Source organism: Neiella marina (assembly GCF_002165625.1).
Lineage (GTDB): Bacteria > Pseudomonadota > Gammaproteobacteria > Enterobacterales > Neiellaceae > Neiella > Neiella marina.
The window spans coordinates 1-57671 of sequence record NZ_NGNS01000026.1; the positions used below are offsets into that span (position 1 = coordinate 1).

Annotated in this window: 54 protein-coding genes, 1 tRNA gene and 1 pseudogene (1 of these 56 running past the window's edge); 38 read left to right on the plus strand and 18 right to left on the minus strand. The window is 47.5% G+C overall.

The annotated features are described in order from the left end of the window. Positions 1-89: 89 nt before the first annotated feature. The 4 genes from CBE68_RS16175 to CBE68_RS16190 all read left to right on the plus strand — a co-directional run bounded on the left by CBE68_RS16175 (position 90) and on the right by CBE68_RS16190 (position 5923). Complete coding sequence (locus tag CBE68_RS16175; protein ID WP_143824601.1) at positions 90-791, plus strand: putative bifunctional diguanylate cyclase/phosphodiesterase; 702 nt, start codon at positions 90-92, stop codon at positions 789-791. Between the two features lie 340 nt (positions 792-1131). Then, positions 1132-2091: an ABC transporter ATP-binding protein gene (locus CBE68_RS16180; protein WP_087507143.1), complete on the plus strand. Its 960-nt coding sequence runs from the start codon at positions 1132-1134 to the stop codon at positions 2089-2091. Beyond that, positions 2078-4993, plus strand: coding sequence for a Gldg family protein (locus CBE68_RS16185; RefSeq protein WP_087507144.1), 2916 nt, complete (start codon positions 2078-2080; stop codon positions 4991-4993). The genes CBE68_RS16180 and CBE68_RS16185 overlap by 14 nt, the downstream gene beginning before the upstream one ends. A 12-nt stretch (positions 4994-5005) precedes the next feature. After that, positions 5006-5923, plus strand: a complete 918-nt coding sequence (locus tag CBE68_RS16190; protein WP_087507145.1) for a DUF4340 domain-containing protein — start codon at positions 5006-5008, stop codon at positions 5921-5923. 37 nt (positions 5924-5960) lie between these two features. Here CBE68_RS16190 and CBE68_RS16195 read toward each other — a convergent pair whose 3' ends face one another. Beyond that, the gene (locus CBE68_RS16195; RefSeq protein ID WP_087507146.1) at positions 5961-6560 is read right to left on the minus strand and encodes a hypothetical protein; all 600 of its coding nucleotides are present in this window, start codon (positions 6558-6560) and stop codon (positions 5961-5963) included. A 130-nt stretch (positions 6561-6690) separates the two neighbouring features. Here CBE68_RS16195 and CBE68_RS16200 point away from each other — a divergent pair, with 130 nt between their 5' ends. The 5 genes from CBE68_RS16200 to CBE68_RS16220 all read left to right on the plus strand — a co-directional run bounded on the left by CBE68_RS16200 (position 6691) and on the right by CBE68_RS16220 (position 10662). After that, a complete protein-coding gene (locus CBE68_RS16200; RefSeq protein WP_087507147.1) occupies positions 6691-7005 on the plus strand; it encodes a co-chaperone GroES in 315 nt (104 codons plus the stop codon). Then, positions 7002-8633 (plus strand): chaperonin GroEL, encoded by a 1632-nt coding sequence (gene groL / locus CBE68_RS16205; protein ID WP_087507148.1) that lies wholly within the window; start codon positions 7002-7004, stop codon positions 8631-8633. The genes CBE68_RS16200 and groL overlap by 4 nt, the downstream gene beginning before the upstream one ends. Positions 8634-8849: 216 nt before the next feature. Next, positions 8850-9329, plus strand: a complete 480-nt coding sequence (locus tag CBE68_RS16210) for an Hsp20 family protein (RefSeq protein WP_087507149.1) — start codon at positions 8850-8852, stop codon at positions 9327-9329. Between the two features lie 104 nt (positions 9330-9433). Further along, positions 9434-9781, plus strand: coding sequence for a hypothetical protein (locus tag CBE68_RS16215; protein WP_143824602.1), 348 nt, complete (start codon positions 9434-9436; stop codon positions 9779-9781). After that, on the plus strand, positions 9778-10662 hold the full coding sequence (locus CBE68_RS16220; RefSeq protein ID WP_087507151.1) for an RNA polymerase factor sigma-32: 885 nt from the start codon (positions 9778-9780) through the stop codon (positions 10660-10662). Before CBE68_RS16215 ends, CBE68_RS16220 begins: the two co-directional genes overlap by 4 nt. Before the next feature lie 240 nt (positions 10663-10902). Here CBE68_RS16220 and CBE68_RS16225 read toward each other — a convergent pair whose 3' ends face one another. From CBE68_RS16225 to CBE68_RS16280, 12 genes and pseudogenes are all read right to left on the minus strand, one after another. Further along, positions 10903-11406: a MarR family winged helix-turn-helix transcriptional regulator gene (locus CBE68_RS16225; RefSeq protein ID WP_087507152.1), complete on the minus strand. Its 504-nt coding sequence runs from the start codon at positions 11404-11406 to the stop codon at positions 10903-10905. Between the two features lie 89 nt (positions 11407-11495). Next, positions 11496-12329, minus strand: coding sequence for a pyrroline-5-carboxylate reductase (proC, locus tag CBE68_RS16230; protein ID WP_087507153.1), 834 nt, complete (start codon positions 12327-12329; stop codon positions 11496-11498). Positions 12330-12351: 22 nt separating this feature from the next. Then, entirely contained in the window at positions 12352-13599 is a 1248-nt protein-coding gene (locus tag CBE68_RS16235) for a glutamate-5-semialdehyde dehydrogenase (protein ID WP_087507154.1), read from the minus strand. Further along, positions 13596-14702, minus strand: coding sequence for a glutamate 5-kinase (gene proB / locus CBE68_RS16240; RefSeq protein ID WP_087507155.1), 1107 nt, complete (start codon positions 14700-14702; stop codon positions 13596-13598). The genes CBE68_RS16235 and proB overlap by 4 nt, the downstream gene beginning before the upstream one ends. A gap of 30 nt (positions 14703-14732) precedes the next feature. After that, on the minus strand, positions 14733-16229 hold the full coding sequence (gene putP / locus CBE68_RS16245; protein ID WP_087507156.1) for a sodium/proline symporter PutP: 1497 nt from the start codon (positions 16227-16229) through the stop codon (positions 14733-14735). Between the two features lie 670 nt (positions 16230-16899). After that, positions 16900-18261 (minus strand): magnesium transporter, encoded by a 1362-nt coding sequence (locus CBE68_RS16250; protein WP_087507157.1) that lies wholly within the window; start codon positions 18259-18261, stop codon positions 16900-16902. An 11-nt stretch (positions 18262-18272) separates the two neighbouring features. Next, positions 18273-18701 (minus strand): ATP-dependent zinc protease family protein, encoded by a 429-nt coding sequence (locus CBE68_RS16255; protein ID WP_087507158.1) that lies wholly within the window; start codon positions 18699-18701, stop codon positions 18273-18275. Between the two features lie 12 nt (positions 18702-18713). After that, positions 18714-19412, minus strand: a pseudogene (locus CBE68_RS16260) (succinylglutamate desuccinylase/aspartoacylase family protein); the annotation flags it as partial. A 356-nt stretch (positions 19413-19768) separates the two neighbouring features. Then, entirely contained in the window at positions 19769-20038 is a 270-nt protein-coding gene (locus CBE68_RS16265) for a late competence development ComFB family protein (protein ID WP_087507160.1), read from the minus strand. A 92-nt stretch (positions 20039-20130) separates the two neighbouring features. Beyond that, positions 20131-20742 (minus strand): DUF2057 domain-containing protein, encoded by a 612-nt coding sequence (locus tag CBE68_RS16270; protein ID WP_087507161.1) that lies wholly within the window; start codon positions 20740-20742, stop codon positions 20131-20133. Beyond that, positions 20742-21281 (minus strand): hypothetical protein, encoded by a 540-nt coding sequence (locus CBE68_RS16275; RefSeq protein ID WP_143824603.1) that lies wholly within the window; start codon positions 21279-21281, stop codon positions 20742-20744. The genes CBE68_RS16270 and CBE68_RS16275 overlap by 1 nt, the downstream gene beginning before the upstream one ends. Further along, positions 21278-22045, minus strand: a complete 768-nt coding sequence (locus CBE68_RS16280; protein WP_087507163.1) for a TSUP family transporter — start codon at positions 22043-22045, stop codon at positions 21278-21280. Before CBE68_RS16280 ends, CBE68_RS16275 begins: the two co-directional genes overlap by 4 nt. Before the next feature lie 416 nt (positions 22046-22461). Here CBE68_RS16280 and CBE68_RS16285 point away from each other — a divergent pair, with 416 nt between their 5' ends. The 7 genes from CBE68_RS16285 (at position 22462) to CBE68_RS16315 (ending at position 30970) form a co-directional block, all read left to right on the plus strand. After that, positions 22462-25287, plus strand: coding sequence for a TonB-dependent receptor plug domain-containing protein (locus tag CBE68_RS16285; protein ID WP_087507164.1), 2826 nt, complete (start codon positions 22462-22464; stop codon positions 25285-25287). Positions 25288-25979: 692 nt separating this feature from the next. Next, entirely contained in the window at positions 25980-26747 is a 768-nt protein-coding gene (locus CBE68_RS16290; RefSeq protein WP_188708289.1) for a DUF3450 domain-containing protein, read from the plus strand. Continuing rightward, positions 26744-28111: a MotA/TolQ/ExbB proton channel family protein gene (locus CBE68_RS16295; RefSeq protein ID WP_087507166.1), complete on the plus strand. Its 1368-nt coding sequence runs from the start codon at positions 26744-26746 to the stop codon at positions 28109-28111. Before CBE68_RS16290 ends, CBE68_RS16295 begins: the two co-directional genes overlap by 4 nt. Continuing rightward, on the plus strand, positions 28111-28635 hold the full coding sequence (locus CBE68_RS16300; protein WP_087507167.1) for a MotA/TolQ/ExbB proton channel family protein: 525 nt from the start codon (positions 28111-28113) through the stop codon (positions 28633-28635). The genes CBE68_RS16295 and CBE68_RS16300 overlap by 1 nt, the downstream gene beginning before the upstream one ends. A 13-nt stretch (positions 28636-28648) precedes the next feature. Then, entirely contained in the window at positions 28649-29053 is a 405-nt protein-coding gene (locus tag CBE68_RS16305) for an ExbD/TolR family protein (protein ID WP_087507168.1), read from the plus strand. A 1-nt stretch (position 29054) separates the two neighbouring features. After that, the gene (locus CBE68_RS16310; protein ID WP_087507169.1) at positions 29055-29660 is read left to right on the plus strand and encodes an energy transducer TonB; all 606 of its coding nucleotides are present in this window, start codon (positions 29055-29057) and stop codon (positions 29658-29660) included. 11 nt (positions 29661-29671) lie between these two features. Further along, positions 29672-30970, plus strand: coding sequence for a tetratricopeptide repeat protein (locus tag CBE68_RS16315; RefSeq protein ID WP_087507170.1), 1299 nt, complete (start codon positions 29672-29674; stop codon positions 30968-30970). 313 nt (positions 30971-31283) lie between these two features. On the opposite strand, the gene CBE68_RS16320 is transcribed toward CBE68_RS16315, so the two are convergent. The 3 genes from CBE68_RS16320 to CBE68_RS16330 form a co-directional block, all read right to left on the minus strand. Continuing rightward, positions 31284-31360, minus strand: a tRNA-Pro gene (locus tag CBE68_RS16320). Between the two features lie 80 nt (positions 31361-31440). Then, positions 31441-33252 (minus strand): DUF3413 domain-containing protein, encoded by a 1812-nt coding sequence (locus tag CBE68_RS16325; RefSeq protein ID WP_087507171.1) that lies wholly within the window; start codon positions 33250-33252, stop codon positions 31441-31443. A gap of 45 nt (positions 33253-33297) precedes the next feature. Continuing rightward, positions 33298-33510 carry a DUF1414 domain-containing protein gene (locus CBE68_RS16330; protein ID WP_087507172.1) on the minus strand — a complete coding sequence of 71 codons (213 nt, stop codon included), beginning with the start codon at positions 33508-33510 and terminating at the stop codon, positions 33298-33300. Between the two features lie 75 nt (positions 33511-33585). On the opposite strand from CBE68_RS16330, the gene CBE68_RS16335 reads away from it, so the two are divergent. The 9 genes from CBE68_RS16335 (at position 33586) to CBE68_RS16375 (ending at position 45001) form a co-directional block, all read left to right on the plus strand. After that, positions 33586-34581, plus strand: a complete 996-nt coding sequence (locus CBE68_RS16335) for a nucleoid-associated protein (protein ID WP_087507173.1) — start codon at positions 33586-33588, stop codon at positions 34579-34581. Positions 34582-35007: 426 nt separating this feature from the next. Beyond that, complete coding sequence (malE, locus tag CBE68_RS16340; protein WP_087507174.1) at positions 35008-36186, plus strand: maltose/maltodextrin ABC transporter substrate-binding protein MalE; 1179 nt, start codon at positions 35008-35010, stop codon at positions 36184-36186. 81 nt (positions 36187-36267) lie between these two features. Then, positions 36268-37908, plus strand: a complete 1641-nt coding sequence (malF, locus tag CBE68_RS16345; RefSeq protein WP_087507175.1) for a maltose ABC transporter permease MalF — start codon at positions 36268-36270, stop codon at positions 37906-37908. Positions 37909-37920: 12 nt separating this feature from the next. Continuing rightward, the gene (gene malG, locus CBE68_RS16350; protein WP_087507176.1) at positions 37921-38811 is read left to right on the plus strand and encodes a maltose ABC transporter permease MalG; all 891 of its coding nucleotides are present in this window, start codon (positions 37921-37923) and stop codon (positions 38809-38811) included. Between the two features lie 47 nt (positions 38812-38858). Then, positions 38859-40007 (plus strand): ABC transporter ATP-binding protein, encoded by a 1149-nt coding sequence (locus CBE68_RS16355; protein WP_087507177.1) that lies wholly within the window; start codon positions 38859-38861, stop codon positions 40005-40007. 243 nt (positions 40008-40250) lie between these two features. Further along, positions 40251-41999 carry a GGDEF domain-containing protein gene (locus tag CBE68_RS16360; RefSeq protein ID WP_158100642.1) on the plus strand — a complete coding sequence of 583 codons (1749 nt, stop codon included), beginning with the start codon at positions 40251-40253 and terminating at the stop codon, positions 41997-41999. Between the two features lie 120 nt (positions 42000-42119). Beyond that, positions 42120-42998, plus strand: a complete 879-nt coding sequence (locus tag CBE68_RS16365; RefSeq protein WP_087507179.1) for a 6-pyruvoyl trahydropterin synthase family protein — start codon at positions 42120-42122, stop codon at positions 42996-42998. Continuing rightward, positions 42991-43830, plus strand: coding sequence for a M23 family metallopeptidase (locus tag CBE68_RS16370; protein WP_087507180.1), 840 nt, complete (start codon positions 42991-42993; stop codon positions 43828-43830). The genes CBE68_RS16365 and CBE68_RS16370 overlap by 8 nt, the downstream gene beginning before the upstream one ends. A 31-nt stretch (positions 43831-43861) precedes the next feature. Beyond that, the gene (locus CBE68_RS16375) at positions 43862-45001 is read left to right on the plus strand and encodes an ABC transporter substrate-binding protein (RefSeq protein WP_087507181.1); all 1140 of its coding nucleotides are present in this window, start codon (positions 43862-43864) and stop codon (positions 44999-45001) included. 36 nt (positions 45002-45037) lie between these two features. Here the strand turns inward: CBE68_RS16375 and CBE68_RS16380 are convergent, their stop codons facing one another. Beyond that, complete coding sequence (locus CBE68_RS16380) at positions 45038-46846, minus strand: M61 family metallopeptidase (RefSeq protein WP_087507182.1); 1809 nt, start codon at positions 46844-46846, stop codon at positions 45038-45040. 78 nt (positions 46847-46924) lie between these two features. Here CBE68_RS16380 and CBE68_RS16385 point away from each other — a divergent pair, with 78 nt between their 5' ends. Both CBE68_RS16385 and CBE68_RS16390 read left to right on the plus strand, forming a co-directional pair. Next, positions 46925-47275 carry an HIT domain-containing protein gene (locus CBE68_RS16385; RefSeq protein ID WP_087507183.1) on the plus strand — a complete coding sequence of 117 codons (351 nt, stop codon included), beginning with the start codon at positions 46925-46927 and terminating at the stop codon, positions 47273-47275. A gap of 163 nt (positions 47276-47438) precedes the next feature. Then, the gene (locus CBE68_RS16390) at positions 47439-47900 is read left to right on the plus strand and encodes an Mpo1 family 2-hydroxy fatty acid dioxygenase (RefSeq protein ID WP_087507184.1); all 462 of its coding nucleotides are present in this window, start codon (positions 47439-47441) and stop codon (positions 47898-47900) included. Between the two features lie 62 nt (positions 47901-47962). Here the strand turns inward: CBE68_RS16390 and CBE68_RS16395 are convergent, their stop codons facing one another. Then, positions 47963-48574 (minus strand): Maf family protein, encoded by a 612-nt coding sequence (locus CBE68_RS16395; RefSeq protein ID WP_087507185.1) that lies wholly within the window; start codon positions 48572-48574, stop codon positions 47963-47965. 162 nt (positions 48575-48736) lie between these two features. On the opposite strand from CBE68_RS16395, the gene CBE68_RS16400 reads away from it, so the two are divergent. The 11 genes from CBE68_RS16400 to tmk form a co-directional block, all read left to right on the plus strand. Next, the gene (locus tag CBE68_RS16400; protein WP_158100643.1) at positions 48737-49240 is read left to right on the plus strand and encodes a YceD family protein; all 504 of its coding nucleotides are present in this window, start codon (positions 48737-48739) and stop codon (positions 49238-49240) included. Positions 49241-49245: 5 nt separating this feature from the next. Beyond that, complete coding sequence (gene rpmF, locus CBE68_RS16405) at positions 49246-49410, plus strand: 50S ribosomal protein L32 (RefSeq protein WP_087507187.1); 165 nt, start codon at positions 49246-49248, stop codon at positions 49408-49410. A gap of 228 nt (positions 49411-49638) precedes the next feature. Next, positions 49639-50712 (plus strand): phosphate acyltransferase PlsX, encoded by a 1074-nt coding sequence (gene plsX / locus CBE68_RS16415; protein WP_268234490.1) that lies wholly within the window; start codon positions 49639-49641, stop codon positions 50710-50712. Between the two features lie 10 nt (positions 50713-50722). Next, positions 50723-51679, plus strand: a complete 957-nt coding sequence (locus CBE68_RS16420; protein WP_087507190.1) for a beta-ketoacyl-ACP synthase III — start codon at positions 50723-50725, stop codon at positions 51677-51679. An 18-nt stretch (positions 51680-51697) separates the two neighbouring features. Further along, positions 51698-52627 (plus strand): ACP S-malonyltransferase, encoded by a 930-nt coding sequence (fabD, locus tag CBE68_RS16425; RefSeq protein WP_087507191.1) that lies wholly within the window; start codon positions 51698-51700, stop codon positions 52625-52627. A 30-nt stretch (positions 52628-52657) separates the two neighbouring features. Beyond that, positions 52658-53395 (plus strand): 3-oxoacyl-ACP reductase FabG, encoded by a 738-nt coding sequence (gene fabG, locus CBE68_RS16430; RefSeq protein ID WP_087507192.1) that lies wholly within the window; start codon positions 52658-52660, stop codon positions 53393-53395. Between the two features lie 162 nt (positions 53396-53557). Next, complete coding sequence (gene acpP, locus CBE68_RS16435) at positions 53558-53794, plus strand: acyl carrier protein (RefSeq protein ID WP_087507193.1); 237 nt, start codon at positions 53558-53560, stop codon at positions 53792-53794. Between the two features lie 74 nt (positions 53795-53868). Further along, on the plus strand, positions 53869-55107 hold the full coding sequence (gene fabF, locus CBE68_RS16440; protein WP_087507194.1) for a beta-ketoacyl-ACP synthase II: 1239 nt from the start codon (positions 53869-53871) through the stop codon (positions 55105-55107). Positions 55108-55212: 105 nt separating this feature from the next. Next, positions 55213-56028, plus strand: coding sequence for an aminodeoxychorismate lyase (gene pabC, locus CBE68_RS16445; RefSeq protein WP_087507195.1), 816 nt, complete (start codon positions 55213-55215; stop codon positions 56026-56028). After that, the gene (gene mltG / locus CBE68_RS16450) at positions 56018-57055 is read left to right on the plus strand and encodes an endolytic transglycosylase MltG (protein WP_229744783.1); all 1038 of its coding nucleotides are present in this window, start codon (positions 56018-56020) and stop codon (positions 57053-57055) included. Before pabC ends, mltG begins: the two co-directional genes overlap by 11 nt. Positions 57056-57058: 3 nt before the next feature. Next, a protein-coding gene (gene tmk / locus CBE68_RS16455; protein ID WP_087507197.1) for a dTMP kinase crosses the window boundary here: on the plus strand, positions 57059-57671 show its 5' portion. The gene runs 17 nt beyond the window's last position; only the first 613 of its 630 coding nucleotides appear in the window; its start codon is at positions 57059-57061; its stop codon lies beyond the right edge, outside the window.

A 57671-nucleotide genomic window follows, 5' to 3' on the forward strand; every position in this document is an offset into this window, starting at 1 on the left:
CATGGGGTGTTTATCTGTTTGTTTTTTGGCGAAAGTAATTAGATCAAATCGCCTCATGCGTGTCTATCTTATTGAAAGGAATCAATATTATGAGGGGATTCCTTAGTCATAAGCTTCTTGGAGCAGAGGCGTTGATCCGTTGGTCCAGCCCTAGTCGTGGTTTCGTTTCTCCGGGGGAATTTATCCCAATTGCAGAGGAAACTGGCGCGATTCATAAATTGGGGATTTGGATCATCGCCGAAGTATGTAGGCAAATTCGAGAATGGCTCGATCAGAGTTACGCAGTAGTGCCTATTTCCATCAATATTACATCCTCGCAATTTGATGATGTTGAGTTCATCAATCAGTTGGTGAGCACCATCGAGTCGTACGCGATTCCATATTCGCTAATTGAACTCGAATTAACTGAATCAGGTATTCTCAAAGACAAATCTCGGGCAATTGAATCTCTTACCATGCTTCGTGATAAGGGCATTACGATTGCTTTAGATGATTTCGGAACAGGTTATTCATCACTTTCTTATATCAGTGATCTGCCGTTTGACACACTGAAAATCGACAAGTCTTTTATTGACAAGCTTGATGATGACAAGAACAAAGAGCTCGTGAAATCTATTGTGTCGATTAGCAAAACATTGGGTGTTCAATGTGTCGCGGAAGGTACTGAAACAAGCGAACAAGTAGATATTATTTCAAGTTATGGCTGTGAAGTTTTTCAAGGGTACTTCTTCAGTCGCCCCATTCCTGCAGATGAGTTCTCTAAAAAACTTTTTAGCTATGGGGCTAGCTGAAACTCCGAAGCAAAGAGCCATTGCACCTTAACGTTGACTTTAGTGTCTGAATCTTAGGCAGATAAAGTCAACTCAAACTTTGATTGTCACCAGAATTCACAACTTTTTATTTTTTCTCTTGAATGGGCAATTACTTTCCCCATTTATTCACTCGTTAATCGCTAATTGCTTTGTTTTTATGGGCCCCCCCAGTTAACAGGAGAACCGACAATGTGTTTATCGATCGAACGACGCCCCCATAGTGCACGTCCCCCACCTTATTGAATGCACAAGATCCTGTAGAGAGCGCATTCGCTCTCAACTGATACTCGTTCTATCGCAATCAATAGGGGAAATCTTCATGCTAGAAGTGAAGCATTTATCCAGAAAATACGGCCATTTTGTGGCTGTAGATGACGTCAGCTTCTCGATTAACAAAGGAGAAATCGTTGGCCTGCTTGGCCATAACGGTGCTGGCAAAACAACCATAATGAAAATGATCACCGGTTACCTAGAAGCTAATAATGGGACCGTCTTTGTCGATCACATCAGCCTAGAATCACAACCGAAAACCATACACAGACAACTCGGTTACTTACCTGAAAGTCTACCTGTTTACCCTGAGATGACAGTGGCTGACTACCTTGACTATGTCGCTGACCTCAAAGGCCTCAAGTTGAATGCTAAGAAGCTAGAGATCAAGAGAGTGGTCAAGGCTACTGATTTGAGTAATAAGTTACTTGCACCAATCGCGACTCTGTCGCGCGGCTTGAAACAGCGGGTCGGTGTGGCCCAGGCAATTTTAGGCCATCCAAAACTATTAATTCTGGATGAACCAACTAACGGCCTTGATCCAGAGCAGACTCAGCAAATGAGGGCGCTTATTCGAAACATCGCCAAAGATGCTACTGTGATTCTGTCTACTCATATCATGCAGGAAGTTGAAGCGTTATGCTCGCGTGTACTGATTGTTCACGGCGGTAAACTAGCGCTCGACGCCGAGCTTGGTACGTTGCGTCAAAGCAACTATCTACTATTAGAAACTTCGCTTGCTCTGAGCGACCTTGAGCAAGTCTCCAAACTCCCGCAGGTTTCTGGCATCGAAACGCTTGAAGGCTGTGGGGTTGGGCACCGCTATCGTATCGAATGTCTACCCGACAGCGATCAGCCCGCGCTATCTGCACAAGTGGCTCAATTCATCACATCACAGAACGCTCAGCTCTATTTATTACAGCCCGAACTGAGGGACTTAGAAACATTGTTTAAGCAAGTCAGCTCAGGAACTATGACTTATCAGGAGGTATGTGATGCCGCAGCATAATGTTGCTCCTGCTAACACCATCAAACGGATTGCCGAGAAAGAGATTTCATTGTTTTTCGCATCTCCAATTGCTTACTTGTTTTTGGCGACTTTTGCCGCAATCACTTTATTTGTGTTCTTCTGGGGAGAGTCTTTCTTTGCCAGAAATATTGCCGATGTTCGGCCCCTGTTCGAATGGATGCCAGTACTACTTATTTTCTTATGTGCGACGTTTACGATGCGCCTATGGAGCGAAGAGCGGCGTAACGGCACACTGGAATTTGTGCTCACCCAATCGGTCCCGCTGTGGCACTTTGTGGTTGGAAAATTCGTGGGGTGCTTGTTTCTATTAAGCATTGCGCTCTCAATTACTCTGCCGGTGCCGATTACTGTATCAGCCATTGCTGACTTAGATTGGGGGCCGGTTTGGTCAGGCTACATTGCCACCTTATTACTAGGTTCGGCTTACCTTAGTATTGGGTTATTCGTATCCGCTCGTTGTGACAACCAAATCGTTAGCTTGATCAGTGCCTCGGCGATTTGTGGGCTGTTTTATCTGGTCGGCACTGCCACCATCACTAATTTATTTGGTAATCATATCGGTGAGTGGCTGCGATTGATTGGCACTGGATCTCGATTTGAATCAATCACTCGCGGGGTTATTGATTTCAGAGATTTATATTATTACCTCAGTATCATCGCGGTATTCTTAGCGCTTAACACTTGGTCGTTGGAAAAGTTGCGATGGGTCGATGGCGAGCAGCGAAAGCATCATGGCGTTTGGTCTGCAATCACCGCACTGGTGGCCGTCAATGCGCTAGCGGCCAATTTGTGGTTAGGGCAACTCAATAGTGTTCGCATTGATGTGACACGAGGTAATCAATACTCCATTTCAGAAGCTACGCAAGGGTATTTGCAACAGCTTCAAGAGCCACTGTTGGTGCGGGGGTACTTCAGTTCAAAGACTCACCCGCTGCTTGCTCCTTTAGTGCCGCAAATGCGCGATTTAATTAAAGAGTATGAAATTGCCGGAGAAGGAAAAGTTCGGGTGGAATTTATCGATCCGCTCACCAATCCTGAGCTTGAGCAAGAGGCAAATCAGCAATTCGGCATTCAGCCCGTACCATTTCAAATCGCCGATCGTTACCAATCATCGATTGTCAGTTCTTACTTCAATGTGCTGGTTCAGTATGGTGATGAACATCAGGTACTCGGATTTCGTGACTTGATTGAAATTCAAGCTCGAAGCGAGTCGGATATTGATGTTCAGTTGCGCAACCCCGAGCACGACTTAACTCGCGCTATCAAAAAAGTACTGCACAGTTACCAGGCCAGTGGCAATTTGTTTGACACGGTCCAACATCAGCTCACCTTTACTGCTTATGTCTCTGCTGATGAGCAACTGCCGGTATCGCTGCAAGAGTTTAAATCTGCAGTGCAGGAGGTCACCGAGCAGATACAAGGGCAGTCTGGTAACCGTTTGACTGTGAAGTTTATTGAGCCAGAGGCTAATGGTGGCAAAGTGGCTACAGAGATTGCTGAAAATTATGGCTTTAAGCCGATGGCGGCAAACCTGTTTTCTGATCAGCAATTTTTCTTCTATCTGACGCTAAACGACGATGAACAGATCGTTCAAATCCCGCTGGACGATCTAAGTCAAAGTGCATTTGAGAGGAATCTCGATGCTGGCATCAAGCGCTTTGCATCTGGTTTTACCAAAACGGTCGCGTTAGTGACTCCGCAACCCGATTACAGTAACCCCTATGGCGGCGGTGCCACTAGCTTTAACCAGTTGGAGCAATTTTTAAGTGCGGACTTAAATGTCATCGATGAAGATTTATCGGATGGCCACATCTCCGGAGAGGCTGACATTTTGGTGCTGGCAGCGCCAACAGAGCTGGATGAAAAATCACTGTTCGCAGTTGACCAGTTTCTAATGAAAGGCGGCACCGTCATTGCTGCGACGTCACCGTTTGCCGCAAACCTATCGGCCAGAAGCCTGAGCGTCACTGAGCACCAAAGTGGTCTTGAAGATTGGTTGCGTCACCACGGTTTAGATATTGCTGAACAAATGGTGTTAGATCCGCAAAATTCAGCGTTTCCAGTACCGGTTACGCGCAATGTCGGCGGCTTTAGCCTGCAAGAGACCCGCTTACTGGACTATCCATATTTCGCTGATATTCGCGAACAAGGACTCAATAGCGATAACCTGATTAGCGCTGAGTTACCACAAGTAACGATGCCGTGGGCATCACCAATTCGGGTGGATGAGGCGAGCAACAGCGGGCGAATGATCATACCTTTATTGCAGACATCGTCAGACTCTTGGCTGTCTGATTCGCTCGGTGTGATGCCTAAAGTGACATCACAAGGTGTCAACGCCTTTAGCCCAACAGAAGAGCGTGCCAGCCACCTGGTTGCGGTGATTAATCAGGGCCAGTTTGATTCGTATTTTGCAGGCAAAGAATCTCCTTTGGCCGAGACTGATACTGAGCTAAGTGCGGGCAATGGTACCGATGATGAGAATAGCCGTACTGCAGATGATATCGATGACAGCTTTGTGATGACCAACGTGCTGGAACAATCGCCGCAATCAGCTCGGATTATCTTGTTTTCCTCCAACGATTTGTTCGCTGATCAAGTGATTCGAATGCTCGGTAGTGCGCAGCAAACCGATTATCTCCATAGCATCCAAATGATGGCGAATGCGATTGAGTGGTCTCTTGAGGATGAAGCATTGTTGAGCATTCGCTCCCGAGGTCACTTTAATCGGACATTACCGCCGATGGAGCAGTCTAGCCAAATGTTCTGGGAATACCTGAATTACGCTTTGGCAGCCATTGCCATTGTCCTGGTGGCACTGTGGGAGCGTCGCAAAAAAGCGATCAAACATAAGAAATATCTTGAGCTATTAGCGGTATAGGAGGTTAATCAAATGACTCAAAAAATCCCATTGTTGACCGCTTTATTGATTATTCAGGCGATTATCGCGATTGCGTTATATGCAGTGAATGGAAGCCGTGATGCATCGTTTACGCCGATGCAACTATTGCCATTTGACAAGCAGCAATTGAATCGCATTGTGATCCGAGGTGATTCGAGCAAAGTGGAGCTGGTCAAACAACAGCAGCATTGGTTGCTAGCAGAGTCTGACGGCGTTCCTATTGAACAGGCCAAGTTCAATAGTATGCTCAATAAGCTTGAACGACTGAATACCACTTGGCCGGTGACAACGACAACGGCAAGTCATCAACGGTTTGAGGTCGCTGATGACAACTTCCGTCGTAAAATCACTTTCTATGACGGACAGCAGCAATTGGCCGAGTTATTTGTTGGTACTTCGCCGGGCTTCAAGCAATCGCATCTTCGCTTAGCCGGACAGGACGAAGTTTATGCATTGGACTTTGCCGCCTACGAGGCATCGGCAACGGCCCGTGCATGGCTTGATAAGTCGGTATTGTCAGTGCCGGGGCTGAATCGGATTAAAGGCAATGACTTTGATCTGGTGAAAGAGAATGAGCAATGGCATTGGCATAGTGCGCCGCTTGATCTGGACGTTGACCAACAAAAAGCAGAAGCGTTGGCCAGAGCCATCGCTAATCTTAAGGTGACTGAATATGTTAAGCAGCCCCCTGATTTTGAGCCAGACAGCGCAGTGGAGTTGATCGCGGAAAGTGATCAGAGCTTTACCTTTGAATTGTATCAGCATGATGGTGATTACTATGTCACACGAGCGGATCGGCCCCAGGTATTTAAGTTGACTCAGACGCAATATGAGCAACTGTCTGAACCCACTTTGAGCAACCTCGCAGCTACCTCGGAAGAGGAACCAAGCGCGACCTCTGATTCGTGATTGTTTGGGGGCTGTGGCCCCCACATTTGAACGCTGGTTAATGAATGTCGTGCTTTGCGGAAACCACAATGCCCATGGCAGCTAACTGTTTTCGTTGAGTCTCATCATGGCCTTGTTGCCAGCGTTCAATCAACCCAAAGATTTCCTCTGCATCGTAATTTGACCAACGGCAGCAAACAGTGGCCACTAACTGCAATAGCTGAGGAAAGCGTTCTGCCATTTCGCCAAATAGCGCCGAGCGATGATGTTGGCTACTGCCAAGGGCGTCATATGCGCCACTGCCCATGCCAATAAAATAATCTCGCTTAATGCCTTTTTTTACGTAGTGCTCAGGGAACATTGCTCCGAGGAATAAGGATTTATCACCCAGCTCTCTCAATGTTGCGTGGCGGTGGCGAACCGTTGTGGCGGCAAGGGCTTGTTGGTAGAGCAATGCCAGTGTGGGTAGCGCTAATGCGCCGCTGTCATCGTATTCAAATAAACGATCGCTTTGGTGGAAGTTGCCAAGGAGTCCAGCGAGATAGTGCAGAACGCTAGCGGATAACGTTGCAGGCAGCTGCTGTGCTTCCTCTTGGAGTCGAGTTGAAAAGTGTTCAGCCAGGGATTGCTGGCTTATGAGTTTGTTGTCAAAAGTCATCGTCACACCCCTCTAAAAATTTTTTCAAATTTGCTCTTGATTCGTTTTTCAGAGTCCTTATTAAATCGTTCGGGAAGATATTTCCTGACATCAACTGTCTTTGGTCATCAATCATTTTAGGAGGATATTTATGGCTTTAAAACCTCTTTACGATCGAGTGGTTGTGCGCCGTTTAGAGGCTGAAACAACCACAAAAGCAGGCATCATCGTCCCTGATAAGTCGGCGGAAAAACCGACTCAGGGCGAAGTGATTGCTGTCGGCGAGGGGGCCATGTGTGAGTCAGGCGAAGTGAGAGCGTTAGCGGTTCGCCCTGGCGATCGGATTTTGTTTGGTCAATACGCAGGCACCAAAACGAAGGTCGATGGTGAGGAACTCTTGATCATGAAAGAGTCAGATATTTTAGCCATTGTTGAAGTCGAGCAAGCAGAGGAGAAAGCAGCATGAGTGCAAAAGATGTGATGTTTTCAAATGACGCCAGAGAGAATTTATTAGCCGGTGTTAACATTTTGGCCGATGCAGTCAAAGCGACGCTGGGGCCGAAAGGTCGTAACGTGGTGCTGGGTAAAAGTTATGGTGCACCTCGGGTGACAAAAGATGGTGTTTCGGTTGCCAAGGAAATTGAGCTTAAAGATAAATTCCAAAACATGGGCGCTCAAATGGTCAAGGAGGTCTCGTCAAAAACTGCTGATGTCGCTGGTGATGGCACCACAACGGCAACAGTACTTGCGCAGGCTTTGGTCAGAGAAGGCCACAAAGCGATTGCTGCTGGAATGAATCCAATGGATCTGAAGCGCGGTATCGATGCAGTGGTTAAAGCAGCAACCAAGCAGTTGCATGATTTAGCGAAACCATGCGATGACAGTAAATCTATTGGTCAGGTCGCGACAGTGTCAGCAAACTGGAATAAAGATATTGGCGACATACTGGCCGAGGCAATGGATCGTGTTGGCAAAGACGGTGTTATCACCGTAGAAGAAGGCAAATCGCTGGACAATGAGTTGGATGTGGTCGAAGGCATGCAATTCGATCGCGGCTATTTGTCACCGTACTTCATTAACAATCAGGAAAAAATGCAGGTAGAGCTGGATAACCCGCATATCCTGCTCTTTGACAAGAAGATAAGCGCCATTAAAGATCTATTGCCGCTGCTAGAAAAAATCGCGCAAACCAATCGACCACTATTGCTAATTGCCGAAGATATTGAAGGTGAAGCGCTGTCAACTCTAGTCGTTAATCACCTACGCGGTATTCTTAAGGTCGCAGCGGTGAAATCACCTGGGTTTGGTGATCGGCGCAAAGCCATGCTCGATGACCTCGCGATCCTAACGGGGGCAACCGTCATTAGTGAAGAGGTTGGTTTGTCTCTTGAAACCACCGAGTTAAACCAACTTGGCAGTGCCAAGCGCATTATTGTTGGCAAAAACAATACGACGGTAGTGGACGGCGCTGGGAATGCCGACGACATTAATGCTCGGGTAGCCAAGATCAAATCGGAAATAGAGCAAGCAAGCTCAGACTACGACAAAGAAAAACTGCAGGAGCGTGTTGCTAAATTGGCTGGTGGCGTTGCGGTTATTAAGGTGGGCGCTGCAACCGAAGTGGAGATGAAGGAGAAAAAAGATCTGGTTGATGATGCCTTTCATGCCACTCGGGCTGCGGTCGAAGAAGGTGTTGTCACTGGTGGCGGCGTGAGCTTAATCCGAGTCGCAGATGCCGTTGAGCTGGAACAACTTGAGTTGCAAAATGACGATCAAAAAGTCGGAGCGAGGATAGCGTTGCGGGCAATGGAAGAGCCATTCCGCCAGATCATTAGTAATGCCGGTGAAGAAGCCAGTGTTGTTCTTGACAAAGTGCGCCAGCACTCGGGGTGCTATGGCTATAATGCACAGACAGGCGAATATGGCGACATGCTTGAGATGGGGATTATCGACCCCGCCAAAGTCACTCGCAGCGCTTTGCAAAATGCCTGCTCCATTGCCGGCCTGATGTTGACTACAGAGGTCATGGTAACTGATATGCCAGAGCAAGATAAGGCGGCTCCCCCGGTGCCAGAGGCCCCTACTTGGGGGTAATTCCTCTACATAACAGCGGAGGGACTTGCTCCCTCCGTTGTTATAAAAAAGTCTTATAGCGATGACATTTATTAGAAAAATTTTTTCTTAAAATGGATATTGAATCTGCGTATCGCAGACCTTAATTATTGTTGTGAAGGCGGGTTGTCCGCAACTTGGAGACCCGCTCTGACTTGATTGTTTTTATCGTATGTTGCTTCTTTAGGAGAATGTATTATGAACGCAATTGACCTTACCCCTCTATACCGCAGTAGTGTTGGTTTTGACCGGTTAGCCTCGATGCTCAATAGTGCCTTAACCGCAGAATCTAGCTCAGCCGGTTATCCCCCTTATAACATCGAAATACTGGATGACAACCGCTATGTCATCACCTTGGCTGTCGCTGGTTTTTCACAAGGCGAAATTGATATTCAGGTAGAGAAGAGCGTGCTGACCGTTCGCGGTAATAAAGCCAGCAAAGACGAACGGCGCTACCTCTACCAAGGTATCGCCAATCGGACATTTGAACGCAAGTTCAATCTGGCGGATTACGTCGAAGTTACCGGTGCTGATTTGGTCAACGGCTTACTGACCATTGATTTGGTAAAAGAAGTGCCTGAGGCCATGAAGCCAAGATCTATCGCAATTAATCAACCTAATAAGGCGATTGAGCACAAAGCCGAACAACGAGGCTCTAAGACGGAACAAGCGGCTTGATTATCATAGGGGCCAAGGCTGGCCCCTTACTAGCGTCCCTCGAAAACTAAATGAAACTTCAAAGAATATGGCTGATACATCTCGTTACCGGATGGAGGTTGACCATGAAAAATAGATCCGTATTCGCAGTGGTTGTTGCCATGGTGGCGATTGGGACAACTACTATGATCGCAGCTGAACATGACTTGAATGCTTCAAGTAACAGTAAAGCTCCAATAACAAATCGGCTCGAAGATAAAACGAATATTGATAACTGGAATTATCTTCGACCTGACCCGCGCAGTGATTGGTCGTTGCAAGCTTGGATACAAGCATATTTGTCGAAGAATCAATCCCCCCATCAGCGAGCACCTTTGGTGATAATTCAGGATGATATAGACCCTGCCGAAGGTACTATGGTGCTTTCGGCAATTACCAACAAAATTGAATTTTCGGGGGAGAGCAACAAATGACGGGCAACAGTTCATTAATCAGCTGTGGCCATTCTCTAACAGGGGGCTTCACGGCTTACCTGAGCTATGCATACAGCCAACCAGCACTGAGCGCAGATAGAGAGCGAGCCTTGTTTGTTCGTTACTCTGAGGATGATGATTTAGATGCTGCTCGAGAAATCATTCTGTCACACATACGATTTGTTGCTTATGTTGCTCGCAGCTTTTCTGGCTATAACCTACCAATGGACGATTTGGTTCAAGAAGGCAGTATTGGCCTTATGAAGGCCTTAAAGCGCTTTGATCTGAGCGTTGGCGTTCGGTTTGCCAGTTTTGCTGTTCACTGGATCAAGGCTGAGATCCAAGAGTTCGTCATTAAAAACTGGAAGCTGGTGAAAGTTGCGACAACTAAAGCCCATCGGCGATTGTTTTTCAATCTTCGCGGATTGAAAAATACGCTGGGCTGGATGAACTCTAATGAGGTTAAAGAAGTCGCCGACTATTTGAACGTGGATGAGCGCGATGTTGTTGAAATGGAGAGCAGGCTTAGACAAAGCGATGTGTTTTTTGATGAATCATTCGGTGAAGCAAAAACTGAAGATGCCATGTTAGGAGAAGCACATGCGAAAATGTTAGAAGACAAGTCTTCATGTCCAGAGCAGCATACCTTAGTCGAAGATTTGAATAACAAGTGTCGACAAAAAATTTCCGAATACTTGAGACGGCTTGATGACCGCGCTAAAGATATTTTCGTTAGCCGTTGGTTAGTCAATGACGAAAGTCAGCGCACGCAGTTGAAGGAATTGGCGCAAAAATACGGCATATCATCCGAGCGAGTTCGTCAAATAGAATCAGACGTTCTAAATCAGCTAAGACGGCATCTTCAGAACGAAAGCTTATAATGTTTTAAAAGATAAATTGGAACATGAATGGGCGGCCATGAAGCCGCCATTTTTTTAGATGTAACTTGGAATTAAAGGAGGTTGAGCCGCTGTTTTTAAGGGGGGATCAGATTAGAAGAGGCTGTGAGTTTTACTAGGAAAACCAAACGGTCACCAATTTACCTAAAGTTCTCACGTAAATGTCACAGCCTAATTGAGTATTCAATTAGCAAAAGATTAAGCATTATTTGCGCTTTGGGTTTAGTCATTTACCTCAGTGTTCATTGGTGGTGCTGGCCTGTCAATTTCGCCAACATCGAGCACTGGTGCCGCATCAATGTTCTCGGCGTCCATCATAACAGCCAAGCGCTGTAACGATGCCAAGATCATAGATTGCTCCCAATCTTCCAACTCTTGAAACTGTTCCACGAAATGCTCCTGAAGTGGCGCGGGTGCGCCGGCAGTCTTTTCTTCTCCGTGGCTGGTGAGACTCACTAGCACTTTGCGTCGATCTTGCTCTGAGCGCGTACGACTAATCAACTGTTTAGCTTCAAGCCGATCTAAGATACTGGTAACCGTTGCTTGGCTTAGACTTATCTCATTGGCGATTTCTCGACTGATCATCGGCCCACGATTTTTGAGAGCTTGCAGGACGAGTAACTGCGGCGAAGTTAAGCCTGAAGTTTTGTTAAGGTAGCGCGAATGCAGATCGGTTGCGCGGATCAACCGGCGCAACGAAGCAAGAACAAGTTCGTAATTTTCCATCAAATATCAACAACCCTATCATTAGCGGCCTGATTATATGCAATCAGGCCATTGCGAGATAGGTGGATTATTCAAAATACTGAATTGCCTTACTCACAAAAAGCGTTATCACTTTGGCCGAACAGCCTAGTCCGAGTGGCTGCGGCTGCCATCGCCATGGCTACCACTTGGTCCATATCCATTGCGTCAAATGCATCAAGAGCCGCTGCGGTCGATCCGTTAGGTGACGTGACTCGTTCTCGCAAGCAGGCTAAATCGACCTGCGACTCACTAGCCATGGCAATCGCACCAATGGCACTTTGACGCACACATCTAGACGCCTCTTGAGCACTCAACCCTTGTTGCACCGCCGCTTTAGTCATGGCTTCCATAAAACGGAAGAAGTAAGCCGGAGCGCTGCCTGCGGCGGCAACAACGGCCGCCATATCACGCTCATCAGACAACCAGATTGCCTCACCTACTGCATCAAACAATTGCTCGGCCAATTGCTGGCTTGCAGCAGCTGTCGCGGCGCTGCAATATAGCCCAGTCATCCCTTGCTGCATTGCCGTGGGCAGGTTCGGCATGGCACAAATAACACGCTGTTCATCGCCAAGCCACTGACCAAGTTGCTGATGCTGGACGCCAGCGGCAATCGAAATCACCGTGTGATCAGCTAGTCTGACGGCGGCCAGCTCCCCACATACCTGAGCAACAAGTTGAGGTTTGACTGCGACGATAATGGCATTGGCAAACGCCACTGCACCACAATTGCACGCACTGGTTGCCACCTGATAACGATCGCTCAGACGCTGCCGAGTCGCCGCACTGGGTGCACAAACAAGAATATGGTTGGCCGGCATACCTGCTGCCAATAGGCCCTGAATAATGGCAGTTGCCATATGGCCGCCACCGATAAACGCCACCTTTTTCGTTTTAATCATAGAAACTCCAATCAAATGTCGATTAGGCGCGGATCTGGCCGTGGCCCAGTACCAGAAATTTTTCCGTCGTTAACGATTCCAACCCCATCGGGCCATAAGCATGGAGCTTGGTTGTTGCAATGCCAATTTCTGCACCTAAGCCAAGTTCACTGCCATCGGAGAAACGCGAACTGGCATTCACCATTACCACTGATGCATCAACTTGATGCTGAAACTGCTGCGCGGCTAGCTCAGATTGAGTACAAATAACTTCAGTATGCTGACTACCAAACTGGTCGATATGCCGGATGGCAGCATCAATGTCATCGACAATTTTAACCGCAATGGTTAACCCCAAATATTCTTCTCCAAAAGCATCATCAGCTAGCAATGTGGCGTCATCAAAATAACCAATCGCCTCGGAACAGGCATTGATCGACACCTGATGTGCTCGCAGTTGTGCGGCCACCTGGGGCAACCACTGATCGGCAATCGAGCGATGTACTAACAGGCATTCAAGGGCGTTACAAACGCCAGGCCGTTGGACCTTGCCATTGATCAGCAAGTTGCTAGCCTGAGCAAAGTCAGCTGACTGATCAACGTAAAGATGACACACCCCTTTAAAATGCTGGATCACCGGAATGGAGCTGTGGTCGGTGACAAATTGAATAAGTCCTTCTCCGCCGCGCGGGATCACCAAATCAATGTGCTGGCGTTGCTTTATAAGCTGCAGCATGAGCTGTCGGTCGGTATCGGGCACCACCAAAATCGCATCTTTAGGTAAACCAAAGCGGGCCAGTACCTGACGCAAAATGTTGGCAATCGCCAAGCTGGTTTGCAGTGCCTCTTTACCGCCGCGCAAAATGACCGCATTGCCGGATTTAAAACACAGCGCAGCGGCATCAGCGGTAACGTTGGGTCGGGCCTCAAAAATCATGCAGATCACGCCAAGCGGAATACGCACTTTATCAATCGAAATTCCGTTCGGGCGCTGGCCAATATGGCGCTTTTCGCCAACCGGATCGGGCAATACGGCGACTTGCCGTAAGCCATCACTCATTGCTTTGATGCGCTCGCTGCTCAGGGTCAGGCGGTCGACAAAAGCGGAGTCATATGACTGCTCTTTAGCATTGTCGACTTCGAATTGATTGGTCGTCAAAATCAAGCTTTGATGCTGCTCTAGCTCATCGGCCATGACGTTGAGAATTTTATTCTTTTGCGAACTGGTCAGTTGCGCGATGGTTTTTGCTGCCTTGGCCGCTTGTGCCGCCAAGATGGTCGCAATACTCATGAAGTCTCCAAAATTGCAATATTCTGATTCGATAGGATTGGGGTTTTGTCGACGGTTAGCGACAACAGCGCATCACCAGAGGCTTCTCGGGTGATCAAGCTCAACACGCAGCTGCTGTGCTGAGTCGTCGCCTTGGCCAACTTGGTGCCGTTCTTGGCTCGGATTAGAACTGTATCTCCGCTGGAAAAGTCTCCTACGACATCGAGAATGTCGGTGTGTTTTAAGTTCTCGCCATTTTCGTGCAACCGTGACTCGCTGCCATTGGTGACAACAATTTCACCCTGAGCTCGAGCAGTGTGTGTTAACCAGTGAGCACTTTCTTGCAATGGCTCCGCATGGGGTACAAACTCAGTGCCTGGGTTTTGGCCTTGCTGTAGGGCATACATGGCCTGCTCCGATCGACCATTGACAATAAAGGTGCGAATGCCATGCGCCGTAGCCTTCTCTGCCGCTTCCAACTTGGTCCGCATACCTCCTGTTCCCACGGAGGTTCCTGCACCGCCGGCCATCGCCAATATCGAATCATTAATCGTGGTAACCTGTTCAATTCGGGATGCGTCTGCATGCTGGCGTGGATTCTTGTCAAACAAGCCATCGATATCTGTGCAAATTATCAACGCATCGGCGCTAATGGCCCCTGCAACCATCGCTGATAAATTATCATTGTCACCTACCTTGAGAGCGTCAGGAGTCACCGCATCGTTCTCGTTCACAACCGGCAAAATGTTGTTGTTGAGCAACTCAAATGCTGTGTCCTTAATACTGTGGTAGCGTGATCTGTCCTGTAAGTCTCCTTGGGTTAGAAGCAATTGGGCTATTGGGAAATCAAACAGTCTCTGCCAAGCCGCCATCATTTCCATTTGCCCTTGCGCGGCCATTGCTTTTTTTAAAGCAGGCCCAGCTTCGCGACTTCCGTCAAACGCATCGGTGCCAGCAGCGACAGAGCCAGATGACACGAGTACCACCTGACATCCCTTCATCCGGCACTGAATAATGAACTGAGCGATCGAAAGCAAGTAACGAGAGCTACAACCTCGACCTTCTGGAGCAATTAATGCGCTGCCCACTTTTATAACGATTCTTTGCCAGCTAAATTGAGACAAAATTCCTCCTTTATCAAAACGTTGAGTTTGTTACCGGGAGACAGCAACAGTTTGCTGTACGAGTTTAAAGGTATGAATAACTTGAGATTCTGGGGAACGGGTTAATAGACTGACGCTAAATATGGCAGCGGTTGCCAGTACGAAACCCGGAATAATTTCATAGATAAGCGAACTAAGTGTTTGGCCATCGGCCAACAGCGGCAAGTGACTCCACACCAACACCGTTACCGCGCCGGTAATAATACCCGCTATAGCACCGGCATAAGTCATTCGGTGCCAAAACAACGCCAACAGTACCAGTGGCCCAAATGCAGCACCAAAACCAGCCCAGGCATTGCTTACCAAACCCAGCACACTATTGTTGCTATCGAGCGCTAACATGCTTGCCACTAGAGCCACGGCCGCAACACAAACCCGCCCGAGATTTACTGCTTGTTGCTGAGTTAAAGCCCGATGCATTAATGCGCCAAACAAGTCTTCTGTCAGTGAGCTCGATGACACCAATAGCTGTGACGAGATAGTGCTCATGATCGCCGCCAGAATTGCCGCCATCAAAAAGCCACTGATGTAAGGGTTAAATAGAATCTCTGAGAATAGGATAAAAATCGTTTCAGGGTCATTCAGCGCCAGCTGATATTTGCTGACATAAGCAACACCAACCAGCCCTGTTGCGACCGCGCCAACAACCGTCACTGTCATCCAACCGAGGCCGATATTTCGTGCCATGGGAATATCAGCAACCGAGCGGATCGCCATAAAGCGAACAATAATATGGGGCTGGCCAAAATAACCGAGTCCCCAAGCCAAACTCGATATCAAGCCGAGTGTTGTCATGTCACTGAGCATATGGCTAAACGTAGGGATCACAGTGGCTGATTGGCGAAGTAATTCCTCGCCGCTATTAAAATATTGGTATGCCACCAGGGGAACTACAATTAGGGCGGCAAACATAATGCAGCCTTGCACAAAGTCTGTGAGGCTGACGGCCAAAAAACCACCTAGCAAGGTGTAAACAACCACCACTGCTGCTGTAAGTATCACGCCAAACGAGTAGTCGAGCCCAAATGTTGACTGAAACAATTTACCGCCAGCAACCAAGCCAGCGGAAGTATATAGGGTGAAAAACAAAATAATCACGATGGCACTGGTGATCTGAAGCAGACTGCGCTCTTTACCGAACCGCTCACCAAAAAACTGGGGCAAGGTCAGCGCATCATTGGCGGCCTTGGTGTATACGCGCAATCGCGGCGCGACAAGTTGGTAGTTTGCCCAAGCACCGAAAAGCAAACCAAGAGCAATCCAAATGGTCTCAAAACCCATAACAAACATCGCGCCAGGTAGGCCCATTAACATCCACCCACTCATGTCGGAAGCACCGGCAGATAGCGCAGTTACTTGAGGACTGACCTTGCGCCCACCGAGCATATACTCAGAGAGGTCACTTGTGGAACGGCGATAGGCAAACAGCCCAATTAATAACATGGCAGCAAAATAAATGGCTAATGCAATAGCCTTTTCGAAAGACATTTAAAACCTTTTAATTAGTTTTCTAATAGATTTTTTTGGGTCAGCTGAAAAACAGCAGGGATTAAGGCAAGGGAAAAAATCAGCAATAAGCAAAATTTGTTGCTGATATTAAGGAGTTCTGAACTTATTTTATTGTTTGCGCGTGCGAGTATGGCTTGCATAGAGAATTAAAATGCACCTTAATTGGTTAGTGTTCGAATTATTATTACACTAACTAGTTTTGATGTGTATTTCAACCTGATCGACGTTATCACGCACTTTTAGTGCTTCGGTCTAGAGTCAAGATAAGGTGTTTCTATTTTGCTAACGGGTTGTTCTAGCCAGGCAATTTGGCCAGAAACTCGACTTTTGGTCGGAGGAAATAAGGGGGTATTTTTTATGCTTTATTATTTGTGGCAAGCACGTTACTAAACAAATCTATGTAATTTGCCAAACTAACTGAGGCTATTGCGGAGCTTTTAACTCATTGTATTAATTGTGCTTCTTCAGTTAGCCAAAGTGAACAATGTGTTTTTAGATAGGAGGCGTGCGACTTCTTCGAGAAAATAGGCTCCGGCAAGAAACTAAAATTTAATATCCAGAGTTAGTGAGCTCTCTTTCCAAAACAATCAAAACAGTAAGAAGTTAAGCGAAAGTTGATAGCATGGCTTATGTGTCTAGCCAGAATCTGTCAGCCTAGAGTCCAAAGCAAAGACCCCAACCCTAGGAAAAGAATAAACCCAACAATATCGGTGACTGTTGTAAGAATAACCGCCCCGGCTACTGCTGGGTCAACTTTTACCACTTTCAATACAAACGGAATCATAGTTCCTGAAGCTGCCGCAGCGAGGCCATTAACGAAGATAGCTACAGTAATTATGAAACCTAGCCCTGCAGAATCGAACCACTGCCACACGATAACACCAATGAGGCTACCCAAAACTGCGCCATTGATTGCTGCAACTTTTAGTTCTTTTCCTAGCAGCATGCGAATATTACTCGGATGCAAGTGATTTAATGCTAACCCTCTCAGAGCAACCGCTAAGGTTTGGCTGCCCGCGATCCCGCCCATACTTGCGACTACGGGCATGAGAATGGCTAAAGAAACGACCTGCTGTAGGGTTTTCTCAAACATGCCGATGACAGCTGAGGCAAGAAAAGCTGTTAGCAGGTTGGCCATCAACCAAAACGCCCTAATTTGGGCAGCTTGCTTAATTGGAGTAAACAGATCTTCCTCTTCCGAAGCAGCTTCTGAAACGAAATGTTCGAGACTTTTTTCTTTCAGGCGCAGGAACAAATTCTCTATGGCAATCACGCCGATGACATTGTTGTCTTTAACCACGGGGAGCCAGCCGCCAATTGGCAGATCATTGACACCCTGAGCAGCGTCTAGCAATTTTTTCTCGTGATCTAGCGGTGCCATCTGCTTGGCGATTTTGTAAGCTTTCGTAACGGGATCGGTATTGTATAAATCGTGCCAGTCACACATACCCACGAAATTGCCACCTCGAGCGACTAGGCAAATCGCTTGTACGTCCTGTTGCTGCTGAAGTTTCTCTAAAACACGCTTAATACTTGAGGAAGAGCTAATAATGAGAACTCTATTATCAACATATCGACCGACTTGCTCTTCTTCGTATGCTAATGCGGTTTGAAGCTGCTCACTAAGTTCGGGCTCTTGTCGATCTAAAAACGCATCGACAATGTGCGATGGCAATATATCGGCGAAGAAAATCAGGTCTGATTCCGACATGTCGGCAGCCAAGCTGAATTGCTGCTCAGAGGTTAATCGGGTCAGTAGGTGCTGTGCTGTTGCCGTTTGCAACAGGTGTAAAACAGCCCACCAAGATTCTCGATTAATAGCCGCCCAAATCACGGGGCGATAACTATCAGTTATAGACTCAATGATATTTGACAAATCTTCATGCGATGCATCTGATAGATAACTTAAGTCGCGTGCGTCAGATGTGTCGTCTAGCTTTAAATTTTGCAGGGTGACAGCTAGTAAGTTAGTGCTGTCTTTATCTGCGCAATGAAGGTGTTCATCTGACATAAATTACAACCTCAAGGAGATTCGATTAAAAACGACTGCGACGGATCAACCAATACCCGATCGCCCATTCCTTCACGTCCTAACAACATAAGGTAACTCATGTCTTCACGATTAGTTAATGTCACTTCAATGGGCCATTCTTGTTCACCCATGCGAATCAAGGTACGAATCACACAACGAACCTCTGTTCCTCCATTTGACGACTTTATTCGTCTCGAATCATGGAGAGGCGCTTGGCACTGAACCACTTGCTCTAGATTGTAGATATCTGGATGCAAATCAAAGCTTACATAAGGTCGACCAGCCTTCGTTGTTTGTTTTAAATTATCCACATGCAAAGATGAGGTTTTTGCTCCAGTATCGACTCTAATTTGTAAATCATTAATGCCCAGCTCAGGCAATGCACAGAGCTCCAAGCTTCCTATCACCATTTTCTTCATTCGCTCTCATCCTCATTGCGCTGCTACGGGCATAACAACATCTTGCAGCTTTTCAATGTGCTCAACAATTTCTTCGGGCTCTTCATCAAAGTAGGCGATGTGATATATAGCGTCACCCTCTTGCGCCAGCGGAATGTTTTGCTTTCCGATCACAATACCGGCACGGCTAGCCACTATTTGACCCAAGCTAGTTCCCATAGGGCTGTGTATTTGCGCCAATACTTGACCTTTTTCGACGTTTGCTCCTAGCTTGATGCATTCGTGTAACAGACCGCTAGCAGAAGAGCGAATCCACTCACTTTTGTTGGCGATAAACGGCTCTACTTTTTTGCGTTTACGGTGACGGACCATACCCAATTCAGCTAAGACCTTGAGGATACCTCGCACACCCGCTCGAATGGATAGTTCATCAAATCGAAGCGCTTGCCCAGCTTCATAAAGCAATATTCGAGTACCGTTCTCGACAGCAGCCTCTCGCAACGAACCATCACGTAAATCAGCATTGAGCAACACCGGCACACCAAACTCCTCTGCAATACGAAGTGTTTCTTGATCCGCTAAGTTGGCGCGAATTTGCGGCAAGGCAGAGCGATGAATCGCGCCTGTGTGCAGATCAATACCGTAGTCACAGTGAGCAACGACTTCGCGCAAAAACGTATTGGCAACGCGAGCGGCCAACGAGCCCTTTTGCGACCCCGGAAAGCAGCGGTTCTAATCGAATCGACGGTCTGGGTTAGTTTAAATAAATGTTCTAACGCGTTATGTCGGAATATGTGCTGCGACGTATAGCCATTATCGCAACACCACAACTTTTCAGTTTTGAGTTAAATGCTCAGCTTATTCATACAAAGGGAATAAACTGAGCACTCCCTTTATGACGGCAAGAGAGTTGGCAAAGAAAATATGGCAAAAGCATATTGTAAATTTACTACGGCAAAGTTTTGATATGCCAAACTTACGCTTCAATTTTATGCAAACTTATGCTGCAAATTGGAATGTAACTTATTGATTCAAAAAATGGCGCTATGCAGGCTTTTGATGCAAACATTACACCCTTCGATATTTTACTAACTTCTCAAAGATTCGTCTGATTCGAGAAACTCAATTGACTTATCAATTGCTTCTCTCACTTTCATTTCCATCGACAATCGTTCTGACGCTGGCAGATAAAACGCCATGTCGACTTCGTGTCGGATATATCGAGCTGGTAGCTGATTTAGCGCTAAGCAGCATAGGTCAGCCAAATACTCAGGATCCTTGCCTTCCAGAGATGGCAATTTTGCGATGTAGTTGGCGATAAGGCGCTCGTAATAATTGTATAAGTTGTCGAAAATCATTAACTCTCTCGTCCTGTCGTTCGCTGCTATTTACTGCGCTTGGTATAACACATAAGTCTAGACCTTGGTAATGACAAGCGCGCTTTTGTGAATTACTTGGCTTGCTCAGAAACCTCTGTCAAAAATGCCTGTCGAGTGGCCGGGTCGGCTTGTTGCCACCAGTAACGAAGCATTTGCCCTGCAGTATTGCTCGGCGAGGCGCTGGTATTATGTGGCGCAGCTTGGGCTTGGTTCGCTTGGGTGTCGGTAGTGAAATGATCAGTTGCCGTTGTCGGGGCGGCTTTTGCGGCAGTGTAAGTCGGCTTGAGTAGCGCCACTTGTTGACCTTCATTACTTATGATGGTGATGGTTGGCTTTTTCGCAAACGCGAGCGCTTCAGATTCAGTCAGGGGACGGCTTGATTGCAGCGAATACTGACCATTGGCTATAGCGTTAAAAGTCAGCGAAACGGGCTCAGATGTGATTGTTTGGTGGGTGTCGTCATAATCCGATTCCAATAAATCGCGGTATCTTACCGTGAGCGTATTGATCCCCTCATTAAGAGGGTAGTCTTCTTTGTCCATCAACAAGTACCAGGTTTGTTTTTCGCCATTGAGGGTAATGATCTGGAGATGTTCTGGAACTGCTATAGAGCCGGCAAAACAAACTGATTGGGTAACAAGCCAAGTGGTGCAAATCAGTGCGATTCGATAAAGGGTTGTCATTATTCGGAGTCCTTGCGAGCGTTTTCGATAAGGCTGATAGTATCTTGACAGCGCATCAGACGTTGTCGAGCGTAATTGGTTTTTGCAGCCGATGCGCCTTGGTCGATCAAAAATGTTAATTGCTGTTCTAACCGCTGCTCAAATCCCTTGAGCTTAGTCAGTTCTTGCTCAGTATTTGACCAGTCGATATTGTAATTTTTGTTAAAGTCAGGCTTTGGTGCGTTCGTTGCTCTAGGTTGCTGGTTTTTTACAGTTATGATGCGCCAAATTTTAGCCAACTGATCGCCAATAAACGCCAACTTGTGTAATGAAATATTGCCATTTGTTTCAGTTAGCTGGTCGGAGGTTAATTGTTTGACTTGCGAGTGAATGTAATCCAGCGCGCGATAAAGTTCATGGTCAGGAGTGGCTAGAGACAGCGATTCAAAAGCGATTGGAGCGGGTTTATCGGATTGCTGCTGTTGATCAACTCTAAGCATGCCTTTGGCTTGCTCAATGCGCCTTTCGAGTTGCAATACGGTTTGTTTGGTTGCTGTCATGCCCACGCGTTCCAACATAGCTTTATTGCTAGCAGTGATACCCCAGTAATAAAAATAGGTCGAATAAGGTTGGCACCAAAGCGGATGGCAGAATGTGCGCCAATGTACGCGCCAGCCATAATACAAAGACCCATACTCAAACCAATCAGCCAGCTAACTTGTCCCAATATAATGAAGGTCACTAAGCTAACAAAGTTGCTAATGAAGTTCATGGTTCGGGCAACGCCCGACGAATAGAGTAAATCTAATTTGTGTAGCTTTAGAGTTGATAGGGTCCAGAACGCGCCGGTTCCTGGCCCGGCGATGCCATCATAAAAGCCCAGCACAGTGCCCTGTACGCATTGTTTGGCCTGCGATGGCGGGGTGTTAGGGTCGGTTGCATTGGAAGGCGTTTTTAACTTAGTCAGTAAGCTGTAAACCGCAGTGAATAACACAATGATAGGAAGCGCCTTTTCTAATACTTGCTGATTAGTAAAGTAAGCCGCAACTGTGCCTAAGGCTGCGCCGATAGCAGTACAAGCCATGGCTACTAACCAAAAGTTAGGGAAAAACAGACGTTTCTTATAAAACGTGATGCTAGCGGTTAAGCTGCCAAAGCTGGCTGCAAGTTTATTCGTTCCGAGCGCTAAGTGGGGCGGTAAGCCGGCGAATAACAGAGCAGGGATGGTTAACAATCCGCCTCCACCAGCAATGGCATCGATAAAGCCTGCAACAAACGCCGCTAAGCTCAGTAAAGCCCAAATCTCGGGTGAAATGAATTCCAATGTGAACTCTCTTTTGACTATAGGGCCGGTAGTCTAACAAAAGAATTTGTCTTTGATTTAGATCTTTTTTGGCGACTCAAATAGTTAATGGAATAAGTGCGCTGAATAACTATTCATTATTTCCATATAATTATTTTGTTTCAAAGTGTGAAGAATTCATATTTCATTTGGGTTAAGTGGTTGAATTAATTTTATTTAAAATTGTATACATCAGAAAATTTGTAGTTTGTTCACTTTTGTTTCTAAATGCCTACCTTTTGTTACTCAATCTTAAAAAAGTTGTTGACGTCACATTTCTGAGTGTGGTTATATCAGATGCGACAGATCAGGTCGCTATGACTTGGTGAAATATAGCCAGATCAACTGGTACATAAACATAAACCGCGTCTCAACGTGGTCCAGGGAGAAAATAAATCATGTTTGCTAGCAACAAACTTGCAGCAGCAGTGCGCTTTGCCGTTTTCGGCGTAGCAGCTGCTTCTACCGTGGCGGTTGCTCCTGCTATTGCAGCAGAAGAAACTACAGAAGCTAAAAAAGGCGATGCGGAGCGCATTCAGGTAACAGGTTCACGCATTAAGCGTACTGACTTGGAAGCGACCTCTCCGATTTCTGTATTCGATGAAGAGTCGATTCAGATTTCTGGTGTAAACCAAATCGCTTCTTTCATTAACCGCCTGCCTTCAGCTGGTGTTCCAGGTTCTACCGATACCGGTACTAACTTCCGTACTACAACGACTGGTTTGAACACAGTTGACCTGCGTAACTTGGGTTCAGAGCGTACACTGATCTTGGTTAACGGCCGTCGTCACATCGGTGGCTCTGCTGGTTCAACAACTGTTGACGTGTCAATGATCCCAGTAAACCTGGTTGAGCGTGTTGAAGTTGTAACTGGTGGTGCTGCAGCCGTTTACGGTTCTGAAGCAATCGCTGGTGTAATTAACTTCATCATGAAGGACAACTTCGAAGGCCTTCAGATTGACACTCGTTATGGTGATTCAGATCTAGGCGGCGCTGAAGAAAAAGATATTTCTGCGACAGTTGGTGGCAACTTTGCTGGCGACAAAGGTAACGCAGTGGTTTACATCGGTTACAGCCGTAAAGACCCTCTCTATTCTCGCGACCGTAAAATGTCTGAAGCTGATGCAGTTAACTCTAGCTTTGGTCCTAAGGGTAACTTCTTAATCGGTTCTGGTACTCCTAATGCGGCTTTGATTACTCAAGACGAGTCAACTGGCCTTTGGGACAAGCCTTTCGTGGCTGCTGAAGATGGCTTCAACCGTAACGGTGAGCGTATCATTCGTGTTCCATCAGAGCGCTACCAGATGAACGCCAACATCACGTATGACATTACTGATGAAATGCGTTTCTTCACTGAAACTTCTTACAACCAGCTGACTTCTGATTCTCGTTTGGAACCAACCATTACTGGTGAGTTCATCAGTGTTGGTAACAGTATTCCTAACATCCGTATTCCTCTGGCAAACCCATTTGTTCCAGACGAGTTGCGTGATGCTGCTCTGGTTGCTAACCCAGATGCAGAAGAAATCACTATGTACCGCCGTTTCGTTGAGCTTGGTCCTCGTACTAGTGACGTTCAGCGTAAAGTATTCCGTACCGCATTCGGTTTGGAAGGTACTATCGCTGATACTTGGGATTACGAAGTGTACTACCAGTACGGTAACTTCAGCCAAGACCAAACCAACGGTGGTGTATTTAATACCCTGAACTTCTACAACGCATTGCGTGTTGAAGAAGATGGTGAAGGCGGTTATCAGTGTGCTGATGACTTTGCTCGTGACCTAGGTTGTGTGCCAATCAATGTATTCGGCCGCGGTTCAATCGAAGGTGCAGCGCTGGATTGGGTTTCTGTTGATAGCCAGTTGACTTCTCGCATGGAGCAAGAAGCGATTGGTGCTGTGATTTCTGGTCCTGTATTTGAATTGCCTGCTGGTGAAGTAGTGATGGCCGTCGGTTATGACTGGCGTGAAGAAGAGAGTAAGTTCAACTCTGACTCTCTGGCTCAGTCTGGTTTGACTTCTGGTAACACCACGCCTAACACCAAAGGTGATTACGATGTTCATGAGTTCTTCGTAGAAGGTATTGTGCCAGTATTAGATGGCGCACCATTTGCTGATTACTTGGGCTTCGAATTTGCTGCTCGTCACTCTGACTACAGCACTGTAGGTACTAACAGCACTTACAAAGTTGGTTTGGACTGGCGTCCAACGGAAGACTTGATGGTTCGTGGTAGTATCTCTACTGCGGTACGTGCCCCAAGCATCAACGACTTGTTTGACCCAGGTTCAGAAACCTTCCGTGACGTAGTTGACCCATGTGCTCTTGGTGGCCGCGGTGGCACCAGCGCAACTGGTGAAACTTATGAAGAGCAAAGCGCTGAAGTACAAGCTAACTGTGCGACTATTCCAGGCACTGCTACGCTTGACCCATTTGCAATTAACATCCGTAGTGCTGGTGGTCTAGCCGCTGGTAATCCAGACTTGGAAGAAGAAGAGTCAGACACCAAGACCTTTGGTTTCGTTTACTCGCCTTCTCAAGTTGAAGGTTTGAGCATGACCGTCGACTACTACAAAATTACTGTAGACGACGCGATCAACGGCTTTACTGCGCAAACCACTGCTGACCAGTGTGTTCGCCAGAGCAGCTTCCCGAGCAACCCATTCTGTTCACTGATTGAGCGTGATCCGAACACTGGTTTGATTCTGCGTATCGATGACAAAGTAATTAACGTTGCGACGTTTGAAGCCGAAGGTGTTGACTTCACTATCGACTACGGCATGGACTTCTACGGTGGCGACTTGATGTTTAACCTCATCGGTAACCACTCAATGACTAACGACTTCGAACCGTTTGCTGGCGGTGAGAAAGTTGATAGCCAAGGTGAAATTGGTGCTCCAGATTGGAAAGCCAACTTCGGTACCACCTATGCTAATGGCGACTACCAAGTTGCATGGACCATGCGCTACTTGGATGGTGTCTACGTTGAGAACGATTCTAAAGAAACATACGGTACTATCGGTTCTTACACCTACCATGACTTGAACGCTCGTTACTACTTCAACGACAACTTCGAGTTCTTCGCTGGTGTTGACAACCTGTTTGACAAGAAGCCTCCATTCTTGGGTCAGGGCGTACCTGGTGACGTAACTGGTACTAACACGGCCGCAGACGTTTACGATGCAGTCCGTCGTTACTACTACGTTGGTGTAACTGCTAAGTTCTAAGCAGCTTTATAACCAATCTAAAAGCCCGCTAGCATCGCTAGCGGGCTTTTTTATTGCTTGATTGATAATGAAATAGTGTTGAAGGGGATCGAGTTACGCTGAAGTTGTAATTTTCCGATCAAAACTGTCAGATTCGAGAGGTGGCTCCCAAACCAGATAATTAGCGGCTCTCGGTGCAAATATTTTCAAATCAAATGATGGTTGTCATGAAAAGTCGTAACTACGTGTCATTTAGAAACAAAATTTCAGGCTTCTTTCAGATGTGAAAGAAATGTGAACAACTTCCGTAGTGAGATTGTGATCACATATTTCAATTTAATCACAGCCTTGTGAAATCTACTTTACAGCTAATTTAGTTCGAGTTTCCAACAAATGCGGCTGAAAAATAGTCGACACATCAATTAGTTACATCAAAAAAACAATTCTATCCTTTTGTTTTCTAAAGATAAAAATATCGCTCGAAATTTTGGGAAACCGGTTTATTTGACTGTTGTCAATAAACTACAGTTTAGCCCCCGTAGCAGCCCCGGGGCGCGTTGACATGCCGGGGTAAATGGTAGAACATTCTTCGCCATTATCGCCATTAATGGGATGGTGATAAAAAACTAATGAAAGCTTCACACCCCCCTTTAATTCAGTGAATTAATCGCGGGGCCGTTCAATTCGATTGTTGGTTGGGAACTATGTCCAAATTGATCAAGAGAAGCCTGGTAGCTACTGCGCTTGCAGGCGCTATGGTCGTGTCAGGCACGGCTATCTCAGAGCCTCTTACCGACGTACAAAAAGCGAGTGCTGCAATTCACAAAGATGCAGCTAAATCACAAGCTAAAATTGATAACGTCGTAGACCAAACTCAAATCCTTCTCGAAGAGTACCGTACAACTCTTGACGAGATTGAAAATCAGAAAATCTATAACGACCACGTTTCTGTTCTGGTAGCTGACCAGAACGAAGCTGTTGCGTCTTTGCAAGATCAAATCGATAGCATCGACCGCACTGCTCGTGGTGTTGTTCCTTTGATGTATCGCATGATCGACACGCTCGAGCAATTTGTTGCTCTTGATGTGCCAATTAACATGGACGAGCGTCAGGACCGCATCAGCAAACTGCGTGATGCCATGACTATGTCTAACGTTTCTGTTTCTGAGCAATTCCGCTTAGTTATCGAAGCCTACATGGTAGAGAACGAGTACGGCACAAAAATCCGTGCGTACGAAGGTAAGTTGAACTACCAAGGTACCGACATCTCTGTTGACTACTTCCACTTGGGCCGCATCGCTTTCGTTGCTCAGTCTCTGGACCAGAAGAATGTTTGGGTTTGGGACAACGCAACTCGCGAGTGGGTTAAATTGGGTGACGAGTACTTGCGTCCAATTACAACAGCCATCCGTATGGCTCGTAAGCAAGCCCCGTTTGATCTGGTTACTTTGCCAATTAGTGCTGCGGAGACTGCCAAATGAAGCAACTGACTAAATCGATTCTTTTCGCTGCCGCCGTCGCTGTTTCAGCGTCAGCAGTAATGCCGGCAACAGCAGCAGACGCTTCTAAAACTCTTGACCAACTGCTTGAACAAGTAAAAAGCGATCGTGTTTCTGAGCGTAAACTGAACAAAAAGCGTGAAGCTGAATTCTTAGCAGACCGCACCAACATGAAAGCCCGTGTTAACAAATCTAAAGCTGATTTGGCTGCTGCTTTGCAACGCGGTGAAGAACTGAAGCAAGCTTTCGCTGACAACCAAGACTTGATTGCAGAGAAAGAAACTGAACTAGAAAACGCCAAGGGTAACCTGGGTGAGATGTTCGGTGTTGTACGTAGCTCTGCTGGTGAAGCAGTTGGCCGTATCTCTACTTCAGTTGTTAGTGCTCAATACCCAGGTCGTACAGCATTGCTGGAAGAGCTGGCTGAAGCAAAAGCACTTCCTAAGCTTGAAGAGCTCGAAGAACTGTGGATTGCTCTGCAAACTGAAATGACCGAGTCTGGCAAGGTTGTCCGTTTCAACACTGACGTAACTAAGCTGAACGGTGATGTGGTAAACGAAGAAGTGATTCGTATCGGTTCTTTCGGCATCGTTGGTCAAGACGGTTACCTGCGTTTCGACGCTGCTAAAGGCGAAGTTCAGCCTCTAGGTCGTCAGCCTGGCAGCCACATGGTTTCTGCTATCCAGTCATTCATGAACGTTGACTCTGGTGTTGGTCCAGTCTTCATTGACCCATCTCGTGGCCAAATCTTAGGTCTGTTGATGCAGAAAGCAACGCTGACTGAGCGCTATCACCAAGGTGGTGTTGTTGGTTACATCATTACTTGTGTACTGGCAATTGGCTTGTTGATTGCTCTTGAGCGTATCGTTGTTCTGACTCTGGTTGGCGGTAAAATCCGTGCCCAACAGAAAAACCTTAGCAACCCAAGCGACAAGAACCCACTGGGTCGTATCTTGATGGTTGGTCAGCAAAACAAAGACGTTGATCTTGAAACTCTCGAGCTGAAATTGGATGAAGCGGTTCTGCGTGAACTTCCAAAAATTGAGCGCGGTATTTCGTTGATTAAGATCTTCGCTGCTATTGCTCCGCTGTTGGGTCTATTGGGTACAGTTACCGGTATGATTGGTACCTTCCAGTCGATTACTCTGTTCGGTACTGGTGATCCGAAGATCATGGCAGGCTCTATCTCTATGGCTCTGGTGACTACAGCTCAAGGTCTGATCGCGGCTCTGCCTCTGATTCTGGCTCACAGCTTGGCTGCTGGTCGTGCCAAAACCATCTTGTCAATCATTGACGAGCAAAGTGCAGGTATTGTTGCCGAGCACGCTGAGCAGGAGAAAGCCTAATGTTATTCCTGATGGGCCTCTGGGAAACCGTCAGGGATTTTGTGGCGACCGGCGGTAACGTACTTTACGTTGTTGCATTCGCGCTCGGCCTCATGTGGATTTTAATGATCGAGCGCTACTGGTTTTTAACCTGGGTGTTCCCAAAAGAGCGTAAAGATATTATTGCTCGCTGGGATGCTCGAGTGGATACCACGTCCTGGACTGCGCACCGCATCCGAGATTACTGGATTGCAGACGCCAATGGACGTATTACAGCTCGAATGATTGTTATCAGAACGTTGGTAGCCATGTGTCCCCTAATCGGACTACTTGGCACCGTTACCGGCATGATTGAGGTTTTCTCAACCATGGCCACACAGGGCACCGGTAACCCTCGTCTGATGGCCTCAGGTATCTCCATGGCCACAATTCCGACTATGGCGGGAATGGTAGCTGCTTTGTCTGGTGTGTTCTTTAGCTCACGCCTCGAAGCAAAAGTGAAAATGGCTAAGGCCTCATTGGTTGACAGCCTGCCACATCACTAAGAGAGATTGATAAATGGCACGTAAAACAAGACGTGAAGACGAAGAAGCAGCAATTGATATGACGCCGATGCTCGACATCGTGTTCATCATGTTGATCTTCTTCATTGTAACCACCTCTTTCGTGAAAGAGGCAGGTATTCAGGTGAACAAGCCTAAGGCTAACAACACCAGTAAAGAGCCTAGCGCCAACATTTTCATCGCGATCAAAGAAAACGGTGAAGTCCATATGGACCGTCGTATGATCGACGTTGAACGTGTAACGGCGAATATCGAACGTATGCTAGCTGAGCAGCCAACTGACACAGTTGTTGTCCAGGCTGATAAAGAAGCGAAGCATGGCATTGTTGTGAAGGTCATGGACCAGATCAAAGAAGCCGGTATCGATAAGATCTCTATTGCTGCTGCATCTGGAGGTTAATATGTTGCGATTGCTCGTATCAGTTTTGGTCGGCATCGCGGTTACCTTTGGCTTGTTTGTATTCATGGCTGAGCTGATTGCTAACAGTGCACGAGCCCCCGATAAGGGCAGTGAGCCAGTGGTAATCGACATTTTGGTTGCGGAAAAACAAGCCAAACCGATGACTCGGAAACGGCCACCACCGCCACCACCGCCACCGAAGACGCCGCCTAAGACGCCTCCGGTTGAGCCAGACCCTGTTGATAATTCAGCGCCATCTATCAACCTAGATGCGCCACGAATTGAAACTTCGGGCGGCGGCGGATTCACCGCGCCAACGGCGATTAACCGTGACGGTGAAGCAACACCAATTGTTCGGATTGAGCCTAAGTATCCGATCAAAGCAGCTCGAGATGGTAAAGAAGGTTGGGTTAAAATGAGCTTTACCATTAACGAACTGGGTGGTGTGGAAGACGTAACCGTGATCGATGCTGATCCGAAACGCGTGTTCGACAAAGAGGCAAAACGTGCTCTACGGAAGTGGAAGTACAAGCCAAAAGTTGAAGACGGTAAAGCGATGAAACAGTTCAACCAGCAGGTTGTGCTAGAGTTCAAACTGGGTAACTAAGGAGAAAAACAATGAAACGTAAAAACGTTGTTTTGACTGGTGTGCTTTGCGCCGCTGTCGCTCTGTCTTCTCAGTTGTTCATCGCTGCACCAGCTATGGCCAAGAAAGAAGAGCAGAAAAAGGTTGACCCGTTAACCAAAGCCCTGAAAGAAAAGTACCCTAAGCACAAAACTAAGGTTGCTTCTCCGAAAGTTGGTAAGAAGGTTTTCGAGGCATACGACCTTTACTCTGCGGATAAAGTGAAAGAAGCCCTCGATCTGCTGATGGATATCAATGCCAAAACAGAGTTCGACAAGGCCTACCTAAACCGCTTTATCGGTAGCTTAATGGCTGGTGAAGAAGGTAAAACGAAGCAGGCAATTGATTACATCAAGAAAGCCGTTGCTCCTGCGATTTTGAACCCGCGGGAACAAGCAGAAGGCATTAAGCTTCTGGGCGATCTGCAAATGCAGGAAAAGATGTACACAGATGCCATTGCTAGCTACAAGTCATGGATGGATTACACCGGCATTGAAGACAAAAATGTCTATGTTCGTATGGCGCAAGCCAGCTACGAGCTAGAAAAATATGCCGATATGATCCCGCTGGCTGATAAGGCAATTGCGATTGCTGACAAGCCAGACAAAAATCCATATGTTCTCAAGCTCACTTCTTATTATGAGCGTAAGCAATACAAGAATGCCGTGAAGGTATTGGAAGACCTTGTTAGCTTATTCCCAGAAGATGAGAAGTGGTGGGCACAGCTAGGCATGTTCTACATGCTGGTTGACGACTATGAAAAAGCTCTTGCAACCATGGACCTTGCGTACAAGAAAGGCTTGTTTACCAAGGAAAACCAGTTCAAGGCGTTGTCTCAGTTGTATTACAACCAGAACATTCCTTACAAATCCGCTAAGTTGCTCGAAAAGCACGTCAACAGCGGTGAAGTAAAGCGTGATGAGAAGATGCTAACGCAAATCGCCAATGGCTATCGTGGTTCTAAGAACTTCGATAAAGCCGCTAAGTTCTATGGCGAAGCCGCGAAGCTGGCCGGTGATGGTGACTTGTATCGTAAGCAAGCAAGTATGTACCTGATGATCGAAGAGTATAACTTGGCGATCGCAGCTGCTAAGAACGCAATTAAGAGTGGTGTTGAGAAGAAAGGCTCAGCAAACATGATGATTGCAGAGGCTTACTTGTATAAGAAAGATCTGAAGTCCGCGCATACTTATGCGACCCGAGCGACCAGCGATCCTTCGACTCGCAAGACCGCAAAAGGTTGGGCGAACTACATTAAGAGTAAAGCGACTCAGCAGGGTATTGCACTGTAATAGCTAACGCCGATAGCATAAAAGCCTCGATTCATATCGAGGCTTTTTTTTGCCTTTTCACTGGTCAAGTAGGTGTCGAATAAGAGCGCTAGAGTCGTCGTAAATTGCTGAGCTCAACTCGGACGATGAGTGGTTACTGAGTACAACAAAGAACAGCACATACTGGTGATGGCTAACTGATTGTAGTTTGTTGAGTAGTGCGCGCGGTTAAAGCCTACCGGTGCTTGCAGGTAACGCCAGCACCAGGACTTTAAGCAATTACCGATAACCAGATATACAAAAGGCCTAGCCGAAGCTAAGCCTTTGTATGAAATGGTCTCCACGGCAGGATTTGAACCTGCGACCCCCGACACCCCATGACGGTGCGCTACCAGGCTGCGCTACGTGGAGACAAGAGCAGCTATCTTATTCAGTTTGCTTCGAAATGCAAGCGTATCTGACTTGTCGGCCGCTGTTTGCTCGGAGTTTAATCAATCGGTGTCTCTACCGGTGAAACGTTGCATCTCTCTTACCGCATTTGCCATTGGTGCAATGCGCAACAGCTCATTTGGTTTGAGCTGCATATTGTTGTCATAGATCTCGTAGTCACCGAACTTATAAACCAAGGTGAGGCGGTCACGTTCAACGACGGCAAAGGTGCTCTGGCGACCCAATAATAACCATTGATGGGTTTGATTGCCGAGCATTGAACGACCGCTACTAATGTCCGCGCTGTTAATCTGGTCGGTTGTTAGCAATTCTGCCAAGGTCGCGGAAATGTCATAGTGACTGCTGAGACTTGAGTGTACTTTAGGAGATATACCTGCCCCAGCCATAATGAAAGGCACATGGGCAACATCGTCGAGTATTTCTGAGCGAGATTGCTGAGCAGGAATTTGACTCGACGACCAACCTGAGTCACTGGTGATAATCAAAATCGTATTATCAAAATCGATGTTGTTAGCGACATAATTGATTAGCTGGTCGGTATGCAATACCGCATTCTTATAGCGGTTTTGCAGCGCTAAAGTATCCATTTCTGCTTCATCGTCGAGTAGCAGTACGCCTTCCAAATCTGGCTGAAATGGGTTGCTGAACCCCGGCGGAGTGGCAAATCGTTCAACTCCCATCAAGTTAATGAGGTGGAAACTTGGTTGCTCCTGATGTGCTTCATAGTGTTTTTGCCAATGGTGGAGTGTCGCAGTATCGGCAATAGCAGCGTTGACACGTTGCGTTGGCACATAATGCTCGTCAAAGTCGCGCAACAAGTGGCTGCTGTCGGGAATTTTGCGGGTCGAAAACAGAGCAAGATCGTAGCCGTTATCCCCTAACCAAGATGTTAAGAAGGGTTTGCTCTGGGCATAAGTGGCAAGCTTACTATAAGTTGCAGGTATGCCGTATAGAATACCAAACATGGCATCATCGTGGCTCTTGGCCGTAGCGAAGTAATTGTTTGCCCATAGGCTCCGGCGCGCCAAACTGGTGGTGTATGGCATGTTGGTGCTGTTGAGCATATCAGCCTGCAAAGACGACACCACTACGATGACTACATTAGTTGCTTTATCTGGGGTTGCCGTTGGTTGCACGAGCGGATACTCGAAACGAACGTTGAGCTCAGCATCACTGCTGGAATCGGATGTGCTTATGCCCCATTTGTTCAATGTCGTTTTGGCTGTTAATGGAAACGACAGCGGAAAGAAATCTTGCTGGCGAGTGATGCCAGAATATCCGGCAACATCGGCTGCAGCATGAGCGAAGTTGTAGATAAAGAAACAGCTAAAGAATACTTGTGTCAGGCGTTTGCCCAGAGCTCGGCGTGAACGGCTTTCGCGCCAACGACTTATCCAGTTGGCAACGGCGATTTGCAATACCAGAATTAACAGCACCACAGCCAGTGATTTCCACCATACCACTTGTAATTGGTCGCTCTGGGAGTTGAACATTAACTCAAACAACAGCGGATTGCTGTGAATTCCCAGTTCCGCATAAAACTCGCAATCTAACAATAACAAGCTTTGCGCGAACGTCGCGATGATGATGGCGAGTGTCCGGTAAACACGCCACCATGGCACCACAAAAGCTAACGGGAATAAGGTTGCGACAAAACCGGCAAAGAACAGAAAGGCAAAATGACCCATCATATAGGTCAGCAGGTACAAGTTATCCAGCAAGTTAGTTGGCCAGCCGCCAGCGATGGCGTACCTGACCCCGACTGAAATCGCCATAAGAATATTGACGAAGGTAAACCAGTGCCCCCAACCAACGATGGTTGATACTTTTTCCCTATAGTTACTTTGCAACATCCGCTCTCTTACAAGTTATTGTGATTTCGGCGCTTTCCTGCGTTCTTAAGATACAGCTTGTTTCAGTACAGAACAAAACTGTTCGGTCAAAATTTGCTTTTGTGCGGCTGGTACTCGTTCGGCCATGATTTGACTGACCATGTTGCCCAAAACCATAAGTTCCAAATCTAATGGTGCTTGGTGTTTACTGAACACCTCGGAAAGCTCGGCCATTAACGATTCTACTTGTTGGTTGGAGTATTTTGATTGAATTGGCATTGAGGGATTTTCACTTTGTAAATACAGCTTCTAGTGTAACATAGCGAGCCGTGAATCAATCTTCGGACTCTCACTATGTCGGTCGAACTCGAACATTTTATCATTCATCGAATTAAAAATAATGCAGAAGGCTTGCTTGAGCCTGAATTTCAGCAGCAAGAAGTCGCTTTGTCAGACACTGCTTGCCAGCTTGTTGCTGAGTTGCATCAGCGCTTTAATGCTAAGCCAAGCAAGGGAATAGGGCGCTTTGTCGAAGATGGCGACAGCCCTTTTCCGACTATGTTGCAAAATCAGACTGATGACAACTTTGTCGAGTTCAGCCAACAGACCTGCAAGCTTATCGCATCAAAAATGGAAGCTTATGGCCTGGCAAATGAATGCTATCTATTGTTTGCTGAGTATCGATATGTGGCGCAGCATTTTCTATTGATTTCCGAAGTGCCGGTTAAAGAAAAAGTGACCTGCAACGAAAATATGGAAATTGGTCGCTTTAGGTTTCTTGATGCCGATGCTTTGCAATTGGCAATTCGCTTTGATTTGATGTTGCTGGCCACAGAGCAAGAGAACTTCGCGACCTTCGTTAAAGGACGAGCAGGCCGAAAGGTCGCCGATTTCTTCCTCGATTCGATGGCCATTGAAGAACTAGTCGATCGGAAAGCGCAAGCAGAACAGTTGGGCGCCGCGGTATCGGAATTCTGCGATCAGTACATTGCGGCGCCAGAAGTTCAAGCTGAAGTCAAAAAAGAGCTCGTCAACTACTGTAAGGAACGTCAGGATGCAGGTGAGTCGGTGCAAGTTGGTGGCGTATCTGAGTTAATCAGTGCACCTGCCGAGGTCAGTTTTAGTGATTTCATTGCCAGTACTGAGGAACCATTGCCAGAGTCCATGGAGCCGGAAATAAAGACCTTAAAACAGTTAACTCGCTTTGCTGGAACCGGCAAAGGAGTCTCAATCAGTTTTGATGCATCATTGTTGGGCGATCGAGTCACTTATGATGTTCAGCAAGACAGATTAGTTATTACTGAAATCCCTCCCAATCTAAAAGATCAGCTAATCCGCAAACTTACCTAATTGAGTAACTAGCTCTCTGTTTCATTTGCGTTTTCTCGGTTGGCGTCCATACTTGCTCTAGCGCCAATTGGGAGCTCTTACTATCCCTCGCTAAACTCGGTGAAACCGGTAACAAACTTTCATAATTCTGAAAGTTGAAGGCTATAGCGGTTTTATATTACGGGCGTATTGCAAGTTCATGTTGTGAAAGCGGTTTCTCAAAAGACTGAAAAAAAATTGTCAGTATTTTGAGAATAATTTTTGGAAAAATTGCCTGACTTTTGACCGTTTTGTGGTTGTCGTTGAAAGCTGGTTTCAAAAATTTGAGTTGCGTCATATGACGAAGCCATGCCATGGACTAAACTTTCGGCGGCTAGGTTAGGGGTAACCCCTAGAATAATATCTAGAGCTATAAGCTCAAATAATCTCAAAAAAGGAAAAGGCGAAATGAAAACTTCATTGTTGGCTACGGCCGTAGCAGTTGCAACTTTGGGCATGTCCGCTTCTGTTGCAGCAATTGAAGAAGGCAAACTGTTAATTTGGATTAACGGTGACAAAGGCTACAACGGTCTTGCTGAAGTTGGTAAGAAGTTTGAGCAAGAGCTGGGCGTTCCTGTTGAAGTGCAACACCCAGACGACGCAACTGGTAAGTTCCAGCAAGCGGCTTCTACTGGCGATGGTCCAGATATCTTTTTCTGGGCACACGACCGTTTCGGTGACTGGGTAAGTGCCGGTTTGCTGTCTCCTGTTGAACCAGCAACTAAGACTAAAGCGGCGATTGAAGACTTCGCTTGGGACGCAGTAACCATTGACGGTAAAGTTTACGGCTACCCATTGTCTGTTGAAGCAATCGGCTTGATCTACAACAAAGACTTGGTGCCAAACCCACCAAAAACGTTTGAAGAAATCCCAGCGCTCGACAAAGAGCTACAAAAGAAAGGCAAAAACGCCATTCTTTGGGACTACAACAACACTTACTTCACTTGGCCAGTATTAGCTGCTAACGGCGCTTATGCATTCAAATATGAGAATGGTGCATATGACGTGAATGACACCGGCGTAAACAACAAAGGTGCAGTACAAGGCGCAACACTGATCAAGAAAATGATCGACGACGGTATGATGCCAACTGGTGCGAACTACTCTGTGATGGAGTCTAAGTTCAACTCTGGTCAAGTTGCGATGATGATCAACGGCCCTTGGGCTTGGGGTAACGTCGAGAAGAGTGGTATCAATTACGGCGTAACCTTCATCCCAAGTGTTGGCGGTAACCCATCTAAGCCATTTGTTGGTGTTGTTGCTGGTGCAATCAACGCTGCGTCTCCTAACAAAGATTTGGCAAAAGAGTTCTTGGAAAACTACCTGCTGAACAAAGAAGGTCTGTCTACAGTGAATGCTGACGTACCTCTTGGCGCGGTTCCACACAAAGAGTACATGAGCGAACTGGCAAGCAATCCAAACATTGCCGCTACATTCGCTAACGCTCAAGCGGGTGAACCAATGCCTAACGTAAACGCTATGGGTAAATTCTGGGGTGCGATGGAATCTGCACTGAAGAACATCACTTCTGGCACGCAAAGTGTTGAAGACGCCCTGAATACTGCCGCTAAGCGAATCGTTAAATAATTTGATTTAGCCTGTAGTAATGGAGGAAGCCTTGCTTCCTCCATGTGTTTCTAACGCGAAGGTCACATTAAGGTTGTCAAAATGGATGCATCATCCTCTGCATCAAGCTCAAGATCCGGCCTCTGGATCAAAATACTGGCACTAGCTGCAACTATCCTTATTGGTGGATATGCCGTTATTGCTATGTATGCCAGCGGAGAATATCTGTTTGCTATTGTCACGCTAGTTCTGTTTTCGCTTGGCATTTACGTATTCACTAATCCGCGTACGTATGCACATCGATACATTTTTCCCGGTGTCGCGGGGATGGCGATATTTATCGTCTTTCCAATGCTTTACACCGTTTATATTTCGTTTACCAACTACTCAGGAACGAACCTGCTGACGTTGGAACGAACGCAAAATTACTTACTGTCTCTGAATTACCAAACCGATGGTGGGTCGTACGATTTCTCGCTACACAAAGGCGAGGGAGATCGCTACTACATCGCGCTGCAATCGGAAGCAGACCCTGAGAAAATTTTTGTCTCTCATCGCGTCGAGCTACTAACCAAAAAAGAAATGACCGCAGGCCGTATTCGCCCAGCAGACTTGCCGATGGTTGATAGTGGTGTCGATATGCGACCCGCCACTAAACTGCCAGACGCACCTGCAGAGCCAATTCGCACGGTCGTGCAACTGCGAGACCACTTGTCATCTATCAAGCTTAACTTGCCTGATAACGTTTATTTATCGATGAACGGGTTGCGCAAGTTCTCAGCGTTGAAGTCGGTCTATACCAAGTTGGAAGATGGCGCCTTGGTCAATGGCACGATTATCATCTCCGATAGCGACACCCTGCTAAATAACAAAACAGGGAAACTGCTGCGACCAAACTACAACACTGGTTTTTACCAGCATGTAGACGAATCAAATAAATTTGTTGGCGAGCGCGTTCCTCCTGGTTTCACTGTTGGTGTGGGTTGGAAGAACTACTTGCGGGTGATGACTGACAAGGGTATCCAAGGGCCATTCCTGCAGATCTTCGTTTGGACGGTGATATTTGCCGGCTCATCTGTGGCACTGACGTTGGCATTGGGTATGGTGCTAGCCTCATTGGTACAGTGGGAGCACCTTAAAGGCAAAGCCGTTTATCGAGTACTGCTGATTTTACCTTACGCCGTACCGGCATTTATTTCGATTCTGGTATTTAAAGGTTTGTTCAACCAAAACTTTGGTGAAATCAACTTAGCATTAGATAGTTTGTTTGGCGTTAAACCAGAGTGGTTTACCGACCCGACGTTGGCCAAAGCCATGGTATTAATTGTCAATACTTGGCTCGGCTATCCATACATGATGATTCTTTGCATGGGCTTATTGAAGTCGATTCCAGAAGACTTGTATGAAGCCTCGGCAATGGACGGTTCTGGGCCGATTGGTAACTTCTTTAAGATTACAGTGCCATTGCTCATGAAGCCGTTGACGCCGCTGCTGATCGCTTCATTTGCATTTAACTTCAATAACTTTGTGTTGATTCTGTTGTTGACTAAAGGTGATCCAAATATTGTTGAGGCAACGACTCCTGCTGGTCACACCGACTTGCTGGTAAGTTACACCTATCGGATCGCGTTCGAAGGGTCGGGTCAAGACTACGGTCTGGCTAGTGCCATTGCTGCGTTGATTTTCATCATGGTTGGTGCACTCGCCATTTTGAACCTCAAGCTAACCAAAGCAGAGTCTTAAGGAGTCGATACAATGGCAATTGTTCAACCAAAATCTATCAAGTATCGCATCTTAGGCACTCACGTCTTTATGTGGTTCTTTCTATCTCTGATCATCTTCCCACTGTTGATGATCATTGCTATCTCATTCCGTGAAGGTAACTTTGCGATTGGTAGCATCATTCCTGAGAACCCATCTCTGGAACACTGGAAACTGGCTTTAGGTATTCCGATCGTAATGCCTGATGGCAGTATTAAGCCGCCACCGTTTCCTGTTCTGACTTGGTTGTGGAACTCGATCAAAGTCGCTGGAATCACTGCTCTGTTGATTGTGGTGCTATCGACAACATGTGCTTATGCATTTGCTCGCATGCGTTTCTCAGGCAAGCAAACCATTTTGAATGGTATGTTGATCTTCCAAATGTTCCCATCGGTGCTCGCTCTGGTGGCCATTTACGCCATGTTTGACAAGATTGGCCAGCACATTCCGGCACTGGGCTTGAATACTCATGCTGGCCTAGTGTTCATCTACTTATCTGGTATTGCGCTCCATGTTTGGACCATTAAAGGTTACTTCGAAACCATCGACTCGTCGTTGGAAGAAGCTGCGGCCATCGATGGTGCGACACCTTGGCAAGCGTTTAGATTGGTACTACTTCCGCTATCTGTTCCTATTTTGGCGGTGGTGTTCATTCTGTCCTTTATTGCGGCAATTACCGAGGTGCCAGTGGCATCGCTGCTGATGACTGACGTCAATAAGTACACCTTGGCTGTTGGTGCTCAGCAATATCTGTATGAACAAAATTACTTATGGGGTGACTTCGCCGCAGCTGCGGTTATGTCTGGTTTGCCTATCACCATTGTGTTCCTGCTCGCGCAGCGTTGGTTGGTTGGTGGTCTCACGTCAGGTGGCGTGAAAGGTTAATCCCTGAACAAGTTTGATGAATAATCGTAAAGAATTCGGAGTCTGAAATGGCTGAAGTAGTCCTAGAAAGTGTAAGAAAAAACTATGATCCTGCGGTGCATCAGGACACCCTGCGGGATATTAACCTTCACATCAAAGAAGGTGAATTTGTTGTATTCGTTGGTCCATCTGGCTGTGGTAAATCAACCCTGTTGCGAATGATTGCTGGCTTGGAAGATATCACTTCAGGTGAGTTGAGCATTGGTGGCCGAGTGGTCAATGATGTGCCACCGGTTGATCGTAACGTTGGTATGGTGTTCCAGTCCTATGCTTTGTATCCGCACATGGACTTGTTTGAGAACATGGCGTTTGGTCTGAAACTGAAAAAGGTTGATAAAGCAGAGATCAAAAAGCGTGTAGATGGCGCCTCAGAGATCTTAGGCTTAACACCGTTGCTTGATCGCAAACCTAAGGCATTATCTGGTGGTCAGCGTCAGCGTGTGGCTATTGGCCGTTGTATCGTTCAGCAGCCTGCGGTATTCCTGTTTGACGAACCGTTGTCAAACTTGGACGCCGCCCTTCGCGTTAAGATGCGGATTGAAATTGCCAAGCTGCACAAAGAATTACAATCAACCATTATCTACGTTACCCACGATCAGGTTGAAGCGATGACTTTGGCTGACAAGATTGTGGTGCTGAGTCCTCTGAAGAAAGATGCAGAGACTAACTTGGAGCAGTTTGGTTCGCCGTTGGAGCTCTATCACAACCCTTCTAATAAGTTTGTTGCTGGTTTCATTGGTTCACCAAAGATGAATTTCCTTAAGGGCGAAATTGCTGAAATCAATGGCGAAACTAGCTGTAAAGTGAAGTTGTCTACTGGCGACGTGATTACAGCCTCTGTTGATGCTTCGTCGGCTCAAGTCGGTGATAAGGTTGAACTTGGTGTTCGTCCAGAACATTTGGTGACTATGGATCATCCTCATGCTGATAGCAGCATTAGCGGTGAAGTAATGGTTGCTGAGCATTTGGGAGCAGAGTCGTTCATCTATATGACAGTGGATGAGCAAGACTTTACCGTCAAGGCTGAGGCAGAAGTTGATGTTCATGCGGGGCAAACGTATGCCATTGGCATTCCTGCAGATGCTTGTTATCTGTTTAATGCCAAAGAGCAAGCATTCAAACGTACAGCCAAGTACACCACCACCAAAATCAGCTAACTGTCGTTAGCGACTAAAAAAGCCAGCATAAGCTGGCTTTTTTTTGGCCTGTAAAACCAATAAGTTGACTCCTTAATTAATTTGCTGTGGTTCAATTTCGTTGAGCGAGTGGCCAATTTTGGTTAATTTAGGGGGATTAATTGTTATATTTGATCTCGCTCAAGTCATTCTAAAAATAATTAAATGTTTAAATTTTGCTCGTGTTTTAGTCGCCCAAATACTGCCTCACTGCTAAGTGGAGCTATGTGTTTTTGGTGTTTTTTTGCGGCGGCAAACTCATCATTGTCGCTCGAGCAGGCAATTAGTGAACTTGAAGCGGAACGCTGGCAAAGCCGATACCAGCAGCAACTGAAACTTGATGATATTTTGCGCTACCAAAGCGAGTTAACGCTTCATCAACAAACCAGAATCAACATTATTCAAGCTCAGTTGGCGTTGCTCGATGGCGATTACGCAACCTCAGAGCAATTGGCATCCGCAGTTGCCCAACGACAAGAGTTTCCAGCCTCACAACTGGCCGCCTATTCGCTGCTGATGAACTTATCCAATTTGAAAGGTCAGTATGAACCAGCCTTTTATTACATGTATACCGGTGAGTCGTTGTTGACACCTGAGTCAGATAGCAGGCGACGTTATGAAATTTATTCGTCTTCAGCCAATTTGCTGATCAATGCACAAATTTACGATCAGGCCGAATCGAGACTGAGCGCTGCTCAGCAATTGGCTAGTGACATTGGCGATCCAAAGTTGCTGTGTTCTGCTCAATATGTGCAAGCAAAACTTAGCTACTTGCGACAGCAATATGAATCCGCCAGCCATTTGTTAGCCGAGCAGATAGCACAATGCCGATCGATTAATGAGTCGCTATTTGTTGGCGCCGGGTTGGTTTGGTATGGCCGAACATTGGCTTATGAAGGCCAGCATGATTTGGCGCAACAAACTTTATATGAGGCGTTAACGAGTCTCCAGCACAATGGCTTTAAAGCGGGCATCGTTAAGGCTAATTTAAGCCTTGCTGAACTTTACTTGCGAACAAGCCAATTTGATCGCGCCTTGGCACATGCCAAGGACGCGATTGACATGGGAGCTAAGTTGCAGCAATGGCAAGATCTTGTAGGAGCCTATCAAATTGCAGCGTTGACATCAGAACGGCTCGGCAACTTAGACGATGCACTGCATTACGAACGCTTGTTGCAGCGGGCTTCTGAACAATCTCTGGTGCAATCGAAAGCGATTCGCCTTGCTTATCTCAAAGCGCGCTTCAGCTCAACGGCTGAGCAGCAAAAAATTACCTTGTTCAAAACCGAAAATGAGCTGGCTAGCTTGCGCAAAGAAGCGGCTCTTACTCATCGCTGGCTAATTGTTTTAGGCTTGTTTACTACGTGCTGTATTAGCGCACTATTGTTTGTGATGCTGATTCGCTCGCGCAAAGAGCACCGTCATTACCGCCAGCTATCGCAAACTGATTCGCTGACTAATATATTCAATCGTCGTTATTCACTTGAGTTAGCAGAGAAGCGTTATCGTGCTTGTGTCATTGAACAAACGCCGTTTACTGTGGTGATGATCGATGTTGACCACTTCAAATCGGTCAATGACACATTTGGCCATGCCATTGGCGATCAAGTGTTGCAGCACGTCGCCAATCAATTGAGCTTGGCCATTCGCAAACGCGATATCGTTGGTCGCACTGGTGGTGAAGAATTTGCTATTTTCTTGCCTGGTAGTGACGAGGAACAAGCGAAAGCGGTGGTGGAGCGCTGCCGTGCCAACTTGGCGACCATCCGCGACAAAATGTCACAACAGATTGAGATCACTGCTAGCTTCGGGGTTGCCACGGCGACAGGCGGAAAATTGCCGTTGGAGGCTTTAATTCGACGCGCAGATGAAGCGCTTTATGGCGCTAAGTCAGCCGGCAGAAATCGACTCATTATTTACCGTTCAGGGAAAGAATTAGATTCGCAGCCATCGCAGTATGAAGTGATGCTTTGATTAGCCTGGACGATTAAATGCAGTATTTATCCCGCATCATTGTATACTCTGCAATCTTAGCTGGGCCGCCCTCGGTCCGTGCCTATTTCAACTATTCAGTTAACTTCCAATTGGTAGGTTATGCAGCTTTTCGTTAAAGATCTCACCGTCATTGATTCATCCTATCTATGTGCCAACCGCGGTATTGTTGGCCAGAGTTGGATAGTTGATGTGGTTCTTCATGGTCAACTCGACCAACAAAGCATGGTGCTTGATTTTGGACAAGTCAAAAAACGCCTAAAAGCGATTATTGATGAAGAAGTCGATCACAAGCTACTTGTGCCAGCTCAACACCCAGCAACGTCTGTGATGGCTGGAGATCACGACATGCAATGGCTTGACTTTGCTGGCGATAGCGGAGGCATTCACCTTTATTGTCCGCAACAAGGTTTGGCATTGCTGCCTACCGAATCGATTTGTGCGCGTTCGGTTACCGACTATTTGAGTGACATTATCGCGCGTTATTTGCCTGCGAACGTAGTGAAGATTGAATTGACGCTGAGAGAAGAAGAGATTCCCTCGGCATATTATCACTACACTCATGGCCTCAAAAAGCATGATGGAAACTGTCAGCGCATAGCACACGGTCACCGTTCGATGATTGAAGTTTGGCACGCCGGCATACGTAATGATTTGCTTGAGCGTCGCTGGGCGGAGCGCTGGCAGGACATTTACCTAGGCAGCATTGAGGATCGGGTTAGTATCGAGCAGTTGCATCGCTCAAGCAAAGCGTTAGCAATCACGGACCAAACTCACTATGGTTTTAGCTATGTGTCGGGTCAGGGCCTGTTTGAGCTAGCTATTCCCCGCAATGCAGTTGAGTTAATCGACACTGACACCACTGTGGAGTGTCTGGCGGAGTACATTTTGCGGGAAACAAAAAAGTGGCCAGAAGTGACGGGTGACGTCTCGATCTTTGCTTACGAAGGGGTTGGAAAAGGAGCAATTGCCCATGGTTAAGTGGTTCATCAAACGACTTGTTGTCGCCAGTATCTCTAGCTGTGCTGTTTTTCTTGGTGTTGCCCAGAGTGCAGAAATGACGTTGCTAGCAGAACCCGTGCAAGGTTCATTGGTTCGTGGAGTAGCGTCTCCGGGCGCCTCTGTCACGTATCACGGTCAAGCGCTTGAAGTCGGCCCAGCTGGTGAATTTGTGTTTGGAATCGGCCGCGATGCTACTGGCAGCCGTGAGCTTGTCGTAACCGATGCCAGTGGCAAAGAGATTCGGCGCAAGCTCGATATTGTTGAAAGAGAATTCAATATTCAGCGCATTGAAGGGATTGCCAAGCGCATAATGAACCCCAAGCCAGAAGATATTGAACGAGCTAAAAAGGACAATCGCATGGTCGCGGCGGCTCGGGCTCCAGTGACAGAACGATTGGATTTTATGCAAGATTTTATCTGGCCAGTTGAGGGCCCAATTTCTGGAGTCTATGGTAGTCAACGCTTCTACAACGGCGAGCCTCGTCGTCCGCACTACGGCATTGATATCGCTGTTCCGACTGGCACTGAGGTAGTCGCGCCCGCCGATGGAACTATCATGTTGTGGGTCCCCGATATGTTCTATTCGGGCGGTACGATGATCATTGATCATGGCTTTGGTGTGAATTCAACCTTCTTGCACTTGTCGGGATCGTTGGTCAAAGAAGGTGATGAAGTCAAACAAGGTCAGCCAGTGGCATTGGTTGGCGCCAGCGGCAGGGTTACTGGCCCTCATCTTGATTGGCGAATGAACTGGAAATCGGCACGTGTCGATCCTGAGCTGTTAGTACCGCCAATGCCATCCGCAAATTGATACTGAAAGCATAAGAGTTTTTGAGAATAAAATGAGCCGCCAAATTTTTGCAGTATTGGTGACTGTTGTTTCGCTGTGGTTAGCCCAATGCCAAACCGCTCATGCGCAGGGCATCGTCAACGCGGATAGAGAGAAGCCGCTCAGAGTGACCTTTGTTAACCCAGACTCTCCGGATTCGCCATTTTGGCAAAGACTCATTGCGGTGATGTCAGCCGCCGCAGAAGACCTCGGAATTTCACTAAACATTGTTCATGCTCACAATGTTCGAATGGCGTATGTCGAGGCATTAATGACCGAAATAGAGTCCGATGATCCGCCGGATTATTTGGTTTACATCTATCTTCGTCAGGCCAGTGCCTACGTGTTAGCAGCGGCAGAACAAGCCGGTGTGAAGTCATTGATCATCAACACTGAAATTCCGCAAGCCGAACGAGCGACCATAGGGGAGCCCAGAACCCGTTTCAAACAATGGATTGGCCATATTCATCCCGATGATCGGCGGGCGGGGGAAGATCTGTTGACTGAGTTAGTGAGCCTTTCCACCGCTAAGGGGAACTCGTTTCATCAAGTCACTGCGATTAGCGGCTCGCGCTCCAGTGCGCCGGCGCTAGAACGGGATCTAGGCTTGCATGCGGCCCTTGCTGAGCACAGCCAAATTAAACTCAATCAGCTGGTGCACGTTGATTGGAATGGCGAAGGTATCGATGATGTGATTGTCGGTTTGATGCAACGGCATCCCAACACCAATGTTGTCTGGACCGCAGGTGATTCCATTGCATTAAAGGCATTGAAGACCATTAGCAAGCTACCGGAAAGCAAGCGGCGTCAGTTTGTGATTGGTGGCATGGACTGGAGCGAAAAAGGTCTTGAGGCGGTTGCCAATGGCGACATCGATGTTTCTATGGGGGGCCATTTCATGGAAGGTGGGTGGGCCATGGTCATGCTGTATGACTATCATCACGGCCATGATTTTGCTCGCCACAACACACAATTAACGACGCAGCTATTTCCTGTAACTAGGGACAATATTGAACAAGTCTCGTTACTGCTTAGCGCAAACGATTGGCAACACATTAATTTTGAATCGTTCTCAATGGCCCAACAACCGGAGCAGTCTGCTTATCGGTTTCACTGGCCTGCGGTGGTGGCAGCGCTAAACCAGCCTGATTGACCGGTTTAGCAATTGCTAGCCAACTTCGGTTACGGTCTAGGCCTCGCTACTCAGCCACTGCTGTAGCTTTGTCTGATCAGCAACTGTTAGCGCAACTAGTGATGGTGTCGCCGTTTCAACGTTTAATTCAGCGCTAAACAATTGATCGTGCCTGAAAGCATGAATAGTGACTGTTGTCCCAGTGGCGAATTCATTTAACACTTGCTGGCAGCTTGCCGCAGTCACCCGAGTTCCGCCAATGGCGATTACAACATCTCCGGCTGCTAGCCCCGCTTGCTCGGCTGGTTCTCCTTCAAACAACACCGTTAGCTTGGCACCGCCGTCAGCGTCTGCAATGCGCGCTCCGAGGTGATTGCCGAGCTGTTTAGTGGGAGCTGGACCACCTTTGTCAGTAGGGCCGTAACTCGGCCGCAATTGATATTCAACACCGGCCCATTGCAACAGTTCTTGGGTTGGCAGCGGATCGGTGCTGTCGATGGCGATGTGGAAGAACACGGCTAACAGTGCTTGTGCTTCTGGGCAATAGGGCTGGAGCAGCTCAATGGCGTACTGCTGGACTGTGCTGTCACTGGTTCCAACGCCAGTTTTACCGTGGCGCTGCCATAGTAGTCGCATGACATCATCCAACGACACTTGGTGTTGGGAGTGTTTACGCAGCATTAGATCTAAGCAAAGAGCTATCTCGGCGCCTTTGGTGTAGTAAGAGACAATACCGTTTGGTGCGTTCTCATCTTGTTTGTAGAACTTAGACCAGGCATTGAATGATGACTCGGCAGCTGTTTGTTTCAGTCTGCCAACGCCGCGACTGACGCGACTTAAAGTGACTGACAGCATGTTGAGATAATCTTGGGAGTCAATGACACCAGCGCGACACAGCATTAATTCGTCGTAGTAGCTCGTGATCCCCTCATACGCCCATAGCTGACGGGTGTACTGTTCTTGGTCGAGCTGATAGGGGACAAACTCCTGCGGTTTAATCCGTTTGACGTTCCAGTTGTGGAAGTACTCGTGACTGCAAAGGCCCAAGAAATCGCGGTAGTCATCGGTTATCGGGCCATCATCAGAGGTAATGAGTGATTTTCTCGAGGTCATTAAAGCGGTTGAATTGCGATGTTCTAAGCCACCATAGCCATTGCCAGTGACCATGGTCATAAATAAGTAGTGGTCAAACGGAGCCTGATCCTGAAACAGCTCGATCTGCGCTTGGCAGATTTTCTCCACGTCGTTGGCGATGCGTTGCAGTGCGCCTTGGTGCGCGCCGGTATAGATCATCCGGTGTGGCACATCGCCGACGTTAAACGATGCTTCACTAAAGGTACCCATTTCCACTGGATGGTCGAGCAGCGCATCGTAATTGTCAGCAACATAGCTGCCAAAACCTGATTCATCGACTTCGACTGCAGTTAAGCCAGTAGCCAATTTCCACTGATTGTCTCTGGCATGTTGACTGGGCTGAATCGCGATGCTGTGCGATTGTTGCTCTAAACCGACCACCGAAAGGCAGACACTACTTGGATTGAAGAAGCCATGGTTCAAATCGAGATGCGCGGCGCGGACCGATAAGTCCCAAGCATAAATTCGGCAGTGAATAGTGATTTCACCTGCAACTGCTTCGGTTTGCCAGCTGTGCTTGTCAAGCTGCTCAATTGCCACAGGCATGTCGTCGCACTGCGCTGTCATGGCAACGATGTGACGAGCGAAATCACGAATCATGTAAGAGCCAGGAAGCCAGGCTGGTAAGGTGAGCGTTAACGGCCCTTGTGCTGCGGTTTGCAAATAAACATCGAAGTAATGGCTACTGGCGTGTTCGAACTCAACTCGGTAATGCACAGCGGGTTTAGACATGAAAACAGCTCTCTGGTGGAATCATAGGGTTAGCTCGCTTATGCTAATCGAAACTTTATTCAGCGAGAAGGCAAGGATATGGCTGAACCAACAATTTTCTCCAAAATCATTAGCAAAGAAATTCCCGCCGAGATTCTATATCAAGACGATTTAGTGACGGCATTTCCTGATATTTCGCCGCGAGCGCCGACTCATGTGTTGATTGTGCCAAATCATCAAATTGCCACCACCAATGATGTCACAGCTAGCGATGAGGCAGCCCTCGGTCGCATGTTTACCGTAGCGGCGAAACTTGCCAAGCAATTTAATATCGATGAGAACGGCTATCGATTGATCGTTAACTGCAACAAGCATGGCGGCCAAGAGGTTTATCACATTCATATGCATTTGGTTGGCGGAGCGCCGCTAGGGCCGATGCTGTCGCGCTAGTGTTCTGACAGCTATTGCGATTATTAAACGCTCGTTTGAAAAAGTGTGCGGTGGCTGGCATCTTCAGCGACTGCCGCTGTTTTTCCCGCCACTGAAACGCTAATCTCATTGCTTCCTACAAATAACATTCATTCTCATTAGTAGTGCAGCAAGGGGGCTACCGATGGCGACATTACAACTACAACAACTGCTCAATGAGTATGGTGATAGTCACCAAAATGCTACCAACAAATTGATTCATTGGCTGTGCGTTCCGGTTATTTTCTTCACCGTGGTGGCGTTAGTTTGGAGCCTACCATTTCCATTGCTCGTTCACCCTTGGCTGAATTGGGCTACCATCATTCTTGTGCCGGTACTTGTTTATTATTGGCGGCTATCACCACAATTAATGCTCGGTATGCTGGTGTTTAGTAGTTTGTGTTGTTTGCTCTGTGCATTCTGGCCAGCAATTGTGCCGCTGTGGCAATTTGCCATCGGTTTGTTTGTGGTTGCTTGGATCGGCCAATTTATCGGTCATAAGATCGAAGGGAAGAAGCCATCGTTTTTCACCGATGTGTTTTTCTTGCTGATTGGCCCTGCTTGGTTAATGCATTTTCTCTATCAAAAGTTTGATATCAAATACTAGAAGCACCGCGTACTCTCACCACAGGTGCCGAGCGCCCAGTTCCGCTCGGCAAACCACAGGGCTTATCCTTCGCGATTGTAGTCATTGGCGAGCGCAAGTACGTCAACGCCCTGATTTCTCAGTAACTCTATTAACCGAATCAAAGGCATTCCCATTAGGGTATTTGGATCATCGCCAACTAATTTTTTAAACAGGCTAATGCCAGCTGCTTCACTTTTAAAACTACCAGCACACTTGTAAGGCGTTTCCAGCTTTAGGTAGTGCTCGATTTCAGCGTCAGTTAATGCTCGAAAGTGGACTTCAAACGGCTCCACTAACGATTGGTAATCACCACTTTCAACATCAAGTAAGCATAGCCCGGTGTAGAAGGTCACTACTTTGCCACTGGAGTTTTGCAACTGAGCGACCGCTTTTTCGTGGCTGTGTGGCTTGCCAAGTACCATACCGTCGACCACGGCCAGCTGGTCTGAGCCTATGACTAAACCATGCTGGTAGTTTGTTGCCACCGCTTGAGCTTTTTCGATGGCTAATCGCTCGACCAAATCCTTGGGGAGTTCGTTGTCTTGGGCTGATTCATCAATGTCTGGCGCACAGCAAACAAATGGAATAGCTAGTTTTTCCAGAATGGTCTTACGAAATGGGGAAGTGCTGCCTAAAATAATGGGGCGGGTCATGACGCGCTCGTTCAATGGGCTGGTTTTTTACAGTTTACGAATTGAAGCACGGCTTGTCAGGCTAGTGAACACTGATTTTTCTTGTCAAAACCATGAATTTCCTTTGACTCAGAGGGATTCGATCATTATTATTCGCGCCCTATGCAAAAAGTGAACATTCCCGTGAGTCTTGATCCGGTGCGTTCAGCCCAGAAGCAACAAAGCTTTGACGGCTTGATCCCGCACTCTGCGTTATCTCGCCTAGCTGAGATGGCGTTGCCTGAAGGCCGTGTGGAAGTAACCCTTGCATGTGACCGAGACGAGCAAAACTTGGCGGTGTTACGGGCTCAAATCCGAACTCAGCTACAGTTGGAGTGCCAACGGTGCAATCATCCTTTTGTCGAGGATATTGAACTTGATGTCACCTTCAGTCCGGTCAGAGATGATGAAGCAGCAGAGCAGCTTCCAGCAGGCTACGAGCCGGTGATGCTATCTGATGCTGACGATGTAAATATACATCAGCTTATCGAAGACGAGGTTTTGCTGGCGGTGCCATTCGCACCAATGCATGATGAAGCATCATGCGAGCAGTCAAGTCACATGAGCTGGGGTGAAATAGACGAAGCTGCAGAGGAAAAGCCCAATCCCTTTGCAGTATTGAGCAAATTGAAAAACAGTGAGGAGTAAGGCTCATGGCTGTTCAACAGAATAAAGTTACCCGTTCACGTCGCGGTATGCGTCGTTCACACGATTCATTGAGTGGTCCAACGCTGTCTGTGGATGCGACTTCAGGTGAAACTCACCGTCGCCACCACGTGACTGCTGACGGCTACTACAAAGGTCGTAAAGTTAAGTAAGGGACAACCTTGCTTGCTCGGGTCTGTTACTCTTTGGTGTGTGATATTTATTCACTTGAGAGAGGTTTTTGGGCGAGAAATGAGCTATGAAATTTAGTCACCTAAATGAATGGCGAATGACGAAGCACAGAAACATATCTCAGCGAACCTTCCAGGCAGCGTTTGTTGGCAATTTATTCGGCGTTACCGACCAATCATTGAGACCCACTCAACTTCTTGGTCGCTGCCTTGCCTAAATCACCAACAAAAAGCTGTAAATCCACACAGCAAAGAGCAACAGACCCGCATCTAACCATCGCGTTAGATGTAATGGGGGGCGATTTCGGCCCCTCCGTTACTTTATCCTCTGCCTCTTTGGCTCTTTCTGAGCACCCCAATCTCAATCTGCTTCTTGTTGGTCAACAGACTGTCATCGAACCTTGGTTGCAGCAGCAACCGGCAAACTATCAGCAACGCTGCAAAATACTTCACGCAGAACAAGTCGTCGAAATGGATGAGCGTCCGGTTAGTGCGTTGCGCACCAAGCGACAGTCATCAATGCGCAAAGCGCTTGAAGCAGTTGCCGCTGGCAACGCGGCCGCTTGTGTCAGTGCCGGCAACACGGGCGCGCTGATGGCAATGTCGAAGTTGATCTTAAAGACCTTGCCGGGAATTGAACGGCCTGCATTGATCACTGCGTTGCCGACAATGGATGGCGGTCGCCTCCATATGCTCGATTTGGGTGCCAATGTTGATTGCGATTCAGAGACCTTGTTCCAATTTGCCCTCATGGGCTCGGCAATGACTCAGGTCGTTGAGAACATTGAAGCGCCGCGCGTTGCGCTACTCAATATCGGTGAAGAAGAGATCAAGGGTAACGATCAGATAAAGCAAACCGCGCAGTTGCTGCAGCAATGCGAAGATATCAACTATAGTGGCTACATTGAGGGAAATGCCATTTTCGCCGGCCAAGCAGACGTCGTCGTTTGTGACGGGTTTGTCGGCAACATTTGTCTGAAAACCTGTGAAGGCTTGACCAGCTTAATGTTGGCGAAAATGTTTCCGGGCCGCAATTTGCCGCGTTGGAAGAAGTGGTTGATTGGCTTGATATTCCCCGGTGTAGTGACGCTGAAAAAAGCGATGAACCCCGACCAGTACAATGGTGCAAGTTTGTTAGGATTGCGCGGCATTGTGGTCAAGAGTCATGGTAACGCTGATGTTGGCGCGATGGCATCCGCCATCAGTGAGGCCGTCCTCGAAGTAGAACGTCAGGTTCCTGACCGTATCGCTGACATGCTGAAATCAGCATTATTAGGCAATTAACTGGATTTTCATGCACTCAAAAATTATAGGTACCGGTAGCTATGCTCCGAAACAAGTTCGCACCAATGCGGACTTGGAAAAAATGGTTGAGACCAGCGATCAGTGGATTTTGGAACGTACCGGAATTGCTGAACGTCGAATTATTGGTGATGACGAGACCATCACTGATCTAGCTCGAAATGCGTCACTCAACGCCATTGAAGCTGCAAAGATTGACGCCTCTGATATCGACATGATCATTGTCGCTACTGCCAGCAATACCATGGCGTTTCCGAGCTTAGCCTGCCAACTGCAAGCCGAGTTGGGCATTCCTGCTGTTCCCGCTTTTGATGTGTCCGCGGCTTGCTCTGGCTTTACTTATGCCTTGAGTGTTGCTGACCAATACATCCGTACTACATTTGCCCATCGTATTTTGGTGGTCGGTGCAGACACTCTTAGTCGAATGTGTGCTCCAGATGACCGCTCCACAATCATTTTGTTCGGTGATGCGGCAGCAGCCGTGATACTCGAATCAACTCTTGAGCCGGGCATCCTATCGACCCATATGCATGCTGATGGCCGCTATACTGAGTTGCTAAAAGCAGCTGTGCCGGCTCATGGCCAATTGCCTTCGGCTGACGACTACTTGTTCATGAAGGGCAATGAAGTCTTTAAAGTTGCAGTGACCAAGCTAAGTGAAATTGTTACTGAAACCTTGGCCTACAATCAGATCGATAAGCACGATATCGATTGGCTGGTGCCGCACCAAGCTAACTTGCGAATTATTGCTGCAACGGCTCGTAAGTTAGATATGAGCATGGACAAGGTGGTAGTGAACCTTGAGCGCTACGGCAACACATCTGCAGCGTCGGTGCCGTTGGCATTAGACGAAGCCATTCGCGATGGTCGAATCCAACGTGGTCAAACCTTATTGCTCGAAGCATTTGGTAGCGGCTTCACTTGGGGCTCAGCGCTCATTCAATATTAATTAACAGGTAGATTTGTTATGACGTCTAAACGCGTTTTCCTGTTCCCTGGACAGGGATCTCAAGCTGTTGGCATGCTCGGTGATTGGGTTGAACACCCTGTTGCCAAAGAAACTTTTGCCGAAGCCTCAGAAGCTCTCGGCTATGATTTAGCTGAATTGATTCAGAACGGCCCTGCCGAAGAGTTGAACAAAACATTTGTTGCTCAGCCTGCGTTGTTGGCAACGAGCGTTGCGCTATATCGTATTTATCTAGCCGCAGGTGGTGCCAAGCCTGATTTCATGGCAGGTCACAGCTTGGGTGAATACTCGGCGCTGGTTTGTGCTGGCGCGGTTGACTTTGCCGATGGCATTAAGTTGGTCGAGCAACGAGGCCGCTATATGCAAGATGCAGTGCCGCCAGGTACTGGTGGTATGGCTGCAATCATTGGTCTGACAGCGGAACAAGTGGTTGCCTGTTGTGACCAAGCAGCTAACGGAGACGTGGTCTCAGCAGTTAACTTCAACTCGCCAATTCAAACCGTCATTGCCGGTCAAGCTGACGCTGTTACTCGTGCTAGTGAAGCCTGCAAAGAAGCTGGCGCCAAACGCGTCGTGCCACTGCCTGTTAGCGTGCCATCTCACTGTGCACTCATGCAACCGGCAGCAGATAAACTTGGCGAAACGTTAAAACAAGTGAACGTTAGTGCCCCAGATGTTGTCGTAGTCAACAATGTTGATGTTGCGACTGAATCTGCTGCTGATGCCATCCAATCGGCTCTGGTTCGTCAACTGTTTAGTCCAGTGCGCTGGACAGAGACAGTGACTTGGTTAGCCGATCAGGGTGTTACTGAAGCATTTGAAGTAGGCCCAGGTGCGGTATTGACCGGGCTGATTAAACGCGCTGAAAAGCGCATGACCATTAAGGCCATCAATACGGCTGAAGGTTCAGAATCAATCGCTGCTGAGTAATTCAGCACGACTATTGAAAAGGATAGAAACATGTTAGATCTGACAGGACAGGTCGTACTGGTAACTGGCGCAAGCCGCGGTATTGGCCGTGCTATTGCTGAGCAAATGGTTGCTTTGGGCGCTTATGTTTTTGGTACCGCAACCAGCGATAAAGGTGCTGCAGCCATTAGCGAATATCTCGGCGATTCAGGCCAAGGTTTGGCATTGAATGTCACCGATGCTGAATCCATTGATGCGGTATTCGCAGCGATTAAAGAAGCCAAGGGCGATATCGATATTCTGGTAAACAATGCTGGTATTACTCGCGACAACATCTTTATGCGAATGAAAGATGAAGAATGGCAGGATGTCATTGATACCAACTTGACTTCATTGTTCAAACTTTCCAAAGCTGTGATCCGTGGCATGATGAAAAAACGTGCGGGCCGTATTATTAACATCGGCTCAGTTGTTGGCACCATGGGTAATGCTGGTCAAGCTAACTATGCCGCGGCTAAAGCAGGTTTGTTGGGCTTTACTAAAGCGCTGGCCCGTGAAGTCGCGTCTCGCGGCATTACGGTCAATGCGGTTGCCCCAGGCTTTATTGAAACTGACATGACTCACGCGCTAGACGATGGCCAGAAGCAAGCCATCATGAGCCAAGTGCCGTTGAACCGTTTAGGGTCACCGACAGAGATTGCTGCTACAGTTGCATTTCTAGCATCACCGGTGGCAGGTTACATCAGTGGTGAGACAATTCATGTCAATGGCGGCATGTACATGATTTAAAAAGTGCGACTGGGTCAATGAAATCGCAAAAAACATCTATTATTTATGTGTTTTGTGGTTTGACCAGCGTATGAGTCCATTTCGGATCTTGATTCTTGGACTCGATTGAATAAACTACTCGCAAATTTGCGCAATGCGCTACTAGAAAGGAAATGACCTATCATGAGTACGATTGAAGAACGCGTTAAGAAGATCATCGTTGAACAACTGGGCGTAAAAGAAGAAGAAGTTAAATCTGAATCTTCTTTCGTTGATGACCTCGGCGCTGATTCCCTGGACACTGTTGAGCTAGTGATGGCTCTGGAAGAAGAGTTCGATACTGAGATTCCAGACGAAGAAGCAGAAAAAATCACTACTGTTCAGGCTGCTGTTGACTACGTTGTAGCGCACCAAGACTAATTGCAGCAGAACTTTTTGATTATTAAGGCGGCTCTATGCCGCCTTAATTTTACGTGTACAGTCAGGAGGAAAATGTGTCCAAACGTCGCGTAGTTGTGACCGGCTTAGGGCTGCTGTCACCAGTCGGTAATTCCATTCAAACAGCCTGGGCAAACTTGCTGGCTGGTCAAAGCGGTATTTCCGCCATTGAACACTTCGATGCGTCTGCTTACTCGACACGTTTTGCAGGCCTCGTTAAAGACTTTGATGTCACTGAATACATCAGCAAAAAAGATGCTCGTAAGATGGATGATTTCATCCAGTACGGCATTGCCGCTAGCATCGATGCCCTGAAAGACTCAGGCTTAGAGATCACAGAAGCCAATGCTCACCGTATCGGTGCGGCTATCGGCTCAGGTATCGGTGGCCTAGGCCTGATCGAGAAAAACCACAGCGCACTGGAAAGCGGTGGACCTCGTAAGATCTCGCCTTTCTTTGTACCTTCAACCATCATCAATATGGTTGCCGGCCATATCTCCATCATGTATGGCCTCAAAGGTCCGAACATTGCGATCACTACAGCTTGTACGACTGGTGTTCACAATATCGGCCACGCGGCTCGGATGATTGCGTACGGCGATGCCGAAGCAATGCTTGCTGGTGGCTGTGAAAAAGCGTCAACACCACTCGGTATTGGTGGCTTTGGTGCAGCTAAAGCACTGTCAACTCGCAATGATGAGCCACAAAAAGCCAGTCGTCCTTGGGATGCTGACCGCGATGGTTTTGTTCTTGGTGATGGCGCAGGTATCATGATGCTCGAAGAGTACGAGCACGCCAAAGCTCGCGGAGCCAAGATTTACGCTGAGTTGGCTGGCTTTGGTATGAGTGGCGATGCATTCCATATGACATCTCCACCAGCAGATGGCTCTGGCGCTGCTGCCTCAATGCGCAACGCTGTGGCTGATGCCGATGTTGCACCTGAGACCATTGGTTACATCAATGCTCATGGCACTTCGACGCCTGCTGGTGATATTGCTGAAAGTAATGCCGTTAAGTCAGTTTTTGGTGACCATGCCTATAACTTGAAAGTCAGCTCTACTAAATCGATGACAGGCCATTTGCTTGGTGCTGCCGGTTCAGTGGAAGCGATTTTCACTGTGCTGGCATTGAGAGATCAAAAGATCCCGCCAACCATCAACTTGGACAATCCATCTGAAGGTTGTGATCTCGATTACTGTGCCAATGAAGCTGTTGCGCATGAAATGGAGTATGCCCTGTGTAACTCCTTCGGCTTTGGCGGCACCAACGGTAGCCTGCTGTTCAAAAAGCTGTAAAGCGCCGCTTTATTACCTTGGAAAAGCCTGATAGTTTCTGCTATCAGGCTTTTTTATTGTTAGCGCCAACTCAGTTGTCATCAGCTCCAATGCGAGAAACTTCGAATGTGGATAAATGGTAAACAAACTGACTTAGTCAACGCTCAGCAACGGGCATTTAGCTTTGGCGATGGCATGTTTACTACGTTCCGAGTCAGTAACGGTAAAGTCTGCCACTTAGCGGCCCATATCGAGCGCTTACGTCAAGGCTGCGAGGCATTGGCAATTGGTGGTTTGGACTGGCAGCGCATTGAGCAGGAAATGAATGACGTTGCGGCAACGGCTGAATCGAGCCTGATGGTTGGTAAAGCCATTATCAGTCGCGGCCAAGGTGGACGAGGCTACAGCGCGGATGGTGTTTCAGAGCCATTGCGAGCGATCGGCTTGTTTGCTTTTCCAAGTCATTGTCAAACATGGCGAGAGCAGGGCGTCGCGCTGGCTCAAGCTGACTTGCAACTGGGTATTCAACCTATGCTGGCAGGTCACAAAACCCTCAACCGGCTTGAACAAGTCCTCGGCAAACAGGAGTTGACAGCCAAAGGAGCGGTCGAAGGTGTGTTCTGTGACTCACTGGGATATGTCGTTGAGTGCAACGCATCAAACTTGTTTTGGCGCAAAGGCCAAGATATTTATACCCCTGACTTGTCGATGGCTGGTGTTAATGGCGTCTTTCGCCGCTTGGTTATGACGTTCTGCAAAGAGCGCAATATGCCGGTTCAAGTGGTCCGTGTGCAACCTGCAGTATTAGCTGAAGCCGATGAACTATTCATCTGCAACAGTGTGTTTGGACCGGTGCCAGTGGTCAGTTACCAGCAGCAAAATTACCAATCTCATTTTGTCTGCCGCTTATTGCAAAAGGAGTTGGACGCAATTGAAAGTTAGCTGGCAACGCTTGGTCATTATCGTTGGCTTGGTGTTGGTTTTAGTTGCCTTAGCCGGCTATGGCTATGTCCGTCATCAAGTTAAACAATTTGCTCAACAACCATTAGTGCTGCAAGAGCCCGTGTTGGTCACCGTTGTATCTGGTCAATCAGTGTACGCGGTAACTAGAAGCTGGCGCCAACAGGGCTGGGTCAATGAATCCAACTGGTTACGTTGGTTGTTGAAACAGCAACCAGCACTTGGTGCTATTCGTGCTGGTACCTATCAAATTGAGCCAGGGTTGACGCTGGAACAGGCCTTGGCTCATTTAGCGCAAGGCAGCGAGCATCAATTTTCGATCACTTTTGTCGAAGGCAGCCGTTGGCTTGATTGGCAACGACAGCTGCAACAGGCCAGTCATCTAACCGGTATGGAGTTGCTGAATGATGATCAGCAACTGTTGGTTAAGTTGAATATCGAGCAACCCAACCTCGAAGGGTTGCTCTATCCAGATACCTATTTTTATACCGCGGGTACCAGTGTTCTAGCATTGCTGCAGCGAGCTGAAGCACGCATGGCGGATGTGCTATCGACAGCATGGGACGGTCGCAGTGACGTCGCTTCGACGCATTTGCAGTCATCTTATGAGGCTCTCATTCTGGCCTCAATCATTGAAAAAGAGACCGGCCAGCAAGGCGAACGATCGCTGATTAGTTCGGTATTCCATAATCGCCTCGAAACCCGCATGCGCTTGCAGACTGACCCAACAGTCATCTATGGCATGGGCGAACGATATGATGGCAACATTCGCAAAGCTGATTTGCGCGAGGCTACGCCTTACAACACTTATGTCATCCGTGGCTTGCCTCCAACACCAATTGCAATGCCGGGCAAGGCTGCAATTGAAGCCGCTGTTCAGCCTGAAACCAGCGATTATTTTTACTTCGTTAGCCGCGGTGATGGTAGTCACGTGTTTTCTAAAACACTGGCTGAGCATAACGCCAATGTGCGGCGATACATATTGAATCGAACCAGTACCAAGGAGTAGCAAGTGGCTGGCCGTTTTATTGTTATTGAAGGATTGGAAGGCGCCGGTAAATCGACCGCAGCTGCTTGCGTGAAAGACTTTATCGCTTCGCTGAATGTTCAGCTATTGCATGTTCGAGAGCCTGGCGGCACCGAATTGGGCGAAGCACTTCGCGAACTGGTTAAGCGCCCCGATCTTGAGGATGCACCCGCGCCAATGACTGAGTTGTTGCTGATGTATGCGAGCAGAGCGCAACTGGTAGAAACCAAGATTAAACCTGCTTTGGCAGCGGACACTTGGGTATTGGGTGATCGTCATGACTTATCATCACAGGCGTATCAAGGCGGCGGTCGTCAGATCGACCAACATTTACTTGAGCAAATGCGTGATATGGTCCTCGGCTCGTTCCGACCCGATCTGACGTTGTACATGGACATTGATCCTGTTATTGGTCTAGAGCGAGCCAGAGGTCGTGGCGAGTTGGATCGAATAGAGCAAGAGTCAATCGACTTCTTTCAACGCACTCGAGCGCGCTATCGCCAGCTAGCAGCGACTGACAGCGCTATCGTTACTATTGACGCCAGTCAGAGCATCGAGCAAGTACAGCATGATATTCAGCAGGCATTGCAACACGCGG

Coding starts and splice junctions, on each gene's coding strand:
- CBE68_RS16235 (WP_087507154.1), bottom strand. CDS start 13,599: ATGAGTATTGCGACCATCTTGGCGGCACAAGCGGCCAAGGCAGCAAAA.
- CBE68_RS16355 (WP_087507177.1), top strand. CDS start 38,859: ATGGCTGAAGTAGTCCTAGAAAGTGTAAGAAAAAACTATGATCCTGCG.
- CBE68_RS16380 (WP_087507182.1), bottom strand. CDS start 46,846: ATGTCTAAACCCGCTGTGCATTACCGAGTTGAGTTCGAACACGCCAGT.
- CBE68_RS16365 (WP_087507179.1), top strand. CDS start 42,120: ATGCAGCTTTTCGTTAAAGATCTCACCGTCATTGATTCATCCTATCTA.
- CBE68_RS16200 (WP_087507147.1), top strand. CDS start 6,691: ATGGCTTTAAAACCTCTTTACGATCGAGTGGTTGTGCGCCGTTTAGAG.
- CBE68_RS16360 (WP_158100642.1), top strand. CDS start 40,251: ATGTGTTTTTGGTGTTTTTTTGCGGCGGCAAACTCATCATTGTCGCTC.
- fabG (WP_087507192.1), top strand. CDS start 52,658: ATGTTAGATCTGACAGGACAGGTCGTACTGGTAACTGGCGCAAGCCGC.
- CBE68_RS16175 (WP_143824601.1), top strand. CDS start 90: ATGAGGGGATTCCTTAGTCATAAGCTTCTTGGAGCAGAGGCGTTGATC.
- putP (WP_087507156.1), bottom strand. CDS start 16,229: ATGTCTTTCGAAAAGGCTATTGCATTAGCCATTTATTTTGCTGCCATG.
- CBE68_RS16210 (WP_087507149.1), top strand. CDS start 8,850: ATGAACGCAATTGACCTTACCCCTCTATACCGCAGTAGTGTTGGTTTT.
- proC (WP_087507153.1), bottom strand. CDS start 12,329: ATGATTAAAACGAAAAAGGTGGCGTTTATCGGTGGCGGCCATATGGCA.
- CBE68_RS16385 (WP_087507183.1), top strand. CDS start 46,925: ATGGCTGAACCAACAATTTTCTCCAAAATCATTAGCAAAGAAATTCCC.
- CBE68_RS16390 (WP_087507184.1), top strand. CDS start 47,439: ATGGCGACATTACAACTACAACAACTGCTCAATGAGTATGGTGATAGT.
- CBE68_RS16295 (WP_087507166.1), top strand. CDS start 26,744: ATGAAGCAACTGACTAAATCGATTCTTTTCGCTGCCGCCGTCGCTGTT.
- CBE68_RS16420 (WP_087507190.1), top strand. CDS start 50,723: ATGCACTCAAAAATTATAGGTACCGGTAGCTATGCTCCGAAACAAGTT.
- CBE68_RS16375 (WP_087507181.1), top strand. CDS start 43,862: ATGAGCCGCCAAATTTTTGCAGTATTGGTGACTGTTGTTTCGCTGTGG.
- CBE68_RS16325 (WP_087507171.1), bottom strand. CDS start 33,252: ATGTTGCAAAGTAACTATAGGGAAAAAGTATCAACCATCGTTGGTTGG.
- CBE68_RS16275 (WP_143824603.1), bottom strand. CDS start 21,281: ATGACAGCAACCAAACAAACCGTATTGCAACTCGAAAGGCGCATTGAG.
- CBE68_RS16250 (WP_087507157.1), bottom strand. CDS start 18,261: ATGTCAGATGAACACCTTCATTGCGCAGATAAAGACAGCACTAACTTA.
- acpP (WP_087507193.1), top strand. CDS start 53,558: ATGAGTACGATTGAAGAACGCGTTAAGAAGATCATCGTTGAACAACTG.
- CBE68_RS16310 (WP_087507169.1), top strand. CDS start 29,055: ATGTTGCGATTGCTCGTATCAGTTTTGGTCGGCATCGCGGTTACCTTT.
- CBE68_RS16265 (WP_087507160.1), bottom strand. CDS start 20,038: ATGATTTTCGACAACTTATACAATTATTACGAGCGCCTTATCGCCAAC.
- malG (WP_087507176.1), top strand. CDS start 37,921: ATGGCAATTGTTCAACCAAAATCTATCAAGTATCGCATCTTAGGCACT.
- CBE68_RS16395 (WP_087507185.1), bottom strand. CDS start 48,574: ATGACCCGCCCCATTATTTTAGGCAGCACTTCCCCATTTCGTAAGACC.
- CBE68_RS16185 (WP_087507144.1), top strand. CDS start 2,078: ATGCCGCAGCATAATGTTGCTCCTGCTAACACCATCAAACGGATTGCC.
- CBE68_RS16305 (WP_087507168.1), top strand. CDS start 28,649: ATGGCACGTAAAACAAGACGTGAAGACGAAGAAGCAGCAATTGATATG.
- CBE68_RS16330 (WP_087507172.1), bottom strand. CDS start 33,510: ATGCCAATTCAATCAAAATACTCCAACCAACAAGTAGAATCGTTAATG.
- CBE68_RS16220 (WP_087507151.1), top strand. CDS start 9,778: ATGACGGGCAACAGTTCATTAATCAGCTGTGGCCATTCTCTAACAGGG.
- pabC (WP_087507195.1), top strand. CDS start 55,213: ATGTGGATAAATGGTAAACAAACTGACTTAGTCAACGCTCAGCAACGG.
- malF (WP_087507175.1), top strand. CDS start 36,268: ATGGATGCATCATCCTCTGCATCAAGCTCAAGATCCGGCCTCTGGATC.
- CBE68_RS16255 (WP_087507158.1), bottom strand. CDS start 18,701: ATGAAGAAAATGGTGATAGGAAGCTTGGAGCTCTGTGCATTGCCTGAG.
- CBE68_RS16370 (WP_087507180.1), top strand. CDS start 42,991: ATGGTTAAGTGGTTCATCAAACGACTTGTTGTCGCCAGTATCTCTAGC.
- CBE68_RS16285 (WP_087507164.1), top strand. CDS start 22,462: ATGTTTGCTAGCAACAAACTTGCAGCAGCAGTGCGCTTTGCCGTTTTC.
- CBE68_RS16335 (WP_087507173.1), top strand. CDS start 33,586: ATGTCGGTCGAACTCGAACATTTTATCATTCATCGAATTAAAAATAAT.
- CBE68_RS16190 (WP_087507145.1), top strand. CDS start 5,006: ATGACTCAAAAAATCCCATTGTTGACCGCTTTATTGATTATTCAGGCG.
- CBE68_RS16215 (WP_143824602.1), top strand. CDS start 9,434: ATGAAAAATAGATCCGTATTCGCAGTGGTTGTTGCCATGGTGGCGATT.
- CBE68_RS16195 (WP_087507146.1), bottom strand. CDS start 6,560: ATGACTTTTGACAACAAACTCATAAGCCAGCAATCCCTGGCTGAACAC.
- CBE68_RS16270 (WP_087507161.1), bottom strand. CDS start 20,742: ATGACAACCCTTTATCGAATCGCACTGATTTGCACCACTTGGCTTGTT.
- CBE68_RS16225 (WP_087507152.1), bottom strand. CDS start 11,406: ATGGAAAATTACGAACTTGTTCTTGCTTCGTTGCGCCGGTTGATCCGC.
- CBE68_RS16300 (WP_087507167.1), top strand. CDS start 28,111: ATGTTATTCCTGATGGGCCTCTGGGAAACCGTCAGGGATTTTGTGGCG.
- CBE68_RS16315 (WP_087507170.1), top strand. CDS start 29,672: ATGAAACGTAAAAACGTTGTTTTGACTGGTGTGCTTTGCGCCGCTGTC.
- malE (WP_087507174.1), top strand. CDS start 35,008: ATGAAAACTTCATTGTTGGCTACGGCCGTAGCAGTTGCAACTTTGGGC.
- fabD (WP_087507191.1), top strand. CDS start 51,698: ATGACGTCTAAACGCGTTTTCCTGTTCCCTGGACAGGGATCTCAAGCT.
- rpmF (WP_087507187.1), top strand. CDS start 49,246: ATGGCTGTTCAACAGAATAAAGTTACCCGTTCACGTCGCGGTATGCGT.
- groL (WP_087507148.1), top strand. CDS start 7,002: ATGAGTGCAAAAGATGTGATGTTTTCAAATGACGCCAGAGAGAATTTA.
- CBE68_RS16180 (WP_087507143.1), top strand. CDS start 1,132: ATGCTAGAAGTGAAGCATTTATCCAGAAAATACGGCCATTTTGTGGCT.